This window comes from Sphingopyxis sp. SCN 67-31 (assembly GCF_001725095.1).
In genome coordinates this window covers 1-48,709 of record NZ_MEFH01000067.1, presented here as the reverse complement: position 1 = coordinate 48,709, position 48,709 = coordinate 1, and the positions used below count along the sequence as shown (strand labels likewise).

Sequence of the window (48,709 nt, the reverse complement as noted above, 5' to 3'; positions counted from 1 at the left end):
CGTCGATGAACCGCAAGAACAAGGTGGGTGCATAATGGCTGACGAACAGACCATGACCGATCTCAAGGATCTCGCCGGCGCCGTCGAAGGCACCGTCGCCCCCGCGGCTCTGGCCGCGCCGCTGCGCGAAAAGCAGGTCGACAAGCAGGGCCGCGCCTATGCGACCGGTCGTCGCAAGGACGCCGTCGCCCGCGTGTGGGTGAAGCCCGGTTCGGGCAAGATCACTATCAACGGCCGCGACCAGGAAACCTATTTCGCGCGCCCGACGCTGCGCCTCGTCATCAACCAACCGTTCGGCGTTGCCGATCGCGTCGGCCAGTATGACGTCGTCGCGACCGTCAAGGGCGGCGGCCTGTCGGGCCAGGCGGGCGCCGTTAAGCACGGCATCGCGCAGGCGTTGACCCGCTTCGAGCCCGCGCTGCGCGGCACCGTCAAGGCGGCCGGCTTCCTGACCCGCGACAGCCGCGCGGTCGAGCGTAAGAAGTATGGCAAGGCGAAGGCCCGCCGCAGCTTCCAGTTCTCGAAGCGCTAATCAGCTTTTTCCGCCGACGGGTGGAAAAGAGGAGGGCGGTCCGGCAACGGGCCGCCCTTTTCGCATCGGGACGGGTGCCGCCCCGGTGCGCTACAGCAGGTCGAGGCTGCCGAGCGCCAGCGCCTGGCGTGCCGGGCGTTCGGCCATCACCGCGAACATCTCGTCGCCGCGATCGGTGCGCTCGACATTCATCGAAGCGAAGACCGCCATGAAATAGCCGCTGAGGGCACCGACGCGGTAATCGGCCCACAGCGCCTGGGCATCGGCATCGATGCCACGCGCGCGCAGCGCGGCGATCCAGCGGTCGAAAGCGGGCCGGTCGGCCGCGGCGCGCTCGGCCGGATCGGCGATGCTGGTGCCCACCAGATAGGCGAGATCGGTCGCGCCGCTGCCGCGTCCCAACGTCTGCCAGTCGACGAGCCAGCAACGCGCCGCGTCGGTGGAGAAAAGGATATTGTCGATCCGGAGGTCGCCGTGGACGATCGTCCTGGCGGCGGGCACGCGTGTCAGCCAGGCGTCGAGCCGGTCGACGATCCCGGCGCCGAGATCAAGCGCCTCGCGGTCGAGCCGCGCCGCGTAGCGCTCGCGAAAGCCCGCATAGAGCTGGGGGAAGAGCGCGCGGACGACATCGGCGCTGTCGCGCGCGAGCCACGGCAGCGCATCGAGCCGTGCGTCGTTCCACAGCAACGCATGCAGCCCCGCCGCCGCGTCGATGCACGGGCCGAGCCCGGCGAGACCCAGCCCGGCCAGCTGGTCGCCTTGCCGTGCCGGCGCGAGGTCGGACAGGATCAGGATGAAGTCGACGGCATTGTCGGCGATCTCGGCATGGTGGCAATGCGGTGCGGCGACCCCGCTTCCCGCCGCAAGTTCGCGATACCAACTCACCTCCTTGACATAGGTGCCGACGACCGCCGCGATGTGACGGCTCGCTTCGTCGCGGCTCGGGCATTTGGCGACGACCGTCGCTGGGGTTTCGGCGCCATCGATCCAGTCGAGCGTCAGGCGGAAGCTGTCGCACATCTGCCCGGTGCCGATCGGCGTCGCGGTGAACCCGCGGAGCGCGCCCGGCGGTCGGCCGAGCGCGCCCGCGAGCCAGTCCGCCGTCATGTCATCCGGCGTCGTCGGAAAGCTCATGTCGCAGGGTCCATCAAGCCGGAAAGGCCGCTCGGCGCATGCGGGCCGACGAAAAGCTGTTCGAGCACTCCGACGCCGCGCTGCACGCCGCCGCCATCGGCGAGTTCGGCCGCGACGAAGGCCTGGATATGCATGGCGAGCGGATTGCCCCAGTCGCGCTCGGCTTCGTTCAGCCTGTCGTGCGCGACGGCGTCGTCGCCATGGTCGAGGCCGTGGCCCCAGACCGGGTGGCCATAGCCCAGCCCGCTCATCGCGAACACCGGCCCCGACGGGGTAAGCGTCAGCGACCGGCCGGCGCCGAGGGCGGCGGTCAGCTTCGCGATGCGCCGCGTGCCGCCTTGCCAGGCGATTGCGAAGGTCGCGGCATCGAAATGCCGTTCGCTGCCCTCCTTGCTCGAGGCATCGCCGACGATCACGGCGCGGCGATTCCACGGCGCCCCCGCGCCATCGTCGTTGCTGTGGAAGAACAGCGAGCTCCGGTCGAAGTTGCACGGCGTCCAAAGCCAGAAGAACTGGTTGAAATTGCCCTCGGGCGGCGGCTGCGGCTCGCTGGCGCCGACCGGGCGCACGCCCCAGCTCCGGTCGCGCGTTCCCGTCCAGTCGGCGCCGGCGTCGATGCGGACGCCGTCCACCGACAGCCAGCCCGTCCAGCGGCCGTTCTGCGTCAGCCGCGTATAGTCCATGAACAGGCGCGTCCCGTTGCGACGGATGAAGCGCGGCTCCTCGATCGGAAAATGACGGCCGGTGAAGCTGAGCTCGGCGGCCAGCGGCCCGTCGTTCGGGGCGATGCGCAGCGTCAGCCGTTCGAGCGGCGCGTCGATGCGGATCGCGATCGGGCCGACCGCCAGGTCGAGCCGCTCGCCGCCCGAGCGCCGGCTTGCGCGCAGATTATACTGAATGCCGTCGACGATCGCGCAAAAGCTGGCGTCGACGATGCCGAGCTGCGGATAGAAGCCCATCGCCGCGGCGAAGAAGACCGACCCGTCCGGGCTGGCGCCGTTGAAGAAATAGCGATCATAGAAATTGCGGTCGGTGCCCGCGAACGCAATCGGCTCGCTGGTCTGGTGAAGCGGAAAATCGTCGCCCTTGGTCAGCATGGTTCCTCATCCCGTTTTTCCTTGCAACCTAACGGGATAGGGCCGCGCGTCAATGCACCGGCGGATCGACCGGCGGCACCGCGCCGATCGGGGCGACCGGCTCGTCCGCGTCGCGCGGCGGCAGTGCGTCGGGCGGCACGGCGTCTATCTGCATGTCGCGGGTCGGGACGTGGGCGAGGTTGCGAACGTGCACCTCGACCCGCGTGCCGTCGAGGGTGATGGCGTTGAAGCTCGGCGGGGTCGATCGGATACGCTGCGACAACGTGCCCGCACCGATCATGCGGATCGGACCCGCGGGGGTCTCCCGCATCAGGTCGAAGGGGTCGTGGACATGGCCGGTCAGCACCGCCGCCACCCCGCGCGCGGCGAGCGCGGTCAGCGCCGCCTCGCCGCCCCGCGTCAGCGCGCGCCCCTTCGTTCCCGCCTCGACAAGTGGGTGGTGCGCGGTGACGAGGACGGCCGCGTCCTTCGGCAGCGCGTCGATCGCGGCGAGCGTCCTGTCGAGCGCGCGCGGGGTCACGCAGCCCTTCGACCAGTCGAGCCGCCACTGCGCGCGCGCCGTGGTCTTGAGCGGCACGACCGAGACGCCGGCGAGATCGAGTTCGCGTTCGACCAGCGCACGAATCCGCCCGATGCGGGCATAGGGGCGAAAGGCGCGCGCGATGGGATTGAAATAGGGCAGATCGTGGTTGCCCACTTCGACCGTCACCGGCAGGTCGAGCGCCGCGATCCAGTCGCACGCGGCAGCGAACTCGCGGCTTCGCGCACGCATCGTCAGGTCGCCGGTGATCAGCACCGCATCGGGGCGTTCGCGCCGCACGCAGTCGCGGAACCAGGCCAGCGCATCGCGATCCTCCAGCCCGAAATGCAGGTCGCTGATATGGAAGAGGCGCGTCATGCCGTCGCGATGAAGTCGACCGCGCTCTGTCCGATCGCGAAGCGCGCGGGGGCGGCGATCTCGTCGAGCTCGCCGTCATATTCGAGACTGATCGGGCTTTCGCTTTCGAGGACGATCGTTTCGCCCTGCGCGAGTTCCTCGCTCGGTCCGTCGCGGAAATCGCCGCCGAGCCACGCGAGACCGTGCCGCAGCACGTCGGCCGAACCGTCGACCACCACGCCGTCGGCGCGAAGGCCGCGACGCGTCGGAGTCAGGACGATCGCCGGATAGCTCTTTCCATCGCCGCCGATCCGCACGCCGGGGGCGTTCAGCATCGCGTCGATCGCCTCGGGCGCGTCGCGGCTTGCCTCGATCAGCCCTTGCTGGCGCATCGTCTCGCGCACCTCGGCCCAGCGCGTCGCGGGTCCGGCGACGACGGTTATGAATGCCTCGCGCGTTGCCGATCGGACGGTCGGAATGGGCGCGCGCCGCCCCTTTCCGGCCAGCGCATCGGTCAGGATGTCGACCGCTGGCCGGTCGCCGTGCAATTGCTTGGACAGCAGGTTCAGCGTTCCGCCGGGCAGCGGCAGGACCGCGCCCGGCCAGCCCGCGCATCGCGACGCTGCGGCGTTGATTGTCCCGTCGCCGGTCCACACGGCCAACAAGTCGATCTCCAGCGCGCGCAATGCCTCCGCATCGGGCAGGTCGTCGTCGGGCAGCGCGACGGTGGCAACGAGCGGGACGCCGGCCGCGCGGCAAGCCTCGACCAGTTGCCGGTGCACGGCTTCGTCGTAGCTGCCGCTCTCGCTGTTGCAGATCAGGGCGGGGCGGTGGAAGGCGCGGGTCATGCCGCATTCTACGCACGAGCGCGCAAATGGTGGCGGCGCGCGGCGCTTGTTCGGCGGCGCGCGGCCCTGTAGGGGCGATATCCTGCGCGGGCGCCGCGATGGAAAGGCGACGATTGATCAAGGTCCTCCTCCTCATCGGGCTGCTCGTCCTGCTGTTCGGTGGCGGCGCAAAGGCGGCCGTCTCCCACGGGACGAAGGCGCTCGACCTTGCCGACAAATTGCTTGGCAAAGGCGCGCGCGCCGCGCGGCGGTTGCTGGCCGGCCAGCCCTATGGCCGCGGACCGCGTCAACTGCTCGACATCTGGGTGCCGGAGGGCACGGAGCGCGGCGACCGGCTGCCGGTCGTCGTCTTCTTCTATGGCGGCGGCTGGAGCAGCGGCGAGCGCGAGAGCCATGGTTTCGTCGCCCGCGCGCTTGCCGGCGAGGGGTTCGTCGCGGTGATCCCCGACTATCGGCTGACGCCCAAGGCGCATTGGCCCGATTTCCTGGAGGATGCCGCCGCCGCGGTCGCCTGGACGCGCGATTATATCGGCGATCTCGGCGGAGACCCTGACCGTATTGCGCTGATGGGGCATTCGGCGGGCGCCTATAATGCGGTGATGCTCGCGCTCGATCCGCAATGGATGCGCGGCGCTGGAAGCGACGCATCGGTGATCCGCGGGGTGGTGGGCCTCGCCGGTCCCTATGATTTCCTGCCCTTCGAAAAGGGCGGCATGGCCGACAAGGCGATGGGCAAGGTTCGCCCGCCCGAACGGACGCAGCCGATCGCGCAGGTGCGCGGCGATGCGCCGCCGCTGTGGCTGGCGAGCGGCGACCAGGATCGCACGGTGCGTCCGCGCAACAGTCGCAATCTGGCCGCCGCAATCGAGAAGGCGGGCGGCTCCGTCACTTTGCGGCTTTATCCAGGCATCGGGCATATCGGGATCGTCACGGCACTGGCGGCGCCCTTCCGGGGCAAGGCGCCGGTGCTGGCAGACGCGAGCGATTTCCTGCGTGGTGTCACCGGACGCCGCATCGCGCCGGCAGAGGATGCCGCCCGATGACCGCCGCGCATCCGGTTCCCATCCCCGCCATCCTTCTCGCGGGCAGCCGACCCGGCCCCGATCCGCTGCTGACCGGAAGCGGCGTGTCGACCAAGGCGCTGCTGCCGATCGCGGGCCAGCCGATGCTCGTCCATGTCGTCGCCGCGCTGCGCGCCTCGCCGCTGGTCGGGCCGATCACCATCCTCGCGCAGGCCAGCGCCGAACTGGCGGCGGAGCCGGGGCTGGCGGGGTTCGCCGACCTGCATTTCGCGGACTCGGGACAGGGGATCAGCGCCTCGCTCGCCGCCGCGCTGCCGGAGGGCGACGCGCCGGTGCTGGTGACGACCGCCGACAATGTGCTGCTGACCCCCGCGATGATTGCCGCCTTCCTGACCGATGCGGAGGACAGCGACGTCGCGGTCGCGATGGTCGAGCGCGGGGTGCTGTTGGCACGCTATCCCGAATCGAAGCGGACGTGGCTCAAGTTTCGCGGCGGCTGGTGGTCGGGGGCGAACCTGTTCCGCCTGCGCGGTCGGCGCGTGCTGCCGCTGCTCGATTTCTGGGGCCGCATCGAGCGCGACCGCAAGAAAGGATTGAAGATCGTCGCCGCCTTCGGCCCGTGGCTGTTGATCGGGGCGCTGCTGCGGCTGTTCACGATCCAGCAGGGCGTCGCGCGCGCCGGGCGGCGCTTCGGGCTGAAGGCGAAGGTCGTGCCGATGGCGGAAGGCGAGGCGTGCATAGACGCCGACAAGCCCGCGGACATCGAATTGATCGAGCGGATTCTCGCCGCGCGCCGCTGAACGCTGCGGTCACTTTTTGTGGCAACCGGCGCCAAGCGGTTCTAGGGCGACGGCCATGAGCATCAAGAAAGCCATCATCCTGTCCGCCGGGCAGGGATCGCGGCTGCTGCCGCTGACCCGCGACCTGCCCAAATGCCTGATCGAGTTCAACGGGCGCAGCCTGCTTGGCTGGCAGGTCGCGGCGCTCGCCGCCAATGGCGTCGAGGATATCGTCGTCGTGACGGGATTCCGGACCGAGCGGGTCGAGGATCACGCGCTGGAACTCTATCGCGATACCGGCGCGCGCGTCCGCACGCTGTTCAACCCCTTCTTTCAGGTTGCCGACAATCTGGGCACCTGCTGGATCGCGCGCGGGGAGATGGACCGGGATTTCATCATCCTCAACGGCGATACCATCGTGTCCGACGAGATCGTAGCCCGGCTGATTGCCGGTGCGAGCGAACCGATCACCGTCACCGTCGACGTCAAGGACGCCTATGACGACGACGACATGAAGGTGACGCGCGATGCCGAGGGGCGGCTTCACGCCGTCGGCAAACGGTTGTTGCCCCCCGATACCAATGCCGAATCGATCGGCATGCTGGCGTTCGTCGACGACGGCCCCGCGATCTTTCGCAACCAGGTCGACCAGATGATGCGCACCCCCGACGGCGTCGAGCGTTGGTATCTGCGGGCGATCGACATCATCGCCAAGGGCAATCGCGTCGGTACCGTGTCGATCGAGGGCCTCGACTGGCAGGAGGTCGATTTCCCGCAGGACGTCGAGGCGGCCGATGCGCTGACCGCCCGCTGGGCGACCGAGGGACGCTACGCGAAATAGGGCTTGAGCCAGGCGGCGAGCGCCGCGACTTGCCCGTCGTCCAGCTTCACCGCCTGGCCGAGATCGGGCTGGCCGGGCCAACCGGCGTCGACGGCGGCCACGCCCGCCGCGGATCGTTCGCCCTCGTAGCGGGGCAGGACGTGGAAGTGGACGTGCGGGTCGACCATCATCAGCATCAGATAGTTGATTCTGGCATAGCTCACGGCGGCGGTCAGTGCCGATTCGATGGCGACCGTCACCGTCTTGAGTTCCGCATGAGCGGCAGCGGGCAGGTCGCCGAAGGCGGTCGCGTCGGACTTTGCCGCTAGCACCAGCGAACCGAGCGTCGGCTGGGCGGGGCGCAACAGGACGAGCCAATGGTCGAACTCGGCGATCAGCGTCGCCGGATAGCCGAATTTCTCGATGGTTGCGTTCATGGCGCGGCCTCCTCCATCCAACTGACGATCGGGCGCCCGGATCGGCGCATTCGATAGGCCTGGGCGAGCCGCACTGCATGGACGATCAACGAGATGACCGTCCACCAGGCAAGCGCGATCAGGCCGATGTCGGGCCGGCCGGCGAGCGTCGCGACGAAAAGGATCGCCATGTTCGGATTGCGGCGCGCGGTGATCAGGCGAAAGCGGCTGTCGAATTTCTGCCAGACATGGATGTCCATGCCGAAATCCTTGATGAACAGCCCCTCGATCACGCGCTGGAGGATATAGCCCGCGATCACTGCGACCATGACCAGCAGAAACGCCTGGCTCGACAGGGCAAGCCCCCAGGCGGAAAGGCCGACGCCCCAGAAATACCACCAGAAAGGCGGGTGGATCAGGTCGACGCCATGATCGGCGACATTGCCCCATTTGGACGAGGTGATGGTGCAGCGCGCAAGCTTTCCGTCGACCGTGTCGAGCACCATGAAGATGAATCCCGCCAGCATCCCCGTCCAATACTGCCCCTGCGCGAACAGGACGGTGGCATAGACGCACAGCGCCGCACCGATCGCGGTCACCATGTTGGGCGTCATGCCCAGTCGGGCCGCGATCCGCGTCAGCCACAGCGCGAGTTCGGGCCACAGATATTTGGTAAGCAGGTCGGTCACGCCCTTGTAGGCGCCGAAATAGCTTTGCCGTTCGATGGCCCGGCTTCTTTCCGGTGTCAGCCGCTCGGCAAACGGCGTTTCCAGCTTGCGAAGCTGCTCGTTGTAAAAGCTGCGGTTCTCCAGCGGCAACCGTTCGATCCCGTCGAGCCGCAGGGGATCGGTGTCGTCCGGCAAGACGCCCAGCACCAGTTCGCCGCCGATCGTCAGCGCGACGCCCGGGCGCTTGATCGCCTCGTCGATCAGCGTCGGATCGAAAGCAAAGGCAAGATTGACGTACAGCGCCTCGCCCGGTGCGATCCGTTCGGCGATGGCGCGCTTGACGGCCAGCCGCCGCACGCGCTCGGCGTTGCTCATTCCCCAGATCGGCGTGGCATTGTCGCCGATCAGGCGCAGCGCGGATATGTCACCCATGATTGTCCTGTCCCTCACCCATCGCGGCCAGGTGGCTCGCGACGGCATTGGCTGTTGTATAGGGAAGCGCGAAACGCCTGAGATCGGTGCGCGGAGGCGGTGCCTCGAGCCATTTCCGCAGCGCATCGCTCAGCGCTTCCGTCGACCGCTCGACCGCCGCGCACCCGGGCAGGTCGGCCAGCAGTTCGCGTGCGCTGGCGAAGCAATCGGTGCTGACGACCGGAAGGTTGGATGCCAGGGCCTCGATCACCACCGCGGGCAGTCCTTCGTAGTCCGAGGACAGGACAAACAGGTCGGCGGCGGCCATCTGCGCCGGCATGTCCGGTGTATAGCCGATCATCTCCACCCGATCCGCCACGCCGAGATCGGTGGCAAGGGCGGCGAGGGCCGCGCGCTGCGGACCGTCGCCCGCGATGCGCAGCCGCGCGTCGCGCGGATTGGCGGCGGCAAAAGCCCGCAGCAGCCGGTCGAAACGCTTTTGCGCGGTCAGTCGGCCGGCGCCGAGCAACAGGATCGGGCCATCCGCGCGCCCTTCGCGCTCGGGCGCGGCAAAGGCATCGGTCAGATAGGCATTGTGCACCATATGGAACCGGTCGCCTGCGGCCGGAAACTGCTTCCGGAGCAGCGTCGTTTCCGCATCGCTCAGCGTCAATACCCCGGCGGCGCGGCGAAAGATCAGGCCATAGACCGCACGCCGCAGCCGGCCGGCGACGGCGCCGTCCGACTGGCGGACGATCGGGTTCGTCGTCTTGATGTAATAGCGCGCGTGCGTTTTGGCTGAGATCACGCCCAGCGCCGCGAACCAGTTGATATTGTTTCCGGTCGCCAGCACGATGTCGGGACGATGCTTGCGCAACCAGCGGCGATAGGAAAGGAAGGTGACGATCTGTCCCAGCGCCCGGCTGCGCTGGCGGCGGTCGGCGAGCGCATGGCTTTCGACGCCCGGGCGCGGCATGTCTTCCAGATCGGGAGCCAGACCTGTCGAGGTGCAATAGAGGATGGCCACCCGGTGCCCGGCTTCCGCGAAGCCGTTGGCGAGATGGTTCAGCACGCGCGTCGTTCCGCCCTGATCCGCAGCATAGGCTACGAGTGTTATGAAGGCCAAGCCGGGGTCCTTTGCGCAAGCCGGCCGATGCCGTCAGGGGGTCCTACTAGAGCCGTTGGACGCGTTCAAGCCGGGCGTGAGAAGTCGACCAGCGTCCATCCCTGTTCGCGCGCCTGCCGTGCCAGTTTGCGGCTTCGTCCGACGGCATAGCGTTCCTCGGCCAACGCGAAGCTGGGCGCGTCGCTGGCGTGGTCCGAATAGAAGCGCAGCCGGCGCCGGCCTGGACCCGCATGTTCGGCGAGCCATTTTTCGATCCGCCGGGCCTTTTCGGCCCCATAGCAGTTGGTTCCGTCGATCGTCGGCAGCCACGCGCCGTCGGCTTCACGCAAGTGCCGCGTCGCGACCACGCCGTCGAATCCGAGCGCCGCGCCGATGGCCTCCGCATAGAATTCGGGCGCAGCGGTGGCGAGCAGCAGGCGATATCCCTCCGCCCGGTCGCGCGCTATCGCCGCCGCGGCTCCGGGCGGAATATCGGCCGGTACGCGCCAAGCGGCGAAGCGCTGTGCCAGATCGGCCGCGCGCGCGGTGGAAATCCGTTTTCCCAGCATCAGCCGGATCGCGGCGGGCTTGAATCGGTCGCGCCCGAACAGTTTCAATCCGGCCCCCGCCAATAGAAGCAGCAGCACTGGCAGCGCCAGCAGCCGCCACGGCGCGACGCGCGCGGCCGCCCACAGCAGGAACAGCGTGAAGGTCGGTTTGCGCAGCACGGTGCGGTCGAGGTCGTAGATTGCGATACGGACGGGGGTGGGCGAGGTCATGGCTTGGGGCTTTCAAAACAGCCGCAGTCGGCGCCCGGTCTTGCCCAGCGACGCCCGGTCGGCGAGCGGCAGGGCGAAGCGCAGGGCGGCCCAGATCGACGCGGCCGCAATCAGGGCGATCAGGGGCAGGGCGACCGGATCCGGCAGCTGCGCGGCGAGCAGCGCCGCGCCGCCCGCCGCGACCGTGATCGCGATCCCGTGCAGGGCGACGGTGGGAAACCGGGCATCGAACGGGTGCAGCTTCTCGCTGATCGCGAGTTGGGTCATGGGAATTGCCGCCATCGCGACGAGGCCGATCGACATGGCCAGGGTGACGCCGGTGAGCGGGTCCAGATGCCCGACGATGACCCAGCCCGCGCCGACCGCGATCGCCAGCCCGAACAGGCCCGCGACAAGCTGGTGGCGAAAGGCGGCGACGACCTGAAGCACGGGCAGCGAGATGCCGAGCACCGCCTCGAAAGCGCGCGCGAACAGCAGGATCACGACGGCGGCCTGCGCGACATGCGCTTGCGCCCCGAACAGACTGAGCAGCGACGAACTGCCCGCGGCGAGCACCGCGGCGAGCGGTAGCGCGATCGCAAAGATCAGTCGCGTCGCATAGGCATAGATGTCGGCGACCTGTGCGCGGTCGGCGCGCTCGGCACTCGCGGCAAGCGGCGCGAGCACATAGGAGAAGGCGATGCGAACGAGTTGGACGACGCTCGACAGCTTGCGTGCGATGGTGAACAGCCCCGCCGCCGCGGCGCCCGCCGCACCGGGAAGCAGCAGGTTGAGGATCAGCGCGGGCGCATCGCCGAACAACCGCCCGATGATGTTCGACGGCAGGATCGACAGCCCCGCCCGCAAGGTGTCGCGCTCGGCCGTGCTGCCGCGTCCCCCGCGCCGCAGTTCGGCGAAATCATAATAGCGCGCCAGCAGGCGAACGCACAGCAAGGCGGTCACGGCGAGCGAACAGAGGTGCGCGATGAACAGGCCCTTGAGCCCGAGTCCGCCCGCGAAGAACAGTCCCGCGAACACCAGCCGCAGAATCTGCTCCCAGACGATGCGGAGGCGGATTTCGGCGCCGAATACCATGCGCGCGCGCATCGCGCTGGTCGCGATCTCGACGAAGGCCCACAGCGGCAGTGCCCAGACGAACAGTTGGATCGCGGGTACGACGAGCGGCCGGTCGCGCTCGGCGACGTTGAGCAGCGGCGCCAGGTCGGCGGCGAAGGTCGCGATCAGCGCCGCGACGACCAGGCATGGCACGACGCCGAACAGCATCGCGGTGCGCAGCGCCGCCGCGGCCTCGGCTTCGCTCGCCGACTGCGGCACGGTGCGCTGCAGCGCGTTCGTCATGCCGGCGTCGCAGATATTCTCGAGCAGATTGACCGCCGCCCACAGCACCGCATAGAGCCCATAGCCGGCGAGGCCGAACATCAGGACATAGAGCGGCTGCGCGACGATCTCGATCACCCCGCCCAGTCGTGCGAGCACCGTCGTTCCCAGCCCGCGCGCGACATGGCGGCTGGTCACGGCGGGCTGGGCTGGCGTGTCGGTCATGGTCCGCGCGCCCTAGCGGCAAATTTCGCCCATTACACCCTTCCTCTTCGGGGAAGGGGTTTTATTGCCGCCCCCTTGTCCCTGCCGCGCGACGAGTCTAGTCGAGGCCGCCACGGCATCGGGGGGAGTCAGCATATGGCCCAGTCTCGCCGGACGGGGGACGACCAGGGTAGGGAGGCGGTTGACGCGACAGGCCCCGCTTCAGCCCCGGGGAGTAGGTTCCGCAGGTTTTCGCCCGCGAACGGCTGGTCCGGCTTCATCACCGAACTGGTCATCGTTGTCCTCGGCATCCTGATCGCGCTCGGCACGCAGCAGGCGGCGGACGGGTGGAAAGACCGCAGGGATGTAGCGGCCTTCCGCCGGGCGCTGAACGCCGAACTGGCCTTCAATCTGGCCGCATATCAGACGCGGGCAGCGCAGAGCGATTGCGTGGTGCGCCGGCTGGATCAGCTCGAACAGTGGCAACGGGAGTGGCAGGACGGCGATGGCCCGGCCATGAGCGGGATGATCGGTCGCCCGCTGGCGCCGGGACTGCACCTTGGCGGGTGGCGCAGCGGCGGCGCCGGCATCGCGGGCAAAATGCCGCTGGAGCAGCGGCTGAACTATACCGATGCCTATGATTCCTTCGAACTATATGATTCGCTGCGCTACCGCGAACTGGATGTCTGGATGGAGCTTTTCGCGTATGATGGCGCTTCGCGGCTGTCGCCGCCGGAGGTCAACAAGCTGCGGGGGTTGATCCTGATGGCACGTTCGATCGACCGTTCGATGACCCTCAACCTGCCCTCTGCCATCGAAATCTCGGCCCAGCTGGAGGTCAAGCCCGAACCTGTTGATCGGGAGGGGCAGGAGCGTTTCATCGCGCTCAGCGGCCTCTGCGCACCGCTCGCCTTTGTCCGTCGCTGAAGCCGGGTGAAACCGGAATTATGGAGCACGGGCGTGCGCGCTGGCGGTAAAGCCACCCATCGCGCCTGCCTTCCTCCGAGGCTGCGGGCTTAATTGCCGCCTCACCCTCTTGCCGACTCTGCCAATCGGGTCTAGTCGGACCCCGACTGCATCAGGGAGCCCGCGCCATGGCCGAATTTCGCCTGCCCAAGAACAGCCGCATCCACAAGGGCGGCACGGTCCACAAGGCCGAGGGCGCGACCAACGTCAAGAAATTCAAGGTTTATCGCTACGACCCCGACAAGGGGGAGAATCCGCATTTCGACACTTTCGAGATCGACCTCGACACCTGTGGTCCGATGGTGCTCGACGCCCTGATCAAGATGAAGAGCGAGCAGGATTCGACGCTGACCTTCCGCCGCTCGTGCCGCGAGGGCATCTGCGGAAGCTGCTCGATGAACCTCAACGGCAAGAACGGCCTCGCCTGCACCACCGCGATCGAGGACCTGAAGGGCGACATCACGATCACCCCGCTGCCGGCGATGGACGTGATCAAGGACCTCGTCCCCGACTTCACCCATTTCTATGCCCAATATGCCTCGATCGAGCCGTGGCTGAAGACCAAGTCGACGACGCCCAGCGGCAAGGAACGGCTCCAGTCGCCCGAGGAGCGCGAGAAGCTCGACGGGTTGTACGAGTGCATCCTGTGCGCCTGCTGCTCGACGAGCTGCCCCAGCTATTGGTGGAACAGCGACAAGTTCCTCGGCCCCGCGATCCTGCTCCAGGCCTATCGCTGGCTCGCCGACAGCCGCGACGAATATACCGGCGAACGGCTCGACGAACTCGAGGATCCCTTCCGCCTCTATCGTTGCCACACGATCATGAATTGCGCCAACGCCTGCCCCAAGGGGCTCAGCCCGGCGCGCGCGATCGCCGAGATCAAGAAGCTGGAAATCGAGCGGCAGGTTTGACGTTGGCTGGCGTCGGCCTGCTCCCCCATTTCTCGAAAGTGCGGACGTGAACGACGGCATCGAGGAACCGAAGCGCCGCGAGAATTTCACCGCCGAGGAACTCGCGGACGGCTGGATAAGCTGGAATATCAAGGACCCGAGCCGCTTCAACGCCTTCATCGAACCGCTTGCGGTCCGGACGGAAGGGCTGACGCCCGACGGACGGCCGCGCGCCCGCGTGCGGATGCACCCGACGCGCAAGCACAGCAATCTCGGCGACAATGTCCATGGCGCGGTCAGCCTGGCGCTCGTCGACATCGCGCTGTTCGCGGCCTCGCATCAGTTCGGCGCGCTCGACGCGGGGCATTCGGTGACGCTCGACCTGTCGACGCAGTTCGTCGGCGCCGGCCGGGTCGGCGAACCGATGGACGCGCTGGTCGAACTGGTGCGCGAGACGGGGCGGCTGGTTTTCCTGCGTGGGCTCGTCGTCCAGGGCGAAGACGATGCGCATATCGTGCTCAGCTTTGCCGGGACGATCCGCAAGGCGAGCCGCAAATGACGGGCGCGGCCGCGAGCGGGGGCTGCCGTTCCGCATGACCGACCTGCTCGCTGCCTATGATAGGCTCGTCGCCGATGGCGAACTGAAGCCCGATCCCGAACAGCGCGCCGCCGCGGAACGGCTGGCCCGGCTGCAACAGGAACTGGAGGCCGCGCCGCCGCGCGGCAGCCTGCTCTGGCGGATCGCCGGCCGCAGGCCGGAGGCGCCGCGCGGCGTCTATCTGTGGGGCGCGGTCGGGCGCGGCAAGTCGATGCTGATGGACCTCTTCTATGACCGGCTGGCGATCCGGCGAAAGCGGCGGGTCCATTTCCACGCCTTCATGCTGGAGGTGCACGCGCGGATGCGCGAGGTGCGCAAGAGCGAGAGCGGCGACCCCATCCCGCAGGTGGCGGCGGCGCTGGTCGAGGATGTCCGCTGTCTCGCCTTCGACGAGATGGTGGTGAACAACAGCGCCGACGCGATGATCCTCTCGCGGCTGTTCACGGCGCTGATCGGGCATGGCGTGACCGTAGTCGCGACATCGAATCGGCCGCCGTCCGATCTCTATAAGAACGGGCTTAACCGCGAGCATTTTCTGCCATTCGTTGCGTTGATCGAGGCGAAACTCGACGTGATGAGTCTGAACGGCCCGACCGATTATCGCCGGCATCGGCTGGGCGACGGCAAGCGCTGGTTCGTGCCCGCAGACGCGGCGGCGACCGAGGCGCTGTCGGCCGCCTTCTTCCGCCTCACCGACTATCCGCCAGAGGATCGCGCGCACGTCCCCTCGCTCGACCTCGATGTCGGCGGCGGGCGGTTGCTGCACGTGCCAAAGGCGCTGAAGGGCGTCGCCGTCTTCTCCTTCAAGCGGCTGTGCGCAGAGGCGCGGGGCGCGTCCGACTATCTGGCTGTCGCGCGCCATTTCCACACGGCGATCATCGTCGGCATTCCGCGCATGGGGCCGGAAAACCGCAACGAGGCGGCGCGCTTCGTGACGCTGGTCGACGCGCTCTACGAATATAAGGTCAAGCTGCTGGCGAGCGCCGCGGCCGAGCCCGACCAGCTCTATGTCGCCGGCGACGGCGCCTTCGAGTTCGAACGCACGGCAAGCCGTCTCGCCGAAATGCAGTCGGACGATTATCTGGCTCTAGGCCATGGCCAGGATGATGCCGCCGACGATCTTGCCCCAACGCGATGAGTTGATGGCGACATAGGCGACGTTGCGGACGTAACGGACCTCATGCGCCAGATGGCCGAACGCCTGCTCGACGACGCGGCGCGCGGTCCGCAACGGGCGTGGCGCGGCGACCTCGATCCGTCCGGGGCGCGGTGGCGGCAGCGGCAGCGTCGCAAAGCCGCCGTTCGTGATCCGCGGATCGTCGGCGACCGCCCGGCACAGTGCTTCCATCCGCGCGACCGCCAGCCAATTAGGCACCGCGCGGTCACGGCTCAGCAATTCGAAACTGTGGCTGAAAGCCGAGAACTGGATCGCGCCGCTCTCCGCCGCATGGTCGAGCGCGTCGCGCATTTCCTCTTCGGACATCGCGCAGAGCTGAGCGGGGCGAAAGCGGCCGCTGCCTTCCATCAGTCCGCTGACCGGAACCTCGCAGACACCGTGGTGAAAACGCATGCCCATGTTCGCCGGGTCGAGCGTGATCGCGCAGCCATGATCCCGATAGGCGCCGTTGAAGCTGCTGTCGTAGCGAAAGCCGAGCGCGGCGACCGCCCGCAGCGTGTCGTCATTGGCGCCGAAGTTGCCGGCGCGGAAGGCAACCGGCCGCGGCACCCCGGCGCGCATCAATATGTCGCGGGCGAGGGCGATCAGCTTCTTCTGCGCCGGCAGGGGGAAATCGGCGATGTTGCGTCCCGTCAGCCGCCCCGCCGGATTGAACGGCGCGAACTGCAGCCATTCGGTATGGATGTGCAACTGCACCTCGTGACCGCGCCGAAGAATCGGCTCGACGATCGCCTCGACGATCCGCGGGCCATGAACCAGCGCGGGCATCGGGTCGACGAAGAAGACGCCCTTCAGGCCGTGGCGTTCGAGCATGTCCATCTGGAACAGGATGCCGAAGTCGCCTTCGCGGCAGCGACCGAGGATCGAGCTTTCGAAATTGGCGCGCGCGTCGACCCCCCGCTGGTGGAGTCCGGCGGAAAGTTCGGTGTCGAAACTGATGATTGCCCGCGTCATCGGCGGGGACCCTAGCGTACAGGGGGTAAAGGAGGGTTAATCGCCGGTCCGGGATTTCCGCTGGAAATGCGGGATCGTCGGCGTGCCTCTGCCGGCTTTCCCCTTCGCCCGCTCCATCGGTTTCGCGCGATCCGGGAGGGCGCCGCTTTTCCCGACGAACGTGCCCCGGAAGCGACACTTTCCGGCCGCGCCATCGCGGATGTCCAAACCGCCTCATTCCCCATAATGATATTGCGAACTGTTTGCAGAAAAACCCGGTTATTCGTGCTTTTCGCGGTTGTTTCGCCTGGGGAATCAGCGTAGGGGCGGCGCGAGTCTTTGGATCGGCATGCGGCAATGGCCCGTGCCCCGCCGGTCCGTGAACCGCATTGCCGGGCTTGCCAGAAGGGAGTGCCGCGCGCCATGGGACGCAAGAAGATCGCTTTGGTCGGAGCCGGGATGATCGGGGGCACGCTCGCCCACCTCGCCGCCATGAAGGAAATGGGCGACATCGTCCTCTTCGACATTGCCGAAGGCATGCCCAAGGGCAAGGCGCTCGACCTCGCACAGGCGGGACCGGTCGAGGGCTATGATGCGGGGCTCAAGGGCACGAGCGATTATGCCGACATCGCCGGCGCCGACGTCGTCATCGTCACCGCAGGCGTACCGCGCAAGCCGGGGATGAGCCGCGACGACCTGCTCGGCATCAACCTCAAGGTCATGAAGGCGGTCGGCGAGGGCATCAAGGCCAACGCCCCCGACGCCTTCGTCATCTGCATCACCAATCCGCTCGACGCGATGGTGTGGGCGCTGCGCGAATTTTCGGGGCTGCCGCACAACAAGGTCGTCGGCATGGCCGGCGTGCTCGATTCGGCCCGCTTCCGCCACTTCCTCGCCGAGGAATTCAACGTCTCGGTGGAGGACGTCACGGCATTCGTGCTCGGCGGCCACGGCGACACGATGGTTCCGGTGATCGAATATTCGACCGTCGCCGGCATCCCGGTTCCCGACCTGATCAAGATGGGCTGGTCGACGCAGGAGCGGATCGACGCGATCGTCGCGCGCACCCGTTCGGGCGGCGGCGAGATCGTCCAGCTCCTCGGCAACGGCTCGGCCTATTACGCCCCCGCGACGAGCGCGATCGCGATGGCCGAAAGCTATCTCAAGGACAAGAAGCGCCTGCTGCCCTGCGCCGCGCATCTGACCGGCCAGTACGGCGTCGACGACCTCTATGTCGGCGTGCCGGTGGTGATCGGGGCGAATGGCGTCGAGCGCGTCGTCGAGATCGCGCTGAACGAAGGCGCGAAGGCGAACTTCGACAAATCGGTCCACGCGGTCCAGGAGCTGCTGGTCGCGTGCAAGGGCCTGGAGCCGAGCCTGGCCTGAGTCCCGACGCCCCGCGCAGGCGGGGCCCGTCGCCCGCCCCCTCGGAACGAGGGTGCGGGTGAACTGGTATCTGGAGGTGGTCCCACCCGGGGCGCACGGAAAACGGAACGAAAATCTATGAGCATCCTGATCGACAAGAATACCAAGGTCATCACCCAGGGAATGACCGGCGCGACCGGCACTTTCCACACCGAACAGGCGCTCGCCTACGGCACGCAGATGGTCGGCGGCGTGACGCCGGGCAAGGGCGGCACGACGCATATCGGCCTGCCGATGTTCGACACCGTCGCCGAGGCGAAGCAGGCCACCGGCGCGACCGCGTCGGTCATCTATGTGCCGCCGCCGTTCGCCGCCGATTCGATCCTCGAGGCGATCGATGCCGAGGTTGAGCTGATCGTCGCGATCACCGAGGGTATTCCGGTGCTCGACATGGTCAAGGTGAAGCGCGCGCTGTCGGGCTCCAGGTCGCGGCTGATCGGCCCCAACTGCCCCGGCGTGCTGACCCCCGACGAATGCAAGATCGGCATCATGCCGGGGTCGATCTTCAAGAAGGGCAGCGTCGGCGTCGTGTCGCGCTCGGGCACGCTGACCTATGAGGCGGTATTCCAGACCACGAACGTCGGGCTGGGCCAGACGACCGCGGTCGGCATCGGCGGCGACCCGGTCAACGGCACCAACTTCATCGACGTGCTCGAACTCTTCCTTGCCGACGACGCCACCAAGTCGATCATCATGATCGGCGAGATCGGCGGCGATGCCGAGGAGCAGGCGGCGCAGTTCCTGATCGATGAGGCGAAGCGCGGCCGCAAGAAGCCGATGGTCGGCTTCATCGCGGGCCGCACCGCGCCTCCGGGGCGCCGCATGGGCCATGCCGGCGCGATCGTGTCGGGCGGCAAGGGCGATGCCGAAAGCAAGATTGCTGCGATGGAAGCCGCGGGCATCACCGTGTCGGCCTCGCCGTCGGAGCTGGGCACGACGCTGGCGGAGGTGCTGAAAGAGCGGGTGTGACCCCCAATTGCTCCCCTTTTTCGTGTGTCCCCGCGAAGGCGGGGACCCATTGCTGCGTCTCCTGGACCCCCGCCTTCGCGGGGGAACACGTCGGGACGATTTAGGATGGTCCCGCCCGGCTATGTCTATATCATGGCGAGCCGGAAAAACGGGACGATCTATATCGGTGTGACCAGCGATTTGCCGAAAAGGGTTTGGCAACATCGCGAAGGCATGATCGAAGGTTTTACGAAGCGTTATGGTTGCAAACTGCTGGTGTGGTTCGATTGCTTTGAAAGCATCCACGACGCCCGGCAGCTTGAAGTGCGGATGAAGAAATGGAACCGGGCGTGGAAGATCAATCGCATCGAGGAGCATAATCCCGAGTGGAATGATTTATCCGAAACGTTGAATTAGGCCTCTGGAGATCGATCCCTGCCTTCGCAGGGGCACGAATAGGTTGGGAAAATGAACCTCGAACGACAAAGCTTCGACATCGACGAACCGCAGCCCGGACCGAGCTGGGCGCCCAGAAACTGGCCCCTGGTCGACAGCGACGACCTGACCGCCGCGCTCGATCCGCAGCAGATGCAGGTCGCGGTGAAGGCCGCCGCGGCGAAGGCCGGCGCGCCGCTCTCGAACGCCGAGGTCGAGCGTGCGGCCGACGAGGCGATCCGCGCGATGATGCTGATCCGCACCTATCGCGTGCGCGGCCATCTGGCGGCGTCGCTCGACCCGCTCGGCCTGTCGAAGCATGAACTGCCCGCCGACCTCACCCCCGAATATCATGGCTTCGTCGGCACCGATCAGGACCGGCCGGTATTCCTCGGCGGAACGCTGGGGCTCGAAAAGGCGACGGTGCGCGAGATCGTGGCGATCCTGCAGGCCAATTATTGCGGGAATGTCGGCCTCGAATATATGCACATCGCCGACGTCGAGGAACGGCGCTTCCTGCAGGACCGGATGGAAGGCGCCGACAAGCATGTCGAGTTCACCCCCGAGGGCAAGCAGGCGATCCTCAACAAGGTGATCGACGCCGAGGAGTGGGAGAAATTCCTCGCCCGCAAATATGTCGGCACCAAGCGCTTCGGCCTCGACGGCGGCGAGGCGATGATCCCCGCGATGGAAGCGATCATCAAATATGGCGGCCAGTACGGCGTGCGCGAGATCGTCTATGGCATGGCGCATCGCGGCCGGCTCAACATGCTCGCGAACGTGATGGCGAAGCCTTATCGCGTCATCTTCCACGAATTCCAGGGCGGCAGCGCGAATCCCGAGGCCGTCGGCGGTTCGGGCGACGTCAAATATCACCTCGGCACCTCGACCGACCGCGAGTTCGACGGCATCTCGGTGCACATGTCGCTGGTGCCCAACCCGTCGCACCTCGAAGCGGTCGATCCGGTGGTGCTCGGCAAGGTGCGCGCGCAGCAGGTGGTGCGCGACGACCTGATCGAGCATGAACAGGTCCTGCCGGTGCTGATCCACGGCGACGCGGCCTTCGCGGGGCAGGGGATCGTCTGGGAATGCCTCGGCTTCTCGGGCATTCGCGGCTACAACACGGGCGGCTGCATCCACTTCATCGTCAACAACCAGATCGGTTTCACGACCAGCCCGCAGTTCGCGCGCTCGTCGCCCTATCCGTCGGACGTCGCGAAGGGCGTCCAGGCGCCGATCCTGCACGTCAACGGCGACGATCCGGAGGCGGTGACCTTCGCCTGCAAGCTAGCGATCGACTTCCGCCAGCAGTTCAAGCGCGACATCGTCATCGACATGTGGTGCTATCGCCGCTTCGGCCATAACGAGGGCGACGAGCCGTCGTTCACCCAGCCGCTGATGTATGCCCGCATTCGCAAGCATCCGGCGGTGTCGGACCTTTATGCGCAGCGGCTGGAGGAAGAAGGGGTGATCGCGGCCGGCGACGCCGACGCGCACCGCCGCGAATTCACCGCGCGGCTCGAGGAAGAGTTCGAAGCGGCGAAAAGCTACAAGCCGAACAAGGCCGACTGGTTTGCCGGTCGCTGGTCGGGGCTGCACATGCCCGGCGATTCCGAACATGCGCGGCGCAATATCGCGACCGGCGTTTCGGAAAAGCTGTTCGACAGCATCGGCCGCATCATGACGACCATTCCCGACGACCTGCAGGTGCACAAGACGCTGCGCCGCGTCATCGACGGGCGCGCCGCGATGTTCGCCGACAAGAAGAATGGCGACGTGTTCGATTGGGCGACCGCCGAATCGCTCGCCTTCGGCACCCTGCTCAGCGAAGGCTATCAGGTGCGCCTGTCGGGCCAGGATTCGGGGCGCGGAACCTTCAGCCAGCGCCATGCCGTCTGGGTCGACCAGACCGACGAGCATAAATATATTCCGCTGAAGACCGTGCCGCACGGCCGCTTCGAGGTGCTCGACAGCCCGCTGTCGGAATATGGCGTGCTCGGTTTCGAATATGGCTATGCGATGGCCGATCCGAAGAGCCTCGTGCTGTGGGAAGCGCAGTTCGGCGACTTCGCCAACGGCGCGCAGATCATGATCGACCAGTTCATCGCGGCGGGCGAGGCCAAGTGGCTGCGTGCCAACGGCCTCGTGATGCTGCTGCCGCACGGTTACGAGGGGCAGGGGCCCGAGCATAGCTCGGCGCGCCTCGAACGCTTCCTGCAACTGTGCGCGGGCGACAATATCCAGGTGTGCAATATTTCGACCCCGTCGAACTATTTCCACGTCCTGCGCCGCCAGATGCTGCGGTCGTTCCGCAAGCCGCTGATCATCATGACGCCCAAGTCGCTGCTCCGCCACAAGCTGGCGGTTTCGCAGCGTAGCGACTTCATCGGCGATGCGCATTTCCGGCGCATCATGTCCGATCGCAACCCGCCCGAGGACGGCGCGATCCGGCGCGCCGTCTTCTGCTCTGGCAAGGTCGGCTATGATCTGATGGAGGCGCGCGATGCCGCGGGCCTGACCGACACGACGATCATCCGTATCGAGCAGCTCTATCCCTTCCCGGGCGAAGCGCTCGCGGCGCGGCTGAAGCGGATGACGAATCTCGAAGAGGTCGTCTGGGCGCAGGAAGAGCCGCGCAACAACGGCGCGTGGTTCTTCGTCGAGCCGCTGATCGAGGAAGCGCTGGACGAAGCCGGGCACAAGGGCAAGCGCGCCCGCTATGCCGGCCGCGCCGCCGCAGCCTCGCCGGCGACGGGCCTGATGAGCCGCCACCAGACCGAGCAGGGGGCGCTCGTCGCCGATGCGCTCGGCCTGTCGGTTCGCGCCGAGATTCGCCGGACGAAGAAGAAATAGAGGCTGGCGCGCCCAACCCGATGCAACGACAATCCCGATGAACAGGGGCGGTCCCTGTCCATGGTCCCCAAGGAAGAAGCGATGAGCACCGAAGTCAAAGTCCCCACCCTGGGTGAAAGCGTGACCGAAGCCACGGTCGGCGAATGGCTGAAGCAGCCGGGCGACGCCGTCGCGGTCGATGAGCCGATCGCGAGTCTCGAAACCGACAAGGTCGCGGTCGAGGTGCCGTCGCCGGTCGCGGGCGTGATGGGGCAGCAGGTCGTCGCCGTCGGCGACACCGTCGCGGTCGGCGCAGTGATCGCGACGATCGAGGCGGGTTCGGGCAAGGCGCCGGCCGCGGCGCCCGCTCCGGCCGCCAAGGCCGAAGCCGCAACCCCCGCGCCCGCCGCGACGGCCAGCGACAATGCGGTCGACACGGTGACGACGATGTCGCCCGCGGTGCGCCGCCTCGTGCTCGAACACGGCGTCGATCCCACGAAGATCAAGGGGACCGGCAAGGACGGCCGCCTGACCAAGGAGGATGTGCTCGCCGCCGCCAATGCTGCGCCCGAGGCTGCTCCCGCTCCCGCCGCGCCTGCTGCATCCGCGCCGGCTGCCGGCGGAGCCCCGGGGCGCCGCGAGGAGCGCGTCAAGATGACGCGGATGCGCCAGACGATCGCGAAGCGCCTGAAGTCGGCGCAGGAAACCGCGGCGATGCTGACGACCTTCAACGACTGCGACATGTCGGCGGTGATGGCGACCCGCGAGCGCTATCGCGACAGTTTCGAGAAGAAGCATGGCGTGCGCCTTGGCTTCATGAGCTTCTTCACCAAGGCGGTCGCGCTCGCGGCGCACGATATTCCGGCGGTCAACGGCCGGATCGAGGGCGACGAGATCGTCTATCACGACTATCTGGACGTCTCGGTTGCGGTCAGCGCGCCCAACGGGCTGGTCGTGCCGGTCGTGCGCAATGCCGAGAGCCTGAGCTTCGCCGAGATCGAAAAGGCGATCGCCGACCTCGGCAAGCGCGCCAAGGACGGTACGCTGACGATGGCCGACATGACCGGCGGTACCTTCACCATCTCGAACGGCGGCGTGTTCGGCGGCCTGATGTCGACCCCGATCATCAACCCGCCGCAGTCGGCGGTGCTCGGGCTTCACCGTATCGAGGACCGCCCGGTCGTGCGGAACGGCGAGATCGTCATCCGCCCGATGATGTATCTCGCGCTCAGCTACGATCACCGGCTGGTCGACGGCCGCGAGGCGGTGACCTTCCTCAAGACGATCAAGGAAGCGATCGAGGACCCGACGCGGCTGCTGATCGATCTTTAAATATCCCACATCCGTTCGGGCTGAGCTTGTCGAAGCCCCGTTCTTCTCTTGAGAGCGACGGATTGAGAAAAGTACGGCCCTTCGACAAGCTCAGGGCGAACGGAGATTGAAATGTCGGACTTTGACTACGACGTCCTTGTCATCGGTGCCGGGCCCGGCGGCTATGTCGCCGCGATCCGCGCGGCGCAGCTGGGCCTGAAGACCGCGTGCGCCGAAGGACGCGAAACACTCGGCGGCACCTGCCTCAACGTCGGCTGCATCCCGTCGAAGGCGATGCTCCACGCGTCCGAATATTTCGAAGCCGCCGCCGGCGGCGCGATGGCGAAGATGGGCATCAAGGTGAAGCCCGAACTCGACCTCGATATCATGCACGGCCAGCGCAAGGACGCGGTCAAGGGCCTGACCGGCGGCATCGAGTTCCTGTTCAAGAAGAACAAGGTCGACTGGCTGAAGGGTTATGCGAAATTCACCGCGGCCGACACGGTCGAGGTCGCGGGCAAGGCGGTGCGCGCAAAGAACATCATCGTGGCGACCGGTTCGTCGGTGACACCGCTTCCCGGTGTCGAGGTCGATAACGCCAAGGGCGTGATCGTCGATTCGACCGGCGCGCTCGAACTCGCGAAGGTGCCCGGCCACATGGTGGTGATCGGCGGCGGCGTGATCGGGCTCGAACTCGGCAGCGTGTGGCGCCGCGTTGGCGCCAAGGTGACATGCGTCGAGTTCCTCGATCAGATCCTGCCTGGCATGGACGGCGATGTCCGCAAGGAAGCGAACAAGATTTTCAAGAAGCAGGGCATCGAGTTCAAGCTCAAGACCAAGGTCACGAAGGCCGAGGTGAAGGGCAAGAAGGCGGTGCTGACGCTCGAACCCGCTGCGGGCGGCGATGCGGAGACGCTGGAAGCCGACGTCGTGCTGGTGTCGATCGGGCGCCGCCCGAACACCGACGGGCTCGCGCTCGACAAGGCTGGACTCTCGGTCAACAAGCGTGGCCAGATCGAGGTCGATCATGATTTTCGCACCGCGGTCGACGGTATCTGGGCGATCGGCGACGTGGTGCCGGGGCCGATGCTCGCGCACAAGGCCGAAGATGAAGGCATCGCCTGCGCGGAGAATATCGCGGGACTGACCGGCATCGTGAACCACGACGTCATCCCGTCGGTCGTCTATACCATGCCCGAGATCGCCGGGGTCGGCCTGACCGAGGAAGCCGCGAAGGAGCGGGGAGAGGTCAAGGTCGGCAAATTCCCGATGCTCGCGAACAGCCGCGCCAAGACGAACCACGAGCCCGACGGCTTCGTCAAGGTGATCGCCGACGCGAAGAGCGACCGCGTGCTGGGCGTCTGGTGTATCGCCAGCGTCGCGGGCACGATGATCGCGCAGGCCGCGCAGGCGATGGAATTCGGTGCGACGAGCGAGGACATCGCCTACACCTGCCACGCGCATCCGACGCACAGCGAGGCGGTGAAGGAAGCCGCGATGGCGGTGACGGGCAAGCCGATCCATATCTGACGCCGCCGTCGGCGGTCGGGGCACGAACGGGGGAGAGTGACGATGGCGGCACGACTGGGATTATGGATGGCGGCATCGATGGCGGCGGCGTGGCCGCTCGCCGTACAGGCGGCCGATGACGCCGTTCCGGTGGCTGCCGCGCCTGATCTTTCGGTCGTCAGCCAGCGCCTCGACGCGTTGCTCGACCGCGATTATCCGGCGCTCGAAGCGCTTTACAAGGATCTGCACGCGCACCCCGAACTGGGGATGCAGGAGGTACGCACCGCCGGCATCCTCGCGGCGCGTCTGCGCGCGGCGGGTTTCACCGTGACCGAGAAGGTTGGCGGCACCGGCGTCGTCGCCGTGCTCCGCAATGGTGTGGGGCCGACGATCCTCGTCCGCGCCGACATGGACGCGCTGCCGCTCGAGGAAAAGACCGGCCTGCCGTGGGCGAGCAAGGCGCGCGCGACCTATGAGGGCAAGGACGTGCCGGTGATGCACGCCTGCGGTCACGATACGCATGTGGCTTACCTGGTCGGCGTCGCGCAGGCGCTCGCCGCGATGCGCGACAGCTGGTCGGGGACGGTGGTGCTGATCGGTCAGCCGGCCGAAGAGCCGCTGCAGGGTGCCCGGGCGATGCTCGACGACGGGTTGTTCAGGCGCTTTCCCAAGCCCGATTTCGGCTTTGCCGCGCATGTCAGCAACCTGCCTTCGGGCGTGGTGGCGATCAAGGCGGGGCCGTCTTCTTCGGCATCCGACAGCTATTCGGTCGTTTTCCACGGGCGTGGTGGTCATGGTTCGATGCCTGCGGCGACGATCGACCCGATTCCGATCGCAGCGCGCTTCGTCACCGACGTGCAGACGGTAATCAGCCGCGAAAAGGACCCGGCGGCGTTCGGCGTGCTGACGATCGGCGCGATCCAGGCCGGTAGCGCGCCCAACATCATCCCCGACAGCGCCGAGGTGAAGGTCAACCTCCGCTCGCAAGCACCCGATGTGCGCGAACTGCTGCGCAGCGGCACCGCGCGCGCGGCAAAGGCGGCGGCGCAGATGGGCAACGCACCCGCGCCAACCATCAGCTATCTGGGGGGCACCGGCGTGCTGATGAACGACGAGGGCATGGCGGCCGCGGCGGCCGCGATGCTGAAACCCGTGTTCGGCGATCGCCTCGCCTTCGCACCGGCGAGCGCGCAGCCGATGTCGGGCAGCGAGGATTTCTCCGAATTCGTCGATGCCGGCGTTCCGTCGATCTTCTTCGCGATCGGCGGCTACGATCCCGCCGTTCTCGCCGCGCTCAAGGCGAAGGGTGAACCGGCGCCGACCAACCACTCGCCTTTCTTCGCCCCGCAGGCCGAGCCCGCGATCCGCAACGCGGTGACGGCGATCGTGCTGTCGATCGTCGGCGGCGTCCGGCCGGCGGAGCGCTGACCGGCCCGCGCCGATGGACGCCATCGACAACGCGCTGCTCGTCCGCCTGCTCGACCTCGTCGGGATCGGCGTGTTCGCGCTGTCGGGCGCGCTGATGGCGGTGCGGTTGCGGCAGACGTTGGTCACGGCCTGCTTCTTCGCGCTGGTCACGGGCGTCGGCGGCGGCAGCGTGCGCGACCTGCTGATCGGCGCGCCGGTGTTCTGGGTCCAGGACGGCGCGATCGCCGCGGTGTGCATTGCGATCGCGCTGACCGTCTGGCTTACCCCCGAACGATGGTGGCGGCGCGGGCAGTTGCTCGAATGGGCCGATGCGGTCGGGCTCGCCGCCTACAGCGTCTTCGGCACCGCCAAGGCGATGGCGTGGGGCGTGCCGCCGGTGCCGGCACTGATGATGGGCGTCATCACCGGCTGCGTCGGCGGCACGATCCGCGACGTGCTGGCGGGCGTGCCGTCGATCATCATGCGCCCCGAAATCTATGTGACCGCGGGGGCGCTGGCATCGGGCCTGTTCCTGGCGCTGCTCTGGCTCGGCGCGGGGACGGCGGTGGCGGCGGTGACGGGCGCGACCGCGGGTTTCATCCTGCGCGGCGTGGCGATCCGCTGGTCGCTGGGCCTGCCAACCTATGGCCGTGCCGGCGGCGACGGGGCAAGCTGACGCTTGACCGGGGCGCGCGGCGCGGCAAGGTTGGCATCCTTTGGCAGGGGACATGCATGACGACCGACCGGACGACCGCCAACGGCATCAGCATCGCCTTCGAGGACAAGGGGCCGCGCGATGCGCCCGCGATCCTGCTCGTCATGGGATTGGGCGGGCAGCTGACGCTGTGGCCCGACGAGTTCGTCGATGCGCTGGTCGCGCGCGGGTTCCGCACTATCCGCTACGACAATCGCGATGTCGGTCTGTCCACCCGCTTCGATGCGGCGGGGGTGCCCAACCTCAAATGGATGTTCGTCAAGGCTGCGCTGGGCTTGCCGGTGCGCAGTGCCTACCGGCTCGCCGACATGGCCGACGACGGCGTCGCGCTGCTCGACCGTCTGGAGATCGACCGGGCGCATGTCGTCGGCGCGTCGATGGGCGGGATGATCGCGCAGCATATCGCCGCCAGCCATCCGGGCCGCACCCTGTCGCTGACCTCGATCATGTCGACGACCGGCAACCGCCGCCTGCCGCGCGCGAAGAAGGAAGCGATGCAGGTGCTGGCGAACCGGCCGATGAGCGGCGATCCGGAAGACATGATCGCCTATTCGGTGCGCGCCGCGCGGGTCATCGGCAGCCCCGGCTATCCGGCGGAGGAGGAGCGTTTGCAGCGCCGGGTGCGCGGCGATTTCGAGCGCGGCTGGTATCCGCAGGGCGTCGCGCGCCAGATGGCGGCGATCGTCGCCGACGGCGACCGGCGACCGATGCTGAAGGCGGTGCGGGCGCCGACCCTCGTCATCCATGGCGAGGCCGACCCGCTGGTCCCGATCGCGGGCGGGCGGGATACGGCGGCGCATATCGCGGGGGCGCGGCTGATGACGATCCCCGGCATGGGACACGACCTGCCGCTGGCGCTGGTCGACACGCTCGCCGATGCGATCGCGGAGCATGCCAAAGGCGCGGCCGTGGCGGCCTGATCGGCCGTCACCTCAACAGCAACGCCAGCGCGGCGAACACGCCTTTCGGGCCGTTCGCGCCCGGCCGCGGAACCACCGGCAGATAGGCGCGGCAGTCGAGGCACGCAGCCTGCACCGACCCCGACGCCGACAGCATCGACAGGTCCTGCACCAGCCGGCGTTCGGCCAGCTGCCGGTTCATCGCCGCGATGCCGAACCAGCCGCGCGGCGCGGCGGCATCGGCGCTGTCGTCACGCGTCAGGCTGGCGAGCAGCTTCGACCACTCGCTCGGCTCGTCCTCGAAATATTTGGCGTGGAAGGCGCCGTCGACCTTTGCCAGCTTCGCCGCCGCCGCCAGCGCGTCGGGCAAGCCGCCGAACTGGTCGATCAGCCCGATCTGGCGCGCGGTTCCGCCCGCCCATACCCGGCCTTCGGCGATCGGCAGCACCTTGTCGAGCGGCTGCTTGCGGCTCTTGGCGACGAGGCCGGTGAAGCGGGCATAGATTTGCTCGACGCTCGCCTGTGCGAGCTGGTTGAACGGTTCGTTGACGCCGCCCAATATGTCGGGCTGGCCCGACAGCGGCGTCGTCGCGATGCCGTCGGTGGTCACGCCGATCTTCGCCAGCGCCTGATCGAAGCTCGGCAGGATGCCGAAGACACCGATCGAGCCGGTGATCGTGTCGGGCTCCGCGAAGATGCGGTCGGCGGGGGTTGATATCCAGTAGCCGCCCGACGCCGCGACATTGGCCATCGATACGACGATCGGCAGCTTCTTCGCCTTGGCGGCGAGCAGCGCCTGGCGAATCTGTTCGGACGCCAGCACCGATCCGCCCGGCGAATCGACGCGCAGCACGATCGCCTTCACCCCGCCGTCGCTCGCGGCGTCGAGGATGTGACCGGCGATCGTTTCCCCGCCGGCGGTTCCGTTCGAGGCTTCGCCGTCGACGATCTCGCCCGCGACGGGGATCACCGCGATCGCGCGGCCCTTCTGCGCGGGCGGATTGGCAGCGACCCAATTGTCGAGCGGGATGGCGTTATAATCCCACGGCCGGCTGTCGTCCGCGGCGCCGCTGATTTCGGCCACGCGCGCGCCGAACGCCATGCGGCCGCCTAGCTTGTCGACCAGCCCGGCGGACAGCGATGCCTGGCCCAGGTCGCCGCTTGCCGCCCGGACCGCGCCCGGCGTGTCGGCGATGAAAGCGTCGAGCTTTGCCTTCGGCCTTGCCGCCTTCACGTCGGCGAGCCACTTGTCCCACAGCACGCCGGCATAGGCGAGGTCGGCCTGCTTCGCCTCGGGCGACTGGTCGCCGCGCAGATAGGGCTCGACCGCGCTCTTGAAGGTGCCGACGCGATAGATGTGGGCGGTGATGCCGAGCCGGTCCATCAGCCCCTTGTAATAGAGGCGCGACCCGCCGGGCCCGGCGATGGCGACGCCGCCCATGTCGTCGGCCCATATCTCGCTGGCGTGCGCCGCGACCTGATAGCTGTCGGTCGTGTAGGCGGTGGCGAAGGCGAGCACCGGCTTTTTCTTCGCGCGCACCTTGTCGATCGCGGCGCCGATCTCTGCGAGCGAGACCTGCCCGCCGCCCAGGAAGCGGTCGAGATCGAGGACGACCGAGGTCACGCGCTTGTCGTCGGCGGCGGTTTCGAGCGCCTGGACGATGTCGCGAACGCGATATTCGCGAAGCTGCGCGCCGCCCGACAGCGCCGCGAACGGGTCGATTTCCGCCGGCTGTTCGGTGACGATGCCGTCGAGCTGGAGGAGGAGCGCGCCCTTGCTGACCGGCAGCGAGGCGTTAGGACGGCCCGCGAGCAGGCCGAACAGCGCCGCGAAGAACAGCAGCAGGAAGACGAGCGCCAGCCCGTCCTTGATCGCCACGAGCAGCCGCCAGACCCGGCGCGGAAAGCTGATCGTGCCGCGCGGCGCATCGTCGCCGGGCAGCCGACGGCGCACGGGGATGGCCCAGGGGCCGACGGGATTCGGGGCGGAGGTCGGGGTGTCGGTCATTGTGCGAATCTAGTGCGTGATGATCCGAGATGGAACCGTCATTGCGAAGAGCCGAAGACGGCAATGCGATCCCATCACCCCTCGCGCTTGCAGGAGGGGAGACGGCGTCACAGCCATCCCTCCTGCCGGTACCAGCGCACCGTTTCGGCGAGGGCATCGGCGGTGTCGACGGCGGGGCGCCAAACGTCGGGCGGCGGACAGGCGCCCTCTGCCGCCACCCAGTCCGGATGCGCGATATAGCGGGCGCGGTCGGCGGTCAGCTTGGCGCGGTGGCGGCGCACCAGCATGTCGAGTCGGCCTCCGGCGTGCAGCAGCGGCGCCGGGACAGCGAGCGTCGCGACGCGATCGCGCCCGACGGCGCGGCCGATGGCGCGCGCGAAGCCGCGATGCGACCAGCCGCCGGGCTGGCCGTCGTCGGGTTCGTAGGTCTGCCCGACGCCGGCATGGCGCTCTGCCGCGAGCGCGACCAGCAGCCGCGCCAGTTCGTCGACGTAGATCGCCGACATCCGGCCGCGCGGTGGGATCAGCATCAGGCCGCGCCGCGCCATGCGGAACAGGTCGAGCATCTCGGTATCCCCGGGGCCGAAGACGGCGGGCGGGCGTACGATCGTCCAGTCGAGTCCGCTCGCCTCGACGATCGTCTCGGCGCGCGCCTTCGACCAGCCATAGTGCGACAGGCCGGGTTCGCGCGCGGCGAGCGAGGAAACGTGGACGAAGCGCCGCACCCCGGCGCCGCGCGCGGCCTCGACGACATTCGCCGTGGCGACCGCGTTGCCCGCCTCGAACGCTGCGCGGGTCGGGACGTTGACCACGCCCGCGATGTGGAGCAGCGCATCGGCCCCGGCCACCATCTCTGTAAGGCTGTCGGCCCGGTCGAGCGCGCCGGCGATCCATGTGACGCCGTCGCGCGCCTCCTGCGCCCGGCGGGTGAGCGCGCGGACGTGCCAGCCGGCTTCGACCGCCTGGCGCAGCGTCGCGCGCCCGACGAAGCCGGTTGCGCCGGTCATCGCCAGCGTGGGTTGCATCAGAGCCGCCCCGGCACGGGAAGGATTTGGTCGCGCGTCATCACAGCAGCACCATATGATCGCGATGGACGACTGCACTGCGCGGCGTATGGCCGAGCGCCGCCTCCTGCGCGTCACGCCCGAGGCCGAGGATCGCCGCGGCGTCGGCGACCGGATATTCGGACAGGCCGCGCGCGACGATGCGCCCGTCGGGCCCCGCGATATCGACGATGTCGCCGCGCGCGAAATCACCGCTGGCGGCGGTGACGCCCGCCGCGAGCAGGCTGGCGCCGCCCTGTAGCGCGCGGACCGCGCCAGCGTCGATGGCGAGCCGGCCCTTGACGGTCAGCCGTCCCGCGAGCCACGCCTTGCGCGCGCTGGCCCCCCGTTTGGGGAGGAACAGCGTATGCCGCGCCTCGGCCGACAGCGGCCGGTCGATGCGGCCCGATGCGATCGCGAGATGCGCGCCCGCGGCGTTGGCGATGCGCGCTGCCGCGATCTTCGACACCATGCCGCCCGATCCCATGCCCGAAGCCGACCCGGCGTCGGCCATCGCCTCGATCTGCGCGTCGATGCGCTCGACCCTTGCGATATGACGTGCGCCGGGGATCGCAGGATTGCGGTCGTAGAGCCCGTCGACGTCGGACAGCAGCACGACGCCGTCCGCCCCGGCCGCCTGCGCGACGCGCGCCGCGAGCCGGTCGTTGTCGCCGAAGCGGATTTCGGCGGTCGCGACGCTGTCATTCTCGTTGATGATCGGCACGACGCGCAGCGAGAGCAGCCGGTCGAGCGTGGCCGCGGCGTTGAGGTAGCGGCGACGATGTTCGAGGTCGTCGAGGGTGACGAGCATCTGTGCCGCGGTCAGCCCCTCGGCACCGAGCAACTCGGCCCAAACTTGCGACAGCGCGATCTGCCCCGTCGCGGCGGCGGCCTGCGCATCCTCCAGGCTCGCGCGCCCGCCCTTGGCGAGCCCCAGCCGCCGCGCGCCCAGCGCGATCGCGCCCGACGACACGACCGCGACCTGCTGCTCGGACCGCGCGCGCGCGGCAATATCGGCGGCGATCCCCGCGACCCAGTCGCGCCGCACCGCGCCATCGGGATCGACGAGCAGCGCCGATCCGATCTTGACGATCAGCCGCGGACAGGAGGCGGGAGGGAACAGCATCATGCCGCCGCCGATAGCGCGCGCGGCGCGGCGCGCCAATGCGAATATCCCCGAGTCGCACAGGGAAAAATGGGAATGGCGCCTTTTCGGGCGAAACCGGCTGGCCTGCGGTTTCGCCCGTCAGGTCGTTCAGATCGGCGACCAGTCGCCGCCGGCGTCTTCTCTTTCGTCGCTGCCTGGTTGGGGATGATCGATCGCTTCGAGCAATTTGTCGAGCACTGCCTCGACCCCCGCGCCGCTCGCGCCCGAGAGCGCCATAACAGGCTTGCCGCTCTCTTCGGCGAGTTCCGCCGATAGCGCCGCGATCAGTTCGTCGTCGAGTATGTCGACCTTGTTGAGCGCGACGATCACCGGCTTGTCGGTCAGCCCGGCGCCATAGGCCTCTAGTTCATCGCGCACGATGCGATAGCTGGTCGCGACATCCTCATCATTGGCGTCGACGAGGTGCAGCAGCACGCGGCAGCGTTCGATATGGCCGAGGAAGCGGTCGCCGATCCCAGCGCCGTCGGCGGCGCCCTCGATCAGCCCGGGAATGTCGGCGATCACGAATTCGCGACCCTTGTGGCTGACCACGCCGAGCTGCGGCCGCGTCGTGGTGAAGGCATAGGCGCCGACCTTGGCCTGCGCGTTGGTGACGGCGTTGATGAAGGTCGACTTGCCGGCGTTGGGCAGGCCGACGAGCCCCGCGTCGGCGAGCAGCTTCAGCCGCAGCCACACCCACATCTCCTCGCCCGGCCAGCCGGGGCCATGCTGGCGCGGCGCGCGGTTGGTCGAACTCTTGTAGCTCGCATTGCCGCGCCCGCCGTCGCCGCCGCGCAGGAAGACGACGCGCTCGCCCGCCCGGGTCAGATCGGCGAGCGGCGTCCGTTCGTCATCGTCGGCGAGGATCTGCGTGCCCACCGGCACCTCGATCACCAGATCGTCGCCGCCCGCGCCGGTGCGGTCGCGGCCCGCGCCGGGGGTTCCGCGCCTCGCCTTGAAATGCTGGGTATAGCGGAAGTCGATCAGCGTGTTCAGCCCGGCGACCGCCTCGAACACGACGTCGCCGCCCTTGCCGCCGTTGCCGCCGTCGGGGCCGCCATATTCGATATATTTCTCACGCCGAAAGCTGACGGCGCCGGGGCCGCCGTCGCCCGACTTGATGAAGATCTTGGCCTGATCGAGGAAATGCATCGCCGCCCTTTACGGGGAAGGCGGGGACTTGGCTAGGGATCGTCGCCCCGGCTTGCGCCGGGCGATAGTCAGCAGCCCGGCTTCCCGCCCTGTTCGGCCCAGAAGGTTCCGATCCGCCCGGCGATCAGTTCGGTCGCCAGCGCGCGCGCGGTGTCGCGCGGCAGGCCCAGCGCCTCGGCCATCGGGCCGCCGAGGTGCGCGTCGCCCATCGCCATCAGTACCAGCGCGAGTGTGTCCTCGTGCATCAGGCGCTTTTCGTGCGCGTCGGGGGCCATGCCGTCGATCAGCCGGTGGATCGCGGCGATGATCGGGTCGAGCGAATCGTCGTTGCCGGTCGCCGCCATCCACGTCGCCAACGCCCCCGCGCCGCCGCTGTCGAAAGCGTCGAAGGCGAGGTCGACGATCTCGCGCACGTTGCGTTCGCCCGGCGGCGAGGCGGTCATCTTTGCGGCGATCGTGTCGCACACCGTTTCGGCCAGATAGGCGGCCAAGGCCTTTTGCAGGCCTGCCGCGCTGCCGAAATGGTGGAGCAGATTGGCGTGGGTGCGGTCGATGCGTCCCGCCACCGCCTTCAGCGTCACCGCCTGCGGCCCCAGTTCGATCAATATCTGACGGGCTGCTTCCAATGCGACCGACCGGCTCTCCTCCGGGCTCAGTCGCTTCTTTGCTATTGACACCACTGTAAGTAATTCCTAGATACTTGCCCCTGAGGCGCCCCCGCGCCTTCACCCCCTATTCGCCGGTGAGGAAGATATGTCCAGCCTTTCGCTCTCCCCCACGCCGCATGATCTGGCGATCACCCCGCGCGACATGCGCTTCGGTCGCGACGACCGGCAGGGGCGCTGGTGGCTGAACGGCGATCCGATCGCCTCGACCTTCCACACCGCGCTGTCGGTGACCTTTCCAAAGGGCGAGGCGATGTTCATCGAGGCGGTGAAAGCCCACCGCGATGGCGTGCCCGACAAGCTGGCGCGCGAGATTCGCGCCTTCACCCAGCAGGAAGTGATCCACAGCCGCGAGCATGTCGTCTTCAACCGCAAGGCGGAGGAGGCGGGCTACGACCTCTCCGAACTCGAGGCCGATGTCGACGCGGTGATGGAACTGATCAAGCAGCGACCGCCGATCGTCAACCTGATGGCGACGATCGCGCTCGAACATTATACCGCGATGCTCGCGGCGATCATGCTCAAGGATCCCGCCATGTATCAGGGGGCCGAGCCCGAGTGGGGCGCGCTGTGGAAATGGCATGCGATCGAGGAGATCGAGCACAAGGGCGTCGCCTACGACACCTGGCTTCACGCGACGAAGGACTGGAGCCGCTGGCGGCGCTGGAAGGCGAAGTCGCTGATGATGCTCGTCGTCACGGCGCGCTTCTGGCCGAAACGCGTCCGCGGCATGAAGATATTGCTACGGCAGGACGGGCTGACCGGCTGGCGGGTGACCGCGCGCATCTGGTGGTACCTGCTCGGCAAGCCGGGGGTGCTGCGCAAGAGCCTGCGGCCCTGGCTTGCCTATTTCCTGCCGGGCTTCCACCCCTGGAACCATGACGATCGCGCGCTGATCGGCCGCTATGAGGGCGCTTATGCCGACGCGCTGATGCCCGCGCATTCGTCGGCGGCGCCCGCGGCGGCCGCTGCCGCCTGAAGCGTCGGGCTTTCGCAAGCAGAGCGTTTCGCGAAGGCGGCCGGACCGGTCTTCTCTCTCCCGGTCGTCCGGCTGCCTTCGCGGAAATCGCGGGCTTGCATGACGGCGATTGCCGTCCGCGGCGCGATGCGGCATGGCGCATCCATGATCAGTGCTCCCCCCGTCATCGAGACCGACCGTCTGCGCCTGCGCGAGCATCGCCTGTCGGACAAGGATGTCCATATCGCGATGTGGGCCGATCCGCGCGTGACGCGCTTCATCGGCGGCGAGCCGCGCGCGCCCGATGTCGCGTGGGGCAAGTTCCTGAGCTCGGCGGGGATGTGGCCGGTGCTCGGCTATGGCTATTGGGTGTTCGCCGACAAGGCGACCGACCGGCTGGTCGGGCAGGGCGGCCTGTCCTATTTCTGCCGCGGCATCGCCGAACTGGAAGGGCAGCCGGAAGCGGGCTGGGCGTTCGACGCCGACCACTGGGGCATGGGCCTGGGGACGGAGGCGATGCGCGCGGTTCTTGGCTGGGCCGACGCGACGCTCGACGCGGCCGAAGTGCGCTGCATCATCGATCCCGGCAACGAGGCGTCGGAGCGGGTGGCGGAGAAGCTCGGCTTCCGCCTGATCGGCGACAGCGACGCGCTGGGCCATGTCGTCGCGATTTACAGCCGCCCGCGCGGGGGGTAGCCCCGCTTTCGTCATTGCGAGCGTAGCGAAGCGATCCAGTGCGGATTTCGCCTGCTTCATGCTGGCAAGGGGCCGTTCCCCGGCGCAAGCCGGCGCCCACGCGAGGCAGCGCCAAGCTATCAGGACCCCGGCTTGCGCCGGGGAACAGGGGTCACGGATGCTGAAACAAATTCAGCACGACGGAAAAAGGACAATGCGGAAACCGGGATTCCCGCAGATCGCAGGCCGTCGACGCGGTTTCAGGCCGGTTCCACCACCAGCACGCCGCCATCGGCGCTGACGACGCGGACCTTGGCGCCCTCGGCGGCGTCGGGGCCGTGGACCGGCCATTCGCCGTCGCCGACCTTCGCGCGGCCGCGGCCGTCCTCGATCGCCCGCGTCACCGTCAGCACGTCGCCGACCAGCCGCCCGGCGCGCTGGTTGAGGTGGGGATCGGCGGACGCGATCGGGTTGGCCTTCAGCCAGCGCCGCGCGGTGTAGAGCGCGATGAACGACAGGATCGCGAAAACGCCAAGTTGCAGCGGCACCGAGATCGGCACGATCCAGGCGACGACCCCGGTGACGATTGCGGCGGCGCCCAGCCAGATGAGGAAGAAACCCGGCGCGACGATCTCCGCCGCGGCGAGCAGCACGCCGAGCGACAGCCACACCCAATGCGGGTCCATGTGCGACAGCCAGCCCGGCACGTCAGGCGCCCTTGCGTTCGATGGCGTCGCGCGCCAGTTCGCCGATGCCGCCGAGCGTGCCGATCAGCTGCGTCGCCTCGACTGGGAAGAGGATCGTCTTGCTGTTCGGGCTGGTCGCGAACTGGCTGACCGCCTCGACATATTTCTGCGCGACGAAATAGTTGATCGCCTGCGCGTTGCCGCTGGCGATCGCGTCCGACACCATCTGCGTCGCCTTCGCCTCTGCCTCCGCCTCGCGCTCGCGCGCCTCGGCGTCGCGGAAGGCGGCTTCGCGGCGCCCTTCGGCCTGCAAGATCTGGCCCTGCTTCTCGCCCTCGGCGCGCAGGATTTCGGAGGCGCGCAGACCTTCGGCCTCGAGGATCGCGGCGCGCTTTTCGCGCTCGGCCTTCATCTGCCGCGCCATCGCGTTCGAGATGTCTGCGGGCGGGCGGATGTCCTTGATCTCGACGCGGGTGATCTTGACCCCCCAGGGCGTCGTCGCGTCGTCGACGACATGCAGCAGCCGCGTGTTGATCTCGTCGCGCTTCGACAGCGTCTCGTCGAGGTCCATCGACCCCATCACGGTGCGCAGGTTGGTCGTCGTCAGGTTCATGATCGAGAGGTAGAGGTCGCTGACTTCATAGGCGGCCTTGGCGGCGTCGAGCACCTGGAAGAAGACGACGCCGTCGACCGCGACCATCGCATTGTCCTTGGTGATGATTTCCTGCCCCGGAATGTCGAGCACCTGCTCCATCATGTTCACCTTGCGCCCGACGCGGTCGAAGATCGGCATGATGAAGTTGAGCCCGGGCTGGGCGGTGTGCGTGTAGCGGCCGAAGCGCTCGATCGTATAGGCATAGCCCTGCCGCACGGGCGTCAGTGCCCAGACGAGGAACACCAGCGCCAGAACCACCAGTGCGAGTGCGAATTCCATCGGTCGTCCCTCCTGCAAATCCTTTCCCTTATTGCGGCAATGGCGCGGGTGCGCCACAGAAAAGCGCATGATCGACTTTGCCCCCCGCTCGCTGCTCTACGTCCCCGCCTCCAACGCGCGCGCGCTTGAAAAGGCGCGCGGGCTTGCTGCCGACATGCTGATCGTCGACCTGGAGGATGCGGTGCCGGCGGACCGCAAGGCGGAAGCGCGCGAGGCGATGCGCGCCGCGGTCGCCGCGGGCTTTCCCGGCAAGCGCGTCGCGGTGCGGATCAACGGTACCGGCAGCGCGCATCAGGCGGCCGATCTCGATGCGCTTGCCGGGCTGGCGCTCGACGCGGTGGTGCTGCCCAAGGTCGATGCACCCTCCGATCTCGCTCCCGCGCGCGGACTCGGCCTGCCGCTGTTCGCGATGATCGAGACGCCCGCCGCCATCTATGCCGCGCGCGACATCGCCGCCGACCCGGCGACGCACGGGCTGATCGCCGGGCTCAACGACCTCGCGCACGAGCTGAAGCTTCCCGACGGGACCGATCGCGGCGCAATGAGCCACGCGATCCAGGCGATCGTGCTTGCCGCGCGGGCCGAAGGCGGCTGGTGCTTCGACGGCGTCTATAACGCCATCGACGATGCGGCGGGCTTTGCGGCCGAGGCGGCCGACGGGCGGCGGCTCGGCTTCGACGGCAAGACGCTGATCCACCCGACACAAGTCGATCCGTGCAACGCCGCCTTCGCTCCGTCGCCGCGTGAGATCGTCGCCGCCGAGGCGCTCGTCGCAGCCGCGACCGGCGGGGCGCAGCGACACGAAGGACGGATGATCGAGGACATGCACGTTGCTGCGGCACGGGCGTTGCTAGAGCGGGCGGGGCGCGGATAGGAGATTCGCGCAGAGGCGCAGAGATCGCGGAGGGTTCAGGCCGACAGGCTTCCTCATTCCGCGACCTCGGTTCGAAATCTGCGGTTGAGAGAAATAGCTGCGGCGCGGAAAAGGCTATTTCTCCATACCTCCGTGTCTCCGCGTGAATCCTGTCATGCGACCACCTGTTCTCCCCTCCCGCTTGCGGGAGGGGAGGCAGGTTTTTGCGGCCAAGATGACCTGCCGATGCCTTTCGTCGTTCGACGAACGCGCCTTGCCTGCCCGGGGCGGGCATGCCATGCGGCGCATCCATGAAAACGCCGAAATTCCGCGCCGCGCTTGCCGCCGTGGCGCTTGTCGCCCTTGCTGTCCCCGCCGCCCAGGCCAGGGACGATGCGCCGGTCACCGAGATCGAACTTGCCAATCATATCCGCACCCTGTCGGGCGACGCCTTCGAGGGGCGCGCGCCGGGGACCGGAGGCGAAGCGCGCGCCATCGCCTATATCGTCGGCGAGTGGGCGAAGGCGGGGCTGAATCCGGTGCAGGGTAGCGCCACCCCCTGGCTCCAGCCGGTTCCGCTGGTCGAGACGCAGGCCACGGGAAGCCAGGCGCATTTCAAGGTGCGCGGGCGCGATTTTGCGATCGAGGAGGATGGCGTCATCCTGACCGGCCGCGATGCCGCGGCGTCGCTGTCGGACCTGCCGGCGGTCTTCGTCGGCTATGGCGTCGACGGCGAAGGCCGGGTCAACGCCGACGTGCGCGGCAAGCTGGCGATGATGCTGATGGGCAATGCGCCGTTCGGCGACGACCTGCCGCGCTATCGCGAACGGCGTCAGCTGCTCGCCGATGCGGGCGCCTCGGCGGTGCTGGTGATCGCGACCGACGCGCTGCCCTGGGCACAGCTTCGCGATGCGCTGGGCAGTCGGACGACGCGCCTCGCTGACGCGAAGGCCGGCCCGCCGATTGGCGGCTTCCTGTCGCTCGAGGCGAGCGACGCCCTGTTCGCCAAGGCGGGGGAGGACGGCGCGACGGCGCGGGCGGCGGCCGCGGCGGCCGACTTTCGCGGGCTGGCGCTGCCGGTCACGGCCGACCTGTCGGCGACGGCGACCGTCCGCAGCGTCGACAGCCATAATATCATCGCGAAGCTGCCGGGCGCAAAACCCGACGGCAAGGCGGTGCTATTCCTCGGCCATTGGGATCATCTGGGCATCTGCGCGCCCGAAGGGGCGGCCGACCGCATCTGCAACGGTGCGGTCGACAATGCGAGCGGCATCGCGGTGCTGATCGCGGTCGCCCGGCGGCTTGCCAAGGGACCGCGCGCCGACCGCGACATCTATTTCATGGCGACGACGGCGGAGGAGAAGGGGCTGCTCGGCGCGCGCTGGTTCGCCGATCATCCGGTGCTGCCGCTGACCGACATCACCGTCGCGCTCAACATCGACACTATCGCCGTCTCGCCGCGCGGCACGCCCGTCGCGACGATCGGTCGCGGGCGCCCCGCCCACGACGCGCTGGTGCGCGAGGTCGCGTCCGCGCTCGGCCGCGCGATCGACGACGATGGAGAGGCCGACCCCTTCATCCAGCGGCAGGACGGCTGGGCGCTCGGTGCCAAGGGCGTGCCGTCGCTGATGGTGGGGGGCAGCTTTTCAGACATGGGGCTGCTGGAGGCGTTTCTGGAAAGCGACTACCACGGACCCGGCGACGAATTTTCGGACAAGGTGCCGCTGGGCGGCGCGGCCGAGGATGCCGACCTGCACGTCGCGCTGGGGCGGGCCTTTGCCGATACCAAGCGGTGGCCGGGGACGAATTAGTGCATCGAGTCTTGATCTGAGATGATGCTGACTGAACGTACGCCGCTCTCGTCATTGCGAGCGGCAAAGCCGCGCGGCAATCCAGAGTAGACGTAAACTGCCATGGATTGCTTCGCTCCGTTCACAATGACGCACCGGACAATCGAAAACCATCGCCCTGCGAAAGCCGCGGCCGCTGGCTGACGGGCGCGAGATCGTGCGTGGCCCCGGCTTTCGCCGGGGCGACGTTTATCTATCAGGCCGCCTGCTTCGCCCGGTCGGCCATTTCCTGGTTCAGCATCTCGGCCAGCAGGAACGCCAGTTCCAGCGACTGCCCGGCGTTGAGGCGTGGGTCGCAGTGGGTGTGATAGCGGTCGGCGAGGTCCATCTGGGTCACGTCCATCGCGCCGCCGGTGCATTCGGTGACGTTCTGGCCGGTCATCTCGATGTGGATGCCGCTGCCGTGCGTTCCCTCGGCGCGGTGGACGGCGAAGAAGCCGCGTACCTCGGCGAGGATGCGTTCGAACGGGCGCGTCTTGTAGCCGGTCGAAGTCTTGATGACATTGCCGTGCATCGGGTCGCACGACCAGACGACGGGGTGACCCGATTCCTTCACCGCGCGCACCAGCTTCGGCAGATGCGCTTCGATCTTGTCGTGACCATAGCGGGTGATCAGCGTCATCCGCCCCGGCACATGGTTCGGGTTGAGCGTGTCGAGCAGCCGCAGCAGCGCGTCGGGCTCCAGCGTCGGGCCGCATTTCATGCCGACCGGATTGCCGATGCCGCGCAGATATTCGATATGCGCCGACCCCTCGAAGCGGGTGCGGTCGCCGACCCACAGCATGTGCGCCGACGTGTCGTACCAGCCGCCGGTCAGGCTGTCCTGCCGGGTGAGCGCCTGCTCATAGGGTAGCAGCAGCGCCTCGTGGCTGGTGTAGAAGCTGGTGCCCTTGATCTGCGGGACCGTTTCGGGCGTCACGCCGCACGCCTCCATGAAAGCGAGCGCCTCGGAAATGCGCGCGGCGGTTTCCTGATATTTCTTGGCCCATGGACTGCGGTCCATGAAATCGTGCGTCCAGGCGTTGACCTGATGCAGGTTCGCATAGCCGCCGTGCGCGAAGGCGCGCAGCAGGTTGAGCGTCGCCGCCGCCTGGCTGTAGGCGCGGACCATGCGCCGCGGGTCGGGCTCGCGTCCCACCGCCTCGAACGCGATGTCGTTGATGATGTCGCCGCGATAGCTCGGCAGCTCGACGCCGTTCACTTCTTCCATGTCGGCCGAGCGCGGCTTGGCGAACTGACCCGCCATGCGGCCGACCTTCACCACCGGCACCTTTGACGCGAAGGTCAGCACGACCGCCATCTGGAGCAGGACGCGGAAGGTGTCGCGGATGTTGTTCGGATGGAATTCGGCGAAGCTTTCGGCGCAATCGCCGCCCTGCAGCAGGAAAGCCTTGCCTTCGACCGCCCGCGCGAGTTCGTCCGTCAGCGCCCGCGCCTCGCCCGCGAAGACCAGCGGCGGATAGCTCGCGAGCTCGCGCTCGGCCGCGTTCAGTGCGGCCTCGTCGGCGTAGGTCGGAAGCTGGCGGGCCTCGTGCGAGCGCCAGCTATGCGGTTGCCATGGTTGCGTCATCTTTTGCGTCTTCTGCTTCCAAAATCGAATCTCGCGCGCCGCCTTGGCTCGGATGGGCCAGGGAAGCAAGGACAGGAAATTAGCATCATCGGCCCATTTATGCACCCGCGCTTTTCTTGCGCCGCGGAAACTGGTAATTTGCTGCGGTTTCGGCAGGCGCGATCGGGGGCGCACCGCCGCGCGCCGTTCGGAAATTGGTAACCGTTTCATACCTAAGTGTCTCGACGGGACCACAACGCGAAACGAAGGCTATGGCACACTTCGATTCCGCCTGGTTCGGCTATGCCGCCCTGTTGTTGTTGCTCGCGACAGGCTTTGCCGTCCGCATCGATCATGTGCGGATCGGAATCGCGCTGGCGGCGCTGCTCGCCCTGCCCATGGCGCTGTTCGGTCGCGGCCCCGGCGGGGTGGCCCTGCTCCTCGCGCTGCTCGCGCTCGTCAATTTCGGCCTCGGCCTTCGCGGCTGGATCCGCGACACGCGAATCGCTTTCTCGCCCGAGGAGCAGCAGTTGCGCCAGTTGCATTTCGGCGGCCTCGGTCCCGTCGAGGCGCGGCGCCTGATCGACCAGGGGCACTGGATTTCGGCGCGCCGCGGCGAGGTGCTGATCCGCGAGAACGAGGCCGTCCCCAGCCTCTTCTATCTGGCGGAGGGAGAGGCGGCGATCCAGCGCGACGGCGCCGATGTCGGCCTGCTGTCCGACGGTGCGCTGATCGGCGAGGCGACGGTGCTCGACGGAGCGAATGCGACGGGAACGGTGACGCTGGCTACCCGGGCCCGGCTGTGGTTCGTGCCCGCTGAGGCGCTGCGATCCTATCTGGCGGCGAACCCCGGGATCGCGGCGGCGCTGCACGAAGGCTTCGCACGCGCCCTGCGCGGCAAATTGGCGAGCGCGAACACTCGCCTTGCCGACCGGACGCCGCTATGACCCTGAACTGCGCGTTCATTGCAACGCTGAAGATTAAATAACGCGCTGTTCCGATTCGAAATTTGAAGGTGTGAAAATGCCCGTCACCCTATTCGGGATTCCCAACTGCGACACCGTCAAGAAGGCTCGCGCCTGGCTTGCGGATCGCGGCGTCGATTATGCGTTTCACGATTACAAGAAAAGCGGCGTCGACGCCGACCAGCTGGAGGACTGGACCCGCCGATTCGGTTGGGAAAAGCTGCTCAACCGGTCCGGCACGACGTTCCGGAAACTGCCCGACGAGGTGAAAGCCGATCTGGACGCCGCGAAGGCGATAGCGATCATGATCGCGAATCCCTCGGCCATCAAACGCCCGGTCGTGGTCCATGATGGCGGGGTATTGCTGGGCTTCGACGCGGCCGAATGGGAGCAGGCGCTGTAGCGGACCCCGTCCACCCACAACCCGTCTTGCGGCCATGGAAATTGTGAATCATCCTCGCGCGCGAGGGTGAGGGACATGGTCAGACGACAACGCCGATACGAATATAGCGAGGAAGACAGGGCGGCGCTCGACCGGCTCGACCGCGATTTCCGCCGCTCGCTGCTCAGCTGGTTCGGCCGCCGCACGCGCGACCGCGCCGATCTGGAGGACATGGTGCAGGAGGTGTTCGAGCGCCTTATCAAGCGCGGCGGCGCCTCCGAACTCGAACGCCAGAATCTCAGCGCCTATGTGTTCGAGACCGCCAGCAGCGTCCTGACCGATCATCTGCGCAAGAAAGTGACGCGCCATTCGGACGCCCACGAACCATTCGATCAAAATCGGCATGGGGGTGCGGATTTCTCGCCCGAGCACGTTCTGATGGATCGGCAACAGCTTGCGCGGGCGACCGCCGTGCTGCTCGAACTGCCGGAACGGACCCGGGTGATATTTGTGCTGAGACGGCTCGAAGGCATGCGCCTGAACGACATAGCGAAGCGGCTCGGAATATCCGTGAGCGCGGTGGAGAAGCATATGCAGCGCGCCATCACCCACATCATGCGAAGGATCGACTTCGAGTGATGACAATCCCCTTTCCCTCGACCCTGCGCGGACTGGCGCCCGACGAGGCCGCCGCCGCGTGGCTCGTCCGCATCGACGCGGGACCGCTCGGCCCAGAGGAACAGGACGAGTTCGACGCCTGGCGCGCGGAATCGGCCGCGAACGCCGCCGCTTTCGCCAAGGCCGAAGCCGCATGGAACCTGTTCGACAGCGTGCCGGATGACCCCGCGCTGGACGCCCTGCGCGCCTCGGCGCTCGCGGCCGGGAAGGAACCGCGGCGCGGCCTGTGGGCCGGGATCGGCGTCGGTATCGCGGCCTCGCTGCTCGCGGCGGTCGCGCTGGGCACCGATTATCTGCCGTTCGGTCAGAAGACCGACGCCCCGCAGGTCGCGGCCCGATCCGTCCCGGCGACCGCCGCCGCCCCCAAGGCACCCGACAGCGGCGAGTTCGCCACCGCCAGGGGCGAGCGCCGCACCGTCCGCCTTGCCGACGGCAGCGCGATCACCCTCAACACCGACAGCGCGATCCGCGTCGGCTACGTCGCCGACCGCCGCCTCGTCCGCCTGCTGCGCGGGCAGGCGCTGTTCGAGGTCGCGAAGGACCCGCATCGTCCCTTCGTCGTTCAGGCGGGCGCGAAGCAGGTCACCGCGCTCGGCACGATCTTCGAGGTCCGCTTGCTCGACTCCGACCGCATGAAGGTCACGCTGGTCGAGGGCAAGGTCGTCGTTGACGAGGGCGAGGATCGGCCCGCCGCCGATGCGCCTGTCATGATCCCCGCCGTTCTCGCCCCCGGCGAGGCGCTGCTCGTGTCCGACGGCGCGCGGCCCGTGAAGTTCAAGGCCGACATCGACCAGCAGCTTCGCTGGCGCGAGGGCTTCGTCGAGTTCAACGACGCGACGCTGGCCGAGGCCGTTGCCGAAATGAACCGCTATTCGGGCAAGCAACTCGTCATCGACGATCCCGCGACCGGCAATCTGCGCGTCAGCGGCGTGTTCCGCACCGGCAGCCCCGAACGCTTCGCCGCCATCGTCGGCGAGCTTCTGCCTGTCCGCCAGCGCTCGCTGCCCGACGGTGGGGTCGAATTGCGCGCCGGGCGTTGATCTCTCGCCCGCAACCGGTCTCTCTTCTTCCGTCATGCTGAACTTGTTTCGGCATCCAAGGCCAGGCCTCTCCTTCAAGGCCGCGTTTATTCGAGGGCAGGCGATGGCCCCTGAAACAGGTTGGCAATTATCCCTTTTCGACAAGGAACTGTTCCCCGGCGAAAGCCGGGGTCCATGCGGGGCAGCGCCGTGCCATCTGGACCCCGGCTTTCGCCGGGGAACAGCTCCTAGCTTGCCTGAAGGGTATATATCCCAAACAAGTTCAGGGTGACGACGGAGGGAGAATGCGAAGCGGAGGGACTGAGAGAAGGAGCGCCATGACGCTACGGTAAGGCAGCACTGCGGGCTGTGCGGAAATTTTCTGCACATTTCCGATGCGGATTTTTCGCCCGCTCACGTTCTGATGTCCGACGCCGTCAACCGGCGCGGAGCATCACAGAGGGAGGGGCAAGCATGGCATTCGCTACACGCACCGCATTTTCGTTCAAGGCGGCGATGTATCTGGGGGTCGCCACGCTGGCGGTGAGCGCGGCCGGCGCGGCGCAGGCGCAGGCGGCCGAAGCGAAGCAACTCGACATTCCGGCGCAGGCGCTCGCGAACACGCTGACCCAGATCGGGCGGCAGACCGGCAGTGAGGTCGTCTTTCAGGCGGGCGACGTGCGGGGACGCAACGCCCCAGCGGTGCGCGGCGCGCTGACCGCCGGTCAGGCGCTGGACGCGGCTTTGCGGGGAAGCGGCCTGCGCGCCCGCCATACCGCGCAGGGAGCTTATGTCGTCGAACGCGCCGCGACCCCGCCGCCCGCCGCGCGCAACGAGATCGACGATGGGTCGGAAATTGTCGTCACGGCGCAGCGGAAGGAAGAGAAGATCATCGACGTGCCGATCGCGATGACGGCGCTGTCGTCGAACCGGCTGGACGATCTGAAGATCGAAGGCGGGGCGGAGTTGTTGCGCGCCGTCCCGAACGTCAGTTTCACCAAGACCAATTTCAGCATGTATAATTTCTCGATCCGCGGGATCGGGACGCAGTCCATTTCCGCAACGAGCGATCCGGCGGTCGCCGTCAGCTTCAACTCAACGCCGCTCGTCCGCAATCGCCTGTTCGAAGCCGAATTCTTCGACATGCAGCGTATCGAAGTGCTGCGCGGGCCGCAGGGCACGCTCTATGGCCGCAATGCGACGGCCGGTGTCGTCAACATGATTCCCGCCCTTCCCGACACGCGCGCCTTCGCGGGGGAAGTGAAGGGCGAAGTCGGCAACTACAGCACGACGCGCCTCAGCGGGATGCTGAACGTGCCGCTGTCCGACACGCTGGCCGTTCGCGCCGCCGGCGCGTGGACCAAGCGCGACGGTTTCGATTACAACAACTTCCTCGGCACCCGCATCAACGGGCGCGACCTGTGGTCGACGCGCGTGTCGGCCCAGTGGGAGCCCAGCGACCGTTTCAAGGCCAATGTCATCTGGCAGCATTTTTCGGAAGACGACAATCGGTCGCGGTCGGCCAAGCAATTGTGCACGACCGATCCCGGAATCGACCGAATTGGCGATGTGGAAATTACCGACCTCAGTCTTCGCGGCCGTATCGGCCAGGGGTGCCTGCCCGGATCGCTTTATGACGATGCGGCCTTTGGCAAGCCCAATAGCAATGCGCTCGTTTACCCGTTTATCCCCTTGACCCACGTTAGCCGCTCGGCTATACAATGGGCATGGACAAGAAATCACCTTCCAGCAGCCCAGAGTTCTCCGTCCGGGAGTTCTTTCAGCGGTTCCCAGACGAGCAGGCCTGCCTTGAACACATCATGGCCGTGCGCTTCGGCGGCACGTTCATGCACTGCCCGTCTTGCGGCGTAGAAGGCCAGTTCCACAAGCTGGCGAAGCGCCGGGTATATGCCTGCCCGCATTGCCTTCACCAGATCGCGCCAACCGCAAACACCATCCTGCACGATACCCGCACCCCGCTGGTTAGCTGGTTCTATGCGATGTATCTGTTCTGCACCACTCGCCACGGCGTGAGCGGCAAGGAACTGCAACGGCAACTCGGCGTCACCTACAAGACGGGCTGGCGGATCGGGCAGCAAATCCGCGAACTCACCATGAAGGCGCAATCGTTCGACGCGCTGCTGTCCGGCCATATTGAACTGGACGAGGCCTATGTCGGCGGTCGCCGGTCGGGCGGTAAGCGGGGCCGTGGCGCTCCCGGCAAGACCATTGTCATGGGTCTGGCATCGCGTGACGGCAACATGAAGGCCGTTGTGATCCCGGACGTAAAGAAGGACACCCTGCGCAGCGTCGTTCTGGACAACGTGGAGCCGGGTTCGGTTGTTTCGACTGATGAACTCTACAGCTACAACTTACTCACTGGTGACGGCTTCCAGCATGGCGCTGTGAAGCATGGCCGCAAGGAATACGCCTTCTACGACTACAAGACTGGCGAAAACCACCACGTGAACACCGTTGAAGGCTTCTGGCGGCTGTTCAAGGCTTCGATCCGGTCAACTCACGTGCAGATCAGCGGACGCTATATGAACCGCTATCTGAGCGAATTCACTTTCCGCGCTTCGAACCGCGAACGGGTGAACGGGATGTTTGACCTTCTGGTAGGGGCGCTGTGACGCGCCCCACCAGAGCATCGAATTGAGCGCGATCGGCGGGGCCGATACCATCAGCCTCAGCTTGCTCGGCGAAGTCCTGCAATCGCCCCTCTGAAAGAGCTTGGGCGAGCGTCAAACGGGTCATGCCACTGCCCTCCGATAGACTTCGTCAGCTTGCCCCTCTTCGATCACATGACCCGCCTGCGCCAGTAGAGATAGGCGAGTGCCAAGCGCCTTGCGGTTCTTAACGACTGAAATGAGAGTTGGCGGGTCTGGCAATGCGGCAATGTCATGGAATGCAGCACTTACGCGATATATTGAATTGGCGTGGTCGCCCACGGCCTGGAACACGGCGAGCTTGCCATCCACATGGACGATGGCGGAAACCTTCCACTCATTAGTCGATAATCCGACAATGTCCTGCCTTGGGTCAAGATGGCCCTCACCAAAAACTGATTGAAGCCGCTCACGCAACCCTTCTTCAATCTGCGTTTCCTGTTCGTCGAGCCGGGAATAGACCTTCTCAAGCACCTGCCACGAGACGCTACCTACATCGCAAATTGCGCGTTGCAGATCATCCCCATCTACGCGCACCAGAATCATTCTACCTTCGACCTCAAGCTCCTTGCGATGGGCATAAAGCGAGGCTTGCTTGGCGAATGAGCGGTCCGAGCCAGCACGGAGAAGGTCACGGTAAGTGAAGCCAGCATCGTCCACCTGAAACCCGCCGTCGATCCTCTTCACTCTGACTGTGATGCTTGATCCGTCAGGCGCAATGAGCGGCAGATTGACGAACGCCGCATCGCCCCAACTCTTCAGGCATACAAGATCGCGCACGGCCTTTTCGACCGCGTCAGTCAGGATCGTGTCGAGGCGTGGTAGTGTCGCCATGCTACACCAACGTATACACCCAAGGGGGGCGGGGGACAAGCTCTATGTTGCTGATTCTGAACAAGAAACCTGCCATAGCCCTCATCGACTCAAACGTTTGAAGTTCCCCGTCAATTCCGTCTGCGACAGGCAGGTCTCCGGGTCTCATGTTTGTGTCCCCCAACCAGTTGAGATCGAATGAGTGATAATGCGTCGGGGGTGTGCGAGGGCATGGGTAGGGCCAGCCCCGGCGCTTTTTGTTGGTGTGGCCACCCTTGATCGACAGCCAATCCAGTCTGCCAAGTGCTCGCCGCCGATAGCCCCCAGCGGAACGATGGATTAGCTCAAGGCCGACGTTCTGATCCTGCAAATCAAGCCTACACTCTCCGTGTAGCGTGAAGTTCGCCACGACCAATCCGTCGATCTCAATGGGGACATCGAACCACAGCACAGCCTTTTCTGGATCGCTACGCGTCCAGACAGGAGCTTGTGCTAAACTTTTGGGCGCATTGAAAAGCGCGTCGTATGCCATCGCCCTCGGTTACAGCAACTTAGGCGGCGAGTCGATTCACGCGGATGGCGCCAAGGTGTGTGTAGGGGATAAACGGG

Annotated in this window: 45 protein-coding genes and 1 pseudogene; 27 read left to right on the top strand and 19 right to left on the bottom strand. The window is 67.2% G+C overall.

Annotation, left to right across the window (positions count from 1 at the left end; all coding sequences use genetic code 11):
* The first annotated feature begins 34 nt into the window (after nucleotides 1-34).
* Nucleotides 35-532, top strand: a complete 498-nt coding sequence (gene rpsI / locus ABS88_RS14030) for a 30S ribosomal protein S9 (RefSeq protein WP_286750011.1) — start codon at nucleotides 35-37, stop codon at nucleotides 530-532.
* Nucleotides 533-622: 90 nt separating this feature from the next.
* On the opposite strand, the gene ABS88_RS14025 is transcribed toward rpsI, so the two are convergent.
* Genes ABS88_RS14025 through ABS88_RS14010 form a run of 4 tightly spaced genes read right to left on the bottom strand, consistent with a single transcriptional unit; the run spans nucleotide 623 to nucleotide 4,488 of the window.
* Nucleotides 623-1,666: a phosphotransferase family protein gene (locus tag ABS88_RS14025; protein WP_076073821.1), complete on the bottom strand. Its 1,044-nt coding sequence runs from the start codon at nucleotides 1,664-1,666 to the stop codon at nucleotides 623-625.
* Nucleotides 1,663-2,763, bottom strand: a complete 1,101-nt coding sequence (locus ABS88_RS14020; protein WP_076073824.1) for an Rv3169 family protein — start codon at nucleotides 2,761-2,763, stop codon at nucleotides 1,663-1,665. The genes ABS88_RS14025 and ABS88_RS14020 overlap by 4 nt, the downstream gene beginning before the upstream one ends.
* 49 nt (nucleotides 2,764-2,812) lie before the next feature.
* On the bottom strand, nucleotides 2,813-3,661 hold the full coding sequence (locus ABS88_RS14015; RefSeq protein ID WP_076073826.1) for a metallophosphoesterase family protein: 849 nt from the start codon (nucleotides 3,659-3,661) through the stop codon (nucleotides 2,813-2,815).
* Nucleotides 3,658-4,488, bottom strand: a complete 831-nt coding sequence (locus ABS88_RS14010) for a diacylglycerol/lipid kinase family protein (RefSeq protein ID WP_076073829.1) — start codon at nucleotides 4,486-4,488, stop codon at nucleotides 3,658-3,660. The genes ABS88_RS14015 and ABS88_RS14010 overlap by 4 nt, the downstream gene beginning before the upstream one ends.
* 113 nt (nucleotides 4,489-4,601) lie before the next feature.
* Here ABS88_RS14010 and ABS88_RS14005 point away from each other — a divergent pair, with 113 nt between their 5' ends.
* From ABS88_RS14005 to ABS88_RS13995, 3 genes are read left to right on the top strand one after another with little or no spacing between them, the layout of a single operon-like run.
* Entirely contained in the window at nucleotides 4,602-5,531 is a 930-nt protein-coding gene (locus tag ABS88_RS14005; RefSeq protein WP_076073830.1) for an alpha/beta hydrolase, read from the top strand.
* Entirely contained in the window at nucleotides 5,528-6,310 is a 783-nt protein-coding gene (locus ABS88_RS14000) for a nucleotidyltransferase family protein (RefSeq protein WP_076073832.1), read from the top strand. Before ABS88_RS14005 ends, ABS88_RS14000 begins: the two co-directional genes overlap by 4 nt.
* 55 nt (nucleotides 6,311-6,365) lie before the next feature.
* Nucleotides 6,366-7,130, top strand: coding sequence for a phosphocholine cytidylyltransferase family protein (locus ABS88_RS13995; RefSeq protein WP_067181043.1), 765 nt, complete (start codon nucleotides 6,366-6,368; stop codon nucleotides 7,128-7,130).
* Here ABS88_RS13995 and ABS88_RS13990 read toward each other — a convergent pair.
* From ABS88_RS13990 to ABS88_RS13970, 5 genes are all read right to left on the bottom strand, one after another.
* Nucleotides 7,118-7,546, bottom strand: a complete 429-nt coding sequence (locus ABS88_RS13990) for an HIT family protein (protein ID WP_076073834.1) — start codon at nucleotides 7,544-7,546, stop codon at nucleotides 7,118-7,120. The genes ABS88_RS13995 and ABS88_RS13990 overlap by 13 nt on opposite strands.
* The gene (locus ABS88_RS13985) at nucleotides 7,543-8,625 is read right to left on the bottom strand and encodes a CDP-alcohol phosphatidyltransferase family protein (protein WP_083674971.1); all 1,083 of its coding nucleotides are present in this window, start codon (nucleotides 8,623-8,625) and stop codon (nucleotides 7,543-7,545) included. The genes ABS88_RS13990 and ABS88_RS13985 overlap by 4 nt, the downstream gene beginning before the upstream one ends.
* Nucleotides 8,618-9,730 (bottom strand): glycosyltransferase, encoded by a 1,113-nt coding sequence (locus tag ABS88_RS13980; protein WP_083674973.1) that lies wholly within the window; start codon nucleotides 9,728-9,730, stop codon nucleotides 8,618-8,620. Before ABS88_RS13980 ends, ABS88_RS13985 begins: the two co-directional genes overlap by 8 nt.
* Nucleotides 9,731-9,795: 65 nt before the next feature.
* Nucleotides 9,796-10,488 carry an HAD family hydrolase gene (locus ABS88_RS13975; protein WP_076073839.1) on the bottom strand — a complete coding sequence of 231 codons (693 nt, stop codon included), beginning with the start codon at nucleotides 10,486-10,488 and terminating at the stop codon, nucleotides 9,796-9,798.
* 12 nt (nucleotides 10,489-10,500) lie between these two features.
* On the bottom strand, nucleotides 10,501-12,030 hold the full coding sequence (locus ABS88_RS13970) for a lipopolysaccharide biosynthesis protein (RefSeq protein WP_067107152.1): 1,530 nt from the start codon (nucleotides 12,028-12,030) through the stop codon (nucleotides 10,501-10,503).
* 135 nt (nucleotides 12,031-12,165) lie between these two features.
* Here ABS88_RS13970 and ABS88_RS13965 point away from each other — a divergent pair, with 135 nt between their 5' ends.
* The 4 genes from ABS88_RS13965 to zapE all read left to right on the top strand — a co-directional run bounded on the left by ABS88_RS13965 (nucleotide 12,166) and on the right by zapE (nucleotide 15,601).
* The gene (locus ABS88_RS13965) at nucleotides 12,166-12,936 is read left to right on the top strand and encodes a hypothetical protein (protein WP_104959305.1); all 771 of its coding nucleotides are present in this window, start codon (nucleotides 12,166-12,168) and stop codon (nucleotides 12,934-12,936) included.
* A 167-nt stretch (nucleotides 12,937-13,103) separates the two neighbouring features.
* A complete protein-coding gene (locus ABS88_RS13960; protein ID WP_067107158.1) occupies nucleotides 13,104-13,886 on the top strand; it encodes a succinate dehydrogenase iron-sulfur subunit in 783 nt (260 codons plus the stop codon).
* Between the two features lie 46 nt (nucleotides 13,887-13,932).
* Nucleotides 13,933-14,424, top strand: coding sequence for a PaaI family thioesterase (locus tag ABS88_RS13955; protein WP_082737069.1), 492 nt, complete (start codon nucleotides 13,933-13,935; stop codon nucleotides 14,422-14,424).
* A gap of 34 nt (nucleotides 14,425-14,458) precedes the next feature.
* Entirely contained in the window at nucleotides 14,459-15,601 is a 1,143-nt protein-coding gene (gene zapE / locus ABS88_RS13950) for a cell division protein ZapE (RefSeq protein ID WP_104959306.1), read from the top strand.
* Here the strand turns inward: zapE and ABS88_RS13945 are convergent.
* Nucleotides 15,551-16,594, bottom strand: a complete 1,044-nt coding sequence (locus ABS88_RS13945; RefSeq protein WP_067107164.1) for a polysaccharide deacetylase family protein — start codon at nucleotides 16,592-16,594, stop codon at nucleotides 15,551-15,553. The two genes, zapE and ABS88_RS13945, sit on opposite strands and share 51 nt — an antisense overlap.
* 402 nt (nucleotides 16,595-16,996) lie before the next feature.
* Between ABS88_RS13945 and mdh the strand changes: the two genes are divergently transcribed.
* The 9 genes from mdh (at nucleotide 16,997) to ABS88_RS13900 (ending at nucleotide 28,075) form a co-directional block, all read left to right on the top strand.
* Nucleotides 16,997-17,959, top strand: a complete 963-nt coding sequence (mdh, locus tag ABS88_RS13940; protein WP_067107167.1) for a malate dehydrogenase — start codon at nucleotides 16,997-16,999, stop codon at nucleotides 17,957-17,959.
* 117 nt (nucleotides 17,960-18,076) lie between these two features.
* Entirely contained in the window at nucleotides 18,077-18,967 is an 891-nt protein-coding gene (sucD, locus tag ABS88_RS13935; RefSeq protein ID WP_076073845.1) for a succinate--CoA ligase subunit alpha, read from the top strand.
* A 105-nt stretch (nucleotides 18,968-19,072) separates the two neighbouring features.
* A complete protein-coding gene (locus ABS88_RS13930) occupies nucleotides 19,073-19,363 on the top strand; it encodes a GIY-YIG nuclease family protein (protein WP_067181071.1) in 291 nt (96 codons plus the stop codon).
* 51 nt (nucleotides 19,364-19,414) lie between these two features.
* On the top strand, nucleotides 19,415-22,234 hold the full coding sequence (locus ABS88_RS13925) for a 2-oxoglutarate dehydrogenase E1 component (protein ID WP_076073848.1): 2,820 nt from the start codon (nucleotides 19,415-19,417) through the stop codon (nucleotides 22,232-22,234).
* 81 nt (nucleotides 22,235-22,315) lie between these two features.
* The gene (gene odhB, locus ABS88_RS13920; RefSeq protein ID WP_076077511.1) at nucleotides 22,316-23,545 is read left to right on the top strand and encodes a 2-oxoglutarate dehydrogenase complex dihydrolipoyllysine-residue succinyltransferase; all 1,230 of its coding nucleotides are present in this window, start codon (nucleotides 22,316-22,318) and stop codon (nucleotides 23,543-23,545) included.
* Nucleotides 23,546-23,656: 111 nt separating this feature from the next.
* On the top strand, nucleotides 23,657-25,054 hold the full coding sequence (lpdA, locus tag ABS88_RS13915; RefSeq protein ID WP_286750010.1) for a dihydrolipoyl dehydrogenase: 1,398 nt from the start codon (nucleotides 23,657-23,659) through the stop codon (nucleotides 25,052-25,054).
* A 42-nt stretch (nucleotides 25,055-25,096) separates the two neighbouring features.
* Nucleotides 25,097-26,461 (top strand): amidohydrolase, encoded by a 1,365-nt coding sequence (locus tag ABS88_RS13910; RefSeq protein WP_234002552.1) that lies wholly within the window; start codon nucleotides 25,097-25,099, stop codon nucleotides 26,459-26,461.
* Nucleotides 26,462-26,474: 13 nt separating this feature from the next.
* On the top strand, nucleotides 26,475-27,116 hold the full coding sequence (locus ABS88_RS13905) for a trimeric intracellular cation channel family protein (protein ID WP_067107185.1): 642 nt from the start codon (nucleotides 26,475-26,477) through the stop codon (nucleotides 27,114-27,116).
* A gap of 56 nt (nucleotides 27,117-27,172) precedes the next feature.
* Nucleotides 27,173-28,075 (top strand): alpha/beta fold hydrolase, encoded by a 903-nt coding sequence (locus ABS88_RS13900; RefSeq protein ID WP_076073851.1) that lies wholly within the window; start codon nucleotides 27,173-27,175, stop codon nucleotides 28,073-28,075.
* A gap of 7 nt (nucleotides 28,076-28,082) precedes the next feature.
* On the opposite strand, the gene sppA is transcribed toward ABS88_RS13900, so the two are convergent.
* The 5 genes from sppA to ABS88_RS13875 form a co-directional block, all read right to left on the bottom strand.
* Entirely contained in the window at nucleotides 28,083-30,062 is a 1,980-nt protein-coding gene (gene sppA / locus ABS88_RS13895) for a signal peptide peptidase SppA (protein ID WP_286750009.1), read from the bottom strand.
* Nucleotides 30,063-30,169: 107 nt separating this feature from the next.
* Nucleotides 30,170-31,087 carry an NAD-dependent epimerase/dehydratase family protein gene (locus ABS88_RS13890; RefSeq protein ID WP_234002553.1) on the bottom strand — a complete coding sequence of 306 codons (918 nt, stop codon included), beginning with the start codon at nucleotides 31,085-31,087 and terminating at the stop codon, nucleotides 30,170-30,172.
* 40 nt (nucleotides 31,088-31,127) lie between these two features.
* Nucleotides 31,128-32,234, bottom strand: a complete 1,107-nt coding sequence (gene proB, locus ABS88_RS13885; RefSeq protein ID WP_076077523.1) for a glutamate 5-kinase — start codon at nucleotides 32,232-32,234, stop codon at nucleotides 31,128-31,130.
* A gap of 126 nt (nucleotides 32,235-32,360) precedes the next feature.
* Nucleotides 32,361-33,404: a GTPase ObgE gene (obgE, locus tag ABS88_RS13880; RefSeq protein WP_076073853.1), complete on the bottom strand. Its 1,044-nt coding sequence runs from the start codon at nucleotides 33,402-33,404 to the stop codon at nucleotides 32,361-32,363.
* A 68-nt stretch (nucleotides 33,405-33,472) separates the two neighbouring features.
* Nucleotides 33,473-34,081 (bottom strand): TetR/AcrR family transcriptional regulator, encoded by a 609-nt coding sequence (locus ABS88_RS13875; RefSeq protein WP_067107232.1) that lies wholly within the window; start codon nucleotides 34,079-34,081, stop codon nucleotides 33,473-33,475.
* A gap of 76 nt (nucleotides 34,082-34,157) precedes the next feature.
* Between ABS88_RS13875 and ABS88_RS13870 the strand changes: the two genes are divergently transcribed.
* Nucleotides 34,158-35,048 (top strand): metal-dependent hydrolase, encoded by an 891-nt coding sequence (locus ABS88_RS13870; protein ID WP_076073856.1) that lies wholly within the window; start codon nucleotides 34,158-34,160, stop codon nucleotides 35,046-35,048.
* Nucleotides 35,049-35,192: 144 nt separating this feature from the next.
* The gene (locus ABS88_RS13865) at nucleotides 35,193-35,723 is read left to right on the top strand and encodes a GNAT family N-acetyltransferase (protein WP_067107235.1); all 531 of its coding nucleotides are present in this window, start codon (nucleotides 35,193-35,195) and stop codon (nucleotides 35,721-35,723) included.
* A 239-nt stretch (nucleotides 35,724-35,962) separates the two neighbouring features.
* Here ABS88_RS13865 and ABS88_RS13860 read toward each other — a convergent pair whose 3' ends face one another.
* Together ABS88_RS13860 and ABS88_RS13855 are read right to left on the bottom strand one after the other, a co-directional pair.
* Nucleotides 35,963-36,409, bottom strand: a complete 447-nt coding sequence (locus ABS88_RS13860; protein ID WP_286750008.1) for an NfeD family protein — start codon at nucleotides 36,407-36,409, stop codon at nucleotides 35,963-35,965.
* Between the two features lies 1 nt (nucleotide 36,410).
* Nucleotides 36,411-37,322, bottom strand: a complete 912-nt coding sequence (locus tag ABS88_RS13855) for an SPFH domain-containing protein (RefSeq protein ID WP_067107203.1) — start codon at nucleotides 37,320-37,322, stop codon at nucleotides 36,411-36,413.
* Between the two features lie 67 nt (nucleotides 37,323-37,389).
* Here ABS88_RS13855 and ABS88_RS13850 point away from each other — a divergent pair, with 67 nt between their 5' ends.
* Nucleotides 37,390-38,196, top strand: a complete 807-nt coding sequence (locus ABS88_RS13850; protein WP_076073861.1) for an HpcH/HpaI aldolase/citrate lyase family protein — start codon at nucleotides 37,390-37,392, stop codon at nucleotides 38,194-38,196.
* A 290-nt stretch (nucleotides 38,197-38,486) separates the two neighbouring features.
* Complete coding sequence (locus ABS88_RS13845; RefSeq protein ID WP_234002555.1) at nucleotides 38,487-39,986, top strand: M28 family peptidase; 1,500 nt, start codon at nucleotides 38,487-38,489, stop codon at nucleotides 39,984-39,986.
* 235 nt (nucleotides 39,987-40,221) lie between these two features.
* Here the strand turns inward: ABS88_RS13845 and ABS88_RS13840 are convergent, their stop codons facing one another.
* The gene (locus ABS88_RS13840; protein WP_067186907.1) at nucleotides 40,222-41,595 is read right to left on the bottom strand and encodes a class II 3-deoxy-7-phosphoheptulonate synthase; all 1,374 of its coding nucleotides are present in this window, start codon (nucleotides 41,593-41,595) and stop codon (nucleotides 40,222-40,224) included.
* Between the two features lie 251 nt (nucleotides 41,596-41,846).
* Between ABS88_RS13840 and ABS88_RS13835 the strand changes: the two genes are divergently transcribed.
* The 6 genes and pseudogenes from ABS88_RS13835 to ABS88_RS13810 all read left to right on the top strand — a co-directional run bounded on the left by ABS88_RS13835 (nucleotide 41,847) and on the right by ABS88_RS13810 (nucleotide 47,251).
* Nucleotides 41,847-42,521: a Crp/Fnr family transcriptional regulator gene (locus tag ABS88_RS13835; RefSeq protein WP_076073866.1), complete on the top strand. Its 675-nt coding sequence runs from the start codon at nucleotides 41,847-41,849 to the stop codon at nucleotides 42,519-42,521.
* Nucleotides 42,522-42,597: 76 nt separating this feature from the next.
* Nucleotides 42,598-42,942 (top strand): ArsC family reductase, encoded by a 345-nt coding sequence (locus ABS88_RS13830; RefSeq protein WP_076073868.1) that lies wholly within the window; start codon nucleotides 42,598-42,600, stop codon nucleotides 42,940-42,942.
* Nucleotides 42,943-43,017: 75 nt separating this feature from the next.
* Complete coding sequence (locus ABS88_RS13825; RefSeq protein ID WP_067107213.1) at nucleotides 43,018-43,560, top strand: RNA polymerase sigma factor; 543 nt, start codon at nucleotides 43,018-43,020, stop codon at nucleotides 43,558-43,560.
* The gene (locus tag ABS88_RS13820) at nucleotides 43,560-44,639 is read left to right on the top strand and encodes a FecR family protein (protein ID WP_076073874.1); all 1,080 of its coding nucleotides are present in this window, start codon (nucleotides 43,560-43,562) and stop codon (nucleotides 44,637-44,639) included. The genes ABS88_RS13825 and ABS88_RS13820 overlap by 1 nt, the downstream gene beginning before the upstream one ends.
* Nucleotides 44,640-45,092: 453 nt before the next feature.
* Nucleotides 45,093-45,818 (top strand): annotated as a pseudogene (locus ABS88_RS13815) (STN domain-containing protein); the annotation flags it as partial.
* A 527-nt stretch (nucleotides 45,819-46,345) separates the two neighbouring features.
* On the top strand, nucleotides 46,346-47,251 hold the full coding sequence (locus ABS88_RS13810; protein WP_286750007.1) for an IS1595 family transposase: 906 nt from the start codon (nucleotides 46,346-46,348) through the stop codon (nucleotides 47,249-47,251).
* Nucleotides 47,252-47,371: 120 nt separating this feature from the next.
* Here the strand turns inward: ABS88_RS13810 and ABS88_RS13805 are convergent, their stop codons facing one another.
* Nucleotides 47,372-48,121, bottom strand: coding sequence for a hypothetical protein (locus ABS88_RS13805; protein WP_286750006.1), 750 nt, complete (start codon nucleotides 48,119-48,121; stop codon nucleotides 47,372-47,374).
* Nucleotides 48,122-48,709: the final 588 nt, after the last annotated feature.

What these genes read in the sequence shown, in the direction of transcription:
- ABS88_RS13960 (WP_067107158.1), top strand. Translation starts at nt 13,104, where the DNA reads ATGGCCGAATTTCGCCTGCCCAAGAACAGCCGCATCCACAAGGGCGGC.
- proB (WP_076077523.1), bottom strand. Translation starts at nt 32,234, where the DNA reads ATGATGCTGTTCCCTCCCGCCTCCTGTCCGCGGCTGATCGTCAAGATC.
- ABS88_RS14015 (WP_076073826.1), bottom strand. Translation starts at nt 3,661, where the DNA reads ATGACGCGCCTCTTCCATATCAGCGACCTGCATTTCGGGCTGGAGGAT.
- ABS88_RS13865 (WP_067107235.1), top strand. Translation starts at nt 35,193, where the DNA reads ATGATCAGTGCTCCCCCCGTCATCGAGACCGACCGTCTGCGCCTGCGC.
- ABS88_RS13820 (WP_076073874.1), top strand. Translation starts at nt 43,560, where the DNA reads ATGACAATCCCCTTTCCCTCGACCCTGCGCGGACTGGCGCCCGACGAG.
- ABS88_RS13945 (WP_067107164.1), bottom strand. Translation starts at nt 16,594, where the DNA reads ATGACGCGGGCAATCATCAGTTTCGACACCGAACTTTCCGCCGGACTC.
- mdh (WP_067107167.1), top strand. Translation starts at nt 16,997, where the DNA reads ATGGGACGCAAGAAGATCGCTTTGGTCGGAGCCGGGATGATCGGGGGC.
- ABS88_RS13855 (WP_067107203.1), bottom strand. Translation starts at nt 37,322, where the DNA reads ATGGAATTCGCACTCGCACTGGTGGTTCTGGCGCTGGTGTTCCTCGTC.
- ABS88_RS14000 (WP_076073832.1), top strand. Translation starts at nt 5,528, where the DNA reads ATGACCGCCGCGCATCCGGTTCCCATCCCCGCCATCCTTCTCGCGGGC.
- ABS88_RS13825 (WP_067107213.1), top strand. Translation starts at nt 43,018, where the DNA reads ATGGTCAGACGACAACGCCGATACGAATATAGCGAGGAAGACAGGGCG.
- ABS88_RS13845 (WP_234002555.1), top strand. Translation starts at nt 38,487, where the DNA reads ATGAAAACGCCGAAATTCCGCGCCGCGCTTGCCGCCGTGGCGCTTGTC.
- ABS88_RS13900 (WP_076073851.1), top strand. Translation starts at nt 27,173, where the DNA reads ATGACGACCGACCGGACGACCGCCAACGGCATCAGCATCGCCTTCGAG.
- ABS88_RS14020 (WP_076073824.1), bottom strand. Translation starts at nt 2,763, where the DNA reads ATGCTGACCAAGGGCGACGATTTTCCGCTTCACCAGACCAGCGAGCCG.
- ABS88_RS13965 (WP_104959305.1), top strand. Translation starts at nt 12,166, where the DNA reads ATGGCCCAGTCTCGCCGGACGGGGGACGACCAGGGTAGGGAGGCGGTT.
- sppA (WP_286750009.1), bottom strand. Translation starts at nt 30,062, where the DNA reads ATGACCGACACCCCGACCTCCGCCCCGAATCCCGTCGGCCCCTGGGCC.
- ABS88_RS14025 (WP_076073821.1), bottom strand. Translation starts at nt 1,666, where the DNA reads ATGAGCTTTCCGACGACGCCGGATGACATGACGGCGGACTGGCTCGCG.
- ABS88_RS13805 (WP_286750006.1), bottom strand. Translation starts at nt 48,121, where the DNA reads ATGGCGACACTACCACGCCTCGACACGATCCTGACTGACGCGGTCGAA.
- zapE (WP_104959306.1), top strand. Translation starts at nt 14,459, where the DNA reads ATGACCGACCTGCTCGCTGCCTATGATAGGCTCGTCGCCGATGGCGAA.
- ABS88_RS13905 (WP_067107185.1), top strand. Translation starts at nt 26,475, where the DNA reads ATGGACGCCATCGACAACGCGCTGCTCGTCCGCCTGCTCGACCTCGTC.
- ABS88_RS14010 (WP_076073829.1), bottom strand. Translation starts at nt 4,488, where the DNA reads ATGACCCGCGCCTTCCACCGCCCCGCCCTGATCTGCAACAGCGAGAGC.
- ABS88_RS13840 (WP_067186907.1), bottom strand. Translation starts at nt 41,595, where the DNA reads ATGACGCAACCATGGCAACCGCATAGCTGGCGCTCGCACGAGGCCCGC.
- ABS88_RS13970 (WP_067107152.1), bottom strand. Translation starts at nt 12,030, where the DNA reads ATGACCGACACGCCAGCCCAGCCCGCCGTGACCAGCCGCCATGTCGCG.
- obgE (WP_076073853.1), bottom strand. Translation starts at nt 33,404, where the DNA reads ATGCATTTCCTCGATCAGGCCAAGATCTTCATCAAGTCGGGCGACGGC.
- sucD (WP_076073845.1), top strand. Translation starts at nt 18,077, where the DNA reads ATGAGCATCCTGATCGACAAGAATACCAAGGTCATCACCCAGGGAATG.
- lpdA (WP_286750010.1), top strand. Translation starts at nt 23,657, where the DNA reads ATGTCGGACTTTGACTACGACGTCCTTGTCATCGGTGCCGGGCCCGGC.
- ABS88_RS13835 (WP_076073866.1), top strand. Translation starts at nt 41,847, where the DNA reads ATGGCACACTTCGATTCCGCCTGGTTCGGCTATGCCGCCCTGTTGTTG.
- ABS88_RS13890 (WP_234002553.1), bottom strand. Translation starts at nt 31,087, where the DNA reads ATGCAACCCACGCTGGCGATGACCGGCGCAACCGGCTTCGTCGGGCGC.
- ABS88_RS13985 (WP_083674971.1), bottom strand. Translation starts at nt 8,625, where the DNA reads ATGGGTGACATATCCGCGCTGCGCCTGATCGGCGACAATGCCACGCCG.
- ABS88_RS13850 (WP_076073861.1), top strand. Translation starts at nt 37,390, where the DNA reads ATGATCGACTTTGCCCCCCGCTCGCTGCTCTACGTCCCCGCCTCCAAC.
- rpsI (WP_286750011.1), top strand. Translation starts at nt 35, where the DNA reads ATGGCTGACGAACAGACCATGACCGATCTCAAGGATCTCGCCGGCGCC.
- ABS88_RS13930 (WP_067181071.1), top strand. Translation starts at nt 19,073, where the DNA reads ATGGTCCCGCCCGGCTATGTCTATATCATGGCGAGCCGGAAAAACGGG.
- ABS88_RS13830 (WP_076073868.1), top strand. Translation starts at nt 42,598, where the DNA reads ATGCCCGTCACCCTATTCGGGATTCCCAACTGCGACACCGTCAAGAAG.
- ABS88_RS13990 (WP_076073834.1), bottom strand. Translation starts at nt 7,546, where the DNA reads ATGAACGCAACCATCGAGAAATTCGGCTATCCGGCGACGCTGATCGCC.
- ABS88_RS13995 (WP_067181043.1), top strand. Translation starts at nt 6,366, where the DNA reads ATGAGCATCAAGAAAGCCATCATCCTGTCCGCCGGGCAGGGATCGCGG.
- ABS88_RS13870 (WP_076073856.1), top strand. Translation starts at nt 34,158, where the DNA reads ATGTCCAGCCTTTCGCTCTCCCCCACGCCGCATGATCTGGCGATCACC.
- ABS88_RS13925 (WP_076073848.1), top strand. Translation starts at nt 19,415, where the DNA reads ATGAACCTCGAACGACAAAGCTTCGACATCGACGAACCGCAGCCCGGA.
- ABS88_RS13975 (WP_076073839.1), bottom strand. Translation starts at nt 10,488, where the DNA reads ATGACCTCGCCCACCCCCGTCCGTATCGCAATCTACGACCTCGACCGC.
- odhB (WP_076077511.1), top strand. Translation starts at nt 22,316, where the DNA reads ATGAGCACCGAAGTCAAAGTCCCCACCCTGGGTGAAAGCGTGACCGAA.
- ABS88_RS13910 (WP_234002552.1), top strand. Translation starts at nt 25,097, where the DNA reads ATGGCGGCACGACTGGGATTATGGATGGCGGCATCGATGGCGGCGGCG.
- ABS88_RS13810 (WP_286750007.1), top strand. Translation starts at nt 46,346, where the DNA reads ATGGACAAGAAATCACCTTCCAGCAGCCCAGAGTTCTCCGTCCGGGAG.